Source organism: Gordonia sp. AC31, assembly GCF_031844505.1.
Classification (GTDB): domain Bacteria; phylum Actinomycetota; class Actinomycetes; order Mycobacteriales; family Mycobacteriaceae; genus Gordonia; species Gordonia hongkongensis.
Window position 1 is genome coordinate 115343 of record NZ_JAUZVK010000002.1, and the last position, 57074, is coordinate 172416.

Genomic DNA, 57074 nt, shown 5'->3' on the forward strand with positions numbered 1-57074 from the left:
CGAGTGAGTCAGCTCTCCACCGAGGAGTTGCGCGAGATCTATTTCGTCCGAGGGACTCTGGAGCAGGCCGCGCTCGCCCGGTCGGTCGACCTGATCGACGAGTCCTCGCTGACGACCGCACGAGCGTGCCACGCCGAGCTCCTCGTGGCGGTCGAGTACAACGACGGCAAAGCCTTTCACGACATCTCCCGCGAGTTCCACCGCGCACTCACGGGGCCGTGCGCGATGCCGCGGGTGCTCAACATGTTCGTGTGAGATCCACGTGTAAACCCGATTTGTCCAAGTCTATTTCGACCGATTTCAGATAATCCACGCGTAGATCAGATGTGATGAAAGTTGTCCCTGTGGAGGGCCGAACGGCCAGCGCGGGTGGATGGGTGGCCAACCGGTGCGTCGCGCCGCCAGCTTTGCGCTCAGGGCCAAGTCGGGGCTGCGCGACATACAAACTTGCGGTTCACGCGGGGTGGGTGCCGAGATGGCCTTTCGCTGCTACATCGATTCCGAACTGGGATTGGCCGCGGTCACCGTAGATCTGCGCCTCCCTCAAGCCTTCGACATCCCGCAGCATCCGCCATTGAAGCCGCTCGAAATCCTCCCACAGCAACTCCTCGAGCGGCAGACGGTCGAGCTTGCCCAGCGTGGTTGCCGGCGTCACCTTAGACGGTGAACGTTCCAGGTCGGATGTGGTCCAACGACCGACCACCGGACCTGTTTGGGCACCTAACCGGTTCACAGGGGACGCGCCATCCCCAAGATCTACAACTAGCTCGCAAGTGTCGTCCTGTAGTATCGCAACTCTGTGAAAGTCAGTGTCCCGGGAGGCGCAATGGATCCGTCACAACTCGATGGTGCTTCGTTAATACTCGGCGCGCTCGCTGCCGGCGCAGGTGACGGCTTGAAAATGAAGACGAAGGACGCGGTGACCGCGGCAGTCGACGGCGTCGGACGGGGTGGGCAGGCGCTGTATCACCAACTCGTTCAACTGTTGACACGGCGCGTGGCGTGCAATGAAGATGCCGCCGCCGATCTAAACGTCCATCTTCGTCGTCCAAGCGAGGAAAGCGCGGACGCATTGCAAACCCATTTCGTCGAGTTGGGGCTCGACCAAGACGCCGAACTGCTGGCAATTGCACGAGAGATCGTATCTGGATCACCGACTGCGATTGGCCAGGGCGCGGTCGCGGCAAACACCATCAGGGGTCAAGCGAATGACAACGCGCATTCGCATATTGGTGGCGTTCAGATCTATCAACAAAACGACCCCCACTAGCCGGGACGGTCCCCGCTCGCGCATTCCGTTCCGGCACCCTTGAAAGCGCGCAGGTTCACGCGGTTGGCATCGAGGTCGCGGGTGACCACTCGCAGGTCGGTGGTGCCCGCACCTACAATTACGCCGTCCATGTCTCCGACGCCAGGGCAGGAGCGGCGAAGCGGTCGCGTGAGGCAACAACGCAAGGCCGAAACATTGGTAGGCCGGTTGTGGATTGGGAACCCACAGCTCTCGGCGTGCACTTGTCGATATCGACCGGTATTGGAGAGGCGCTACCACCGTACATCGACCGCCGTCACGACCGAGAAATCCTCGCCCATCTCACGAAGATCCGCGACGAGGAGCGTCCCGGGCTGCTCACGATTGTAGGCACGTCATGCACCGGAAAGTCTCGTGCCGCCTACGAAGGTGTGAAGCGCATTTGTCCCGACTGGCACCTCGTTTTTCCAAGCTCAGGACGCGAACTCGCAGAGATTCTCGAAGGTGGCGTGCCAGCACGAACAGTCGTTTGGCTGGACGAGATGCAAAGGTTCCTGACCCACACCGATTCCGGCATCCGCAGCGCCACTTCGATTCTTGAGATCCTTCTCGCAAGTTCCGGTGGCGCAATCGCCTTCGTAGGAACGCTGTGGCCGAGCTACTACCACGAGATGACGGGTCGACCTGAAGCAGGGCTGGCACGGGAGGGCGCATTCGCCATCCGCGATGTTCTCCTCGCACCGCAGAGTCGGCGAATCACCAACGCTGAAGGGTTCTCCGAACGGCAGTTAGATGCGGCTATTCGCAAACAGAAACGAGAACTGGATGGGGTCGCAGATGCACGCATCCAGCTCGCAATTCGCACGGCGACGAGAACGAGCATCGACGGAGCAATTCAGTACAGCGTCACACAGGTCCTGGCGGGCGGAGCCCAGCTGGTAGCGCGTATGTCAGCCGGAGACGCTCACGCCTTCTCGCCACCGGCGCGAGCGATCGTTCGAGCCGCGTGCGACCTGCGCCAATCAGGATTATTGGGCCCGCTGTCACGCCAGTTGCTCGAACGAGTCAGTGAAGGGTACCTCGACGCGCCTGTACGCAGCCGGGTCGGTGAAGGCTGGTTTCGCGCCGGGTTGACCGAGGCGACTACCGGGTCGGAGGACGACAACCCGTACGCACAGTGGCGAACACACGACGTACATCACTTGGGGATCCCGGCGCTCGCCCAAGAATGGTTGGCTAGCGACGACCGCACCATGACCGAGGCGTATGCGATACATGATTATCTTGTCCAGGACCACATCAGCCGGATGGACTCCTATACACTCTCCCATTGCATGCGTTCCGTATTGACTCAACCGGATTTCCCTTCGCTCGTACGTTCGAGCGACTTGATCGAGGTTGCTCGCCGTCTGTCGATGCTCGGCGAATTCGAGCTTGCGCTCCACCTTGCCAGACAGCATGACGATCCAGCGGCGATGGCAGACGTCATATGCCGGTGCGGGCAGTACGACGAAGCCATCGCCAGACTTCGGACAATCAACGATCCGAGCGTTGCAGCGACGGTTCGACTCGCTCGACTCCTGAATAGCGTCGGCCGCCCAGACGAAGCACTTCAGGCTCTCGAATCCGCACGCGACGACAAGGATGCATGCATTTTTGCGGCTGATCTGCTGGTGGAAGAAGACCGACTCGAAGACGCAATAAACATACTCCAGCCTCACCTCGACAGCGGAATCGACTGCGCAGTCGCCCTCGCCCAAGTACACAAACTTGCTGGAAATAATGAGAAGGCCGCTCGGGCACTCCAACCGTGGATTGGACGTCACCGCGACGCGACCTTAGCCATGCAATCACTTCTGCGCAGAGTTGAACAAGTTGACTTGTCTGTGGAACGTCCCTCGGACGGAACTGCCGCGAACGCGCTCGCGGCTGCAAAGGATTACCTGGAAAACGCCAGTGCCCTCACGGATACCGGACCGCTCATCGCGATCCTGCAACCCCACCTTTTAGTGGTGCAAGAGGCCGCGACTCTGCTCTCGCAGATACATGAGCGCGACGGCGACTACGAACTCGCGGCAGAAATGCTGAAGGAGCCCGCACGAGTCTGGCCGCAGGCAGCTGCACGCCGCGCAAGAATTCTCGGTCGGTTCGGGCGCCATTCGGAGGCAATATCGGATCTAGAATTCCACGCCGCATCCAGCCAGGAAGCAGCGGCGCGCCTTGCGGACCTGCTGGTTAAGGAGGGCAAGCCCGACGAAGCGATCGAGCAATTGAGAGAACCCGCACAGCGGTTCTCTCAGACCGCCACGCGGCGGGCTGGTCTGCTCTTGGCTTCTGGCCGGGAATCGGAGGCGATCCAACAACTTAGCGTCCACGCGCCGATAAGTCAGCACGCGGCCAGTACGCTCGCGCAACTCTTCATAGCTCGCGGAGAGCGGACGCGCGCCATCAAGGTGCTGGAGGCCCCTGCTCAACGTGAATACATCGGTGCTCTCCATCTCGCTAAGGTCCTGGAGGATGACGGGGACTGCGATGGAGCTTGCGCAGTATTGGAAAGGTTCGTCACTAGGCACGTTCAGACAGAAATCGCTTGGGTCCTAATAAAGTTTCGGATGGGGGCACCCGACGAGGCCTTCGCTATGCTTGCGCAAATACGCCCTAAGGGCCGTAAAAATGGACGCACGTTGGCTATCTCTGGGAATCTGCTGCGGATGCTCGGCGCCCTCCGTGAGAGCGATCCGCAGTATTCTCTGGGTGCTCTGGCCTCCCATATCTGGACTGACGATATGCAGCGAAAAGCGAATGCTCAGGTGGAGTGGACAATCTGGAACTGGCTAGACGGCCAGTCGACGCAATATCCGATGGATGCAGGTTTCGTCACGTCGCTTATTGAGATGTTGTCAGTGACAAAACCCGGTTTCGGCATTTCGAGACTGCATTATCTCACGCGTGAACGACTTTGCGATCTAGCGCAGGGACTTTCGGAACAGTACCGCTCGCTGGCGTCGATAACGGAGATCTCTCCGCTTGCATCCGACATCCTGTCAGAGATTCTCGAACCCGCGGACGGTGACGAGTCGGGCAGGTGAACCGCCAACGGCTAAACTCCACGTTATCGCCGTTACGAGCTACCTAAATCAACATCGTGAGGAACAGTGACGGATGGTCTGTTGCTGGAAGATGGTCCGGCATCACCGATCTAGCAGGCGACACCGTAAAACTAGAGTGGATTAGAAGGGCAATTACTTGTAATGACCGACGCTTCTGCTGAGATTTCTAGCATGACGGAGTACCTATGGGCGTGCGATGCGTGCGGGGAAGCCCAGCAGGCAGCGGTATGGCGAGTACTTGACACCTCGCGCCGGCCAGATGTTGCTGTTTCCCGGGCAACAGGATTCACTCATGTCCGTTGCCGCTCATGCGGAAGCAGGGTCGTGCCAACCTCGAGCGAATTACTCCTGCTATCACCAGGTTCCGAGTTGCCTGTTATCCATGTTTTCGACCCGACGCAGTCGCCCGAGACTGGCGTCGATCGGCTAGGTCGGTTAATGCAGGAAGCGTCCATCTCACCATCTCGCCACCTCTTTCCCCCGGCGGTACCCCTGGCTAGGACGGCGCTCGTCCCTGCTCTGGAACGCAGCCTCTCTTCAGATCTGGAGGATATTCGTGCTGCTGCAGAGGAAGTTGCAAACGAGTTTGGATCGGAGGCGGCCAGCAGATATGCGAATTATCTGTCAGTCGTTGCAGAGACCGCCGATGAACGCGCCGCGCGCTACGCGATTGCCAATGTCTTCTACGCCAGTGACGCCGACCGCATCCATGCGGCGGTACTCGGACACCCTGCGATCGGAAGCAGATTCGCCGTGTCTCTACTACGCGAAGAATTGCACAACTGCACTGATGATGCTCAGCAGTCGGCGGTTGTATCGGCGCAACTGCAACTCGCAGAGTCGGTCTCGTCTGGAAAGAATCTCAAGGACGCCGTCGCCGAGTATCTGTCGTTTGCACGTTCCTTCGGGAAAGGTGTTTTGGTTCGCATGGACGATCTCATCGCTGCGGCCCAGGCGTCGGACGCGACTGACGATGACGTTCGCGAAGCGCTTGACTTTGCAGTCCTTCTTGATCACGCGTCTGAAGCGGTGCTCAGCCTGGAACTAGGCCGTAGGCTCGCAGAGAGGCGAAGTCAGGCATCGTTTGAGGAAGCAGAAAAGCTGTTGCTCCGGGCTGTCGAACTCTTGGATGAAGCAGACCCAGACTGGAGTGCCGCAGCAGGCAACTTGGCGATTGTCACCGCCGCGAGCGCGGTCGGGGACCCGGAGGACAACTGGGACCGCGCTCACGATCTCCTCGTTCGTGTTCTCGATAGGACAGATCGTACGATTCGGGGCCGCGAATGGGCACTCAACGCAACAAATCTCAGCCACCTGCTCATGGGACGCCCGTCCGGACGAGTCGACGACGACGATCTCACTCGCGCGATCGAACTCGCCGAAGCAGCGCAAGAGCTACGGTCGCCGGACCTCGACGTCGTCGATTGGGCCTTCTCCTGTGTCAACGTAGGAAGCCTCTATCAACGACGCAGCAATGCAGGAGACCTGCTGCAGGCAGAACACCTCTATCGCGCGGCACTCGGACGCATAGGCCTTGCCGACCACGAGCCGCTATGGTGTCGATTGCGAATGAACCTCGCATCAGTCATCGGAGCCCAGTCGACTGCGAATCTCCCCGACGCAGAGCGTCTCCTCGAAGCCACGTTGGACGAAGCGCTCAATCAGAACGCGGCTCCCGAAACGGTAAGCGAGATCACTCTCCAACTTGCAAGTGTGAAAGATCGCCAGGGCGACAGTACTAGTCGCGCCAGTGATTTGCGCCGAGATGGACTAGCACTGATCGATCCGCTCGCCCGGCCGTTGACGTTTATCGAGGTTGGTCAGCCACTGGCTGAAGCGTATGCACAATCTGGTCAATGGGTCCAAGCCGCAGAGGTGTTCGACTGGGTAATCGCGGCGCACAACCACTGGTACCGCATACATCTCAATCGAAAGACCCAGCGAGAGATAATGTCTGAGTCTCCTACCCTGACGAGATGGGCATCGTATGCCTACGCTCGAGCCGGTCGTGTCTCGGACGCAATCGAAGTCATTGAGGATATGAGGGCCCGTGAACTCAACTTCAACGTCGAGCGCGACATGGTCAACTCGGCACGACTTGCAGAAACCGATCCCCAACTTGCCTCAGAGTACGATTCAGCGCTACGGGAACATAAGGGTGCGATTGCGGCAGATGCCACCACCGGGGCGTATTGGGAGGCTGTTTCAACGGAGTCGGTCCTTCGGAGCCTGCTCATGAAGATTCGATTAGTTCCAGGGTTTGAGAACGTTCACCGACGGCGCACGGTTCGTGACATCGCCGAGAGTATGGCCGGGCGAGCTGTCGCTTATATCGTCAATGCTCCTGCAGGAACGATGGTTCTGTCGCTCAATCGTAAATCCGGGGTGTCTGTCACGCACATTCCTGAGATCACAAGTGCACTTATCATTCGACTTCTGCTGTTTGATCCCGAGAAGGGACTTGCCGGCTTGCTGATGGCCCAACAAGCCACGGAGTCGCAGTTCATGGACGAAGCAATCAGCCGACTCGATCAACTTCGCCCAATGGCACGAGCGCTCGCTGCACTGCTATCAAGCCAAGGCCACGAGCTAGTCGTAGTACCAACAGGATACGTCGGACTCTTGCCCCTCTACGCTCTCAATACCGCCCCTGCCGACAGGCCCCCGCGCCTTCTCGATGAGATGGGTACCCTCTACATCGCCCCATCTGCCCTTGTCATGTCTACGAGCATGGCGAGGGCGCAGCGGAAGGGTGCACCACATCTCGTTGGCGTAGCCAATCCGACAGGTGACCTTCCTGGAGCAGAGGCCGAAGTTGATACCATCACCGCTCAGTTCGTACTAGCGGGCGACAAACCATCCATTGCCTATAATGCTTCTGCAAGTCGGACCTGGTTGCTCGGCAGCGTGGCTGCAGCAACCCATCTCCATCTGGCGTGCCACGGAGGATCTGAAATCGGCGACCCCACGGGGGGATACCTAGTACTGTCTGGCGGGAGCCGTGTGTCTACTGATGATCTTTCTGCTCAAGAACTGCCATTCGGACGACTTGTGGTCGCGAGCGCATGTCAGACCGCTCACTACGGGACACAGGGTAACCCTGACGAAGTCCTGGGGCTCCCAACGGGATTTCTGATCGCAGGAGCCCCATGTGTAGTTGCGAGTTTGTGGCCGGTAGATGACACTGCCACGGCACTCTTGATGACTCGGTTCTACGAGCTGCTCGATCTGACGCAAGACAACGCAGCGCAGGATCCGGTAAACGCCATGCGGGGCGCGCGCAGCTGGCTGCGTCAGCTGACCTCTGAAGACGAAAGGGTATACGTTGGTGCACGCCCATTCCTGAGTGCGGCTCTGCGGAGACTGGCTACCCGAGACGATCGCCAGCGCGCGCCGGATCGCAATTCGCTGAATATGCCAAGCGAGAGCCTGTACGCCAAACCTCGTTATTGGAGCGCTTTCGCGGTTCTTGGCGCATAGCTCGCGTGAAGTTGGAGTTGGGCCGCGGTCCCCAGCACCGTCGATTGGCGAACACCAGGGCGCGGCGGCGTAGTGGGCACGGGAGAAAATCTGATCTACACCTGGATTAATCAACTTCGTTCAGGCCGATCGCAACGCAAAACCGCAGGTTGGCTGGTCGACATTGACTTGGAGATTCTGCCGTTGATCTGAATCTCACAGTTCGAGGCGACCTGGAATCTCACCGAGCCGTTCCAGGTGATGAGATCGGTGACCGCCGAGCCCCAGCAGGCGTTGAACACCGACCACGCCGAACTACTCGCGGCCTTCGACGACCGGGACACCGCGTCGGTTCTCGACGTCGCGCTCCGTCACCACCAGCGCCTCGAGAGCGCCGTCATCGAGACCGCCGCACTCCTCGACGTCCGCCACGACTGAGCCCCGGCGAAATATATCTGCCCGTTCATCGCGGGGTAACAATCCGTTCTTACATTTCTCCCATCAGCGTGCTCCCCGTATGACTTCCGACCCCGGCCGCTGACCAGGACCAGGAGAACGCCAATGTCCACACCACCCTCCGGGACGCCCGGACCGCAGGTACTCGCGGCCACGTCCCACACCGGCGCCGCCGGCGAGAGCGTCATCAAGGCCACGTACGACGACCGCCTCACCAACACCGATCTCGCGCCACTGAAGGAACAGAAGTGGACGTGGTACAACATCTTCGCCTTCTGGATGTCCGACGTGCACAGCGTCGGCGGCTATGTGTTCGCGGGCAGCCTTTTCGCGCTGGGCATCGCGGCCTGGCAGGTGCTGGTGGCGCTCGTGGTGGGCATCGTGGCCGTCAACATCCTGTGCAACCTGGTCGCGAAGCCGTCCCAGATGGCGGGCGTTCCCTACCCGGTGACGACCCGGGTCTCGTTCGGCGTCAAGGGAGCCAACATCCCGGCGATCATCCGCGGCGTGATCGCGGTCGTCTGGTACGGCATCCAGACCTATCTCGCCTCAGTCGCTTTCGGGCTCCTGGCGCTGAAGTTCTGGCCCGGACTCGAACCCTGGGGCGATGTCGAACAGCATGGTTTCCTCGGCTTGTCCGCGCTCGGCTGGGCGGGTTTCATCCTGATGTGGATCCTGCAGGCGTTCGTGTTCTGGAACGGCATGGAGACCATCCGGAAGTTCATCGACTTCTGCGGTCCCGCAGTGTATGTCGTCATGATCGCGCTGGCGGCCTACCTCGTCGTCGAGGCCGGTTGGGACAACGTGAGTCTCGACCTGTCGGTCGGCGACGGACTCTCGGGCTGGTCGTCGTTCACGATGATGATCAGCGCGATCGCACTCGTGATCTCCTATTTCTCCGGTCCGATGCTCAACTTCGGTGACTTCTCGCGGTACGGGCGCACTTTCGGCGAGGTGAAGAAGGGCAACTTCTGGGGCCTGCCGGTCAACTTCCTCTTCTTCTCACTCCTCGTGGTGTGCACGGTCTCGGCGGCGGTCACGGTCATCGGCACCGACGAGGACGGCAACATCATCACCGATCCGGTGCACATCGTCGATCGCATCGACAACACGACCGCCGCGGTGCTGGGCGTGCTCACCTTCGCCATCGCCACGATCGGGATCAACATCGTCGCGAACTTCGTCTCGCCGGCGTTCGACTTCTCGAATGTCGCGCCCACCAAGATCAGCTGGCGAACCGGCGGCATGATCGCGGCGGTCGGCTCGGTGCTCATCACGCCGTGGAACCTCTTCAACAATCCGACCGCGATCCACTACACGATGGACACCCTCGGCGCGGTCATCGGTCCGCTGTTCGGCATCCTGATCGCCGATTTCTACCTCGTCAAGAAGCAGAAGATCGAGGTGGACGAGCTCTTCACCATGAGGCCCGAGGGCGCCTACTGGTACCGCAACGGCTGGAACCCGGTTGCCGTCGGCGCCACCGCCATCGCGTCGATCCTCCCGATCGGTGTCGTCATCTTCGGCACCGTGTATCAGGCCAGCTTCACGTGGTTCATCGGCGCGGGCATGGGCATGCTCCTCTACTGGCTCGGGATGAAGTTCGTGCCGACCCGCCTGATCTACGGACCCGCGGCGCTCGCACGGATGACCGCTGACATCGAAGTGATGTCGGCGGAGCCCGAGACCGCGGGAACGCCGACCACGGCATCCGCGTCCTCCGCGCCCGGGGGCAGCACCCGGAACTGACGGGCGGTGAACCACCGGGCCGCGCGAGCATCTCGCGCGGCCCGGTCTGCGGCGTGCGCGGCTTCCGAACCCACCGCCCACCCCTGACGCATGCATTGTGCCATTGACAAATGGCACGGTTGCTGATGGTGTGAGTTGATGCACACCAGCACGACTCCGACCCCGCTGCCGACCCGCGCGTCGGCACGGGCCACGGTGACCGCCCATGCGACGAGGTGGGGGCTCGGCACGTTCACCGGCGCGATTCCACTGAATCCGCTGGGCATCCGACTCTCGCGCGGTCTCATCGCCGCGATCATGCGCACGCTCGGACGTACGCCATCCGGAACAACCGTGTATCCGGTCCGCGAGAACGGCATTCGCGGCGAGTGGGTTCTCGGACCGGATGTCCGACGGGGGCGCCGCGCGATCTACTACGTCCACGGCAGCGCGTACAGTATCTGCTCGGCTCGCACACATCGGTCGCTGGCCGCGCGGCTCTCTTTCGCGACCGGGATACCGGTGTTCGTCGTCGACTACCGTCTGGCGCCCGAGCACCGATTCCCCACCGCCGCCGAGGACGTCGCCGACGGCTTCGACTGGCTGCTCCGCCAGGGCTTCCTTCCTGCCGACATCGTGGTCGCCGGCGACTCCGCCGGCGGTCATCTGGCCTGCGATCTGACCCTCCGGCGCGCGGACGGCGGCGCCGCCCAACCCGCCGCGGTCGTCCTGTTCTCCCCGCTCATCGACCTCACCTTCGAGCTGGCGCGCACCCAGGAACGCATCCGGCGGGACCCGGCGATCACGGCTGCGGCTGCCGCCCGCCTGGTGGCGCTCTACACCCGCGACGTTGCCGCCGACGACCCGCGTCTCGCGCTGGATTTCGCGGCGGCACGGGATCTTCCACCGTTCCTCATCCAGGCGGGCGGCGCCGAGATGCTCAGCGCCGACGCCCGCCACCTGCACGAGCAACTCAGCGCGCACGGCGGTGACAGCCGGCTGGAGATCTGGCCGGGCCTGATGCACGTCTTCCAGGCCCTCCCCCGGCTCGGCCCAGAAGCCGACGCCGCACTGCGCCGGGTGGCCGAGTTCCTGGGCGACCGGGCGTCGGACCGGCCGTCTCCGGCGACGGTCCCGGCCTCGCCCACCGAGGCGGACGCGTCATGATCACCGCGGTCGACGGAATCCGGCGCCGGTTCCTCCGGAATCCGGTGTCGCAGAACCCTCGCGCGCTCGTCACCGGTGCCGGGAGCGGGATCGGCCGTGCGTTCGCGCTCGAACTCGGCCGGCGCGGAGGCGAGGTGATCTGCGCCGACATCGACGAGACACGCGCCGACGAGACCGCGTCGCTGGTCACCTCCCAGACCGGGCGGGTGGCCCATGCGTTCACCTGCGATGTCGCCGACCGGGCCGCGATGGCCTCGCTCGCGGCGTTCACCCGCGACACCTTCGACGGTCCACCGACCCTCGTCGTCAACAACGCCGGAGTCGGCGTCGGGGGCCGCCCGGTCGGCGACATCGGGTTCGACGACTGGGACTGGACGCTCGGGATCAACCTCTGGGGTGTGGTGCACGGGTGCGAACTCTTCGCACCGATGCTGCGCGAAGCGGGCCGCGGCGGGATCATCAACGTCGCGTCGGCCGCGGGTTTCGCCGCGGCGCCGGTGATGGCGCCCTACAACGTGTCGAAGGCCGGCGTGGTCTCGCTGAGCGAGACACTCGCCGCCGAGCTGGCCTCCGCCGGCGTCGGTGTCACGGTTCTGTGCCCCACGTTCGTCAAGACCAACGTGGCTCGCGACGGTCGGATCACCTCGGACGCACAGGATCTCGCCGGGACGCTGATGCGCTGGACCGGGGTGTCCCCGGCGCGCGTGGCCGCATCGACACTCGACGCCCACGATCTGGGACGTCTCTACGTCCTGCCGCAACTGGACGCGCGCGTGATCTGGCATCTCAAACGACACTTCCCGGCGTCCTACGTCCGCGGACTCGGACTCCTCAACCGCCTCCTGCCGTCGTCCTGACCCGGCGACCTCAGCCCACCGACCACTCGAAAGGACCACTCTCATGGCCATCGACCTCGACAACATGCTGCAGAAGATCAAGGACCGTCAATGGGCCCTGATCGACATCGATTGGGACGCACCGGGCGCCGAGCTCATCGACCCCGACCTCCACGCCAAGCTCAAGCCCTTCATGAGTGACCTGATGTGGATCGAGAACGTGGGCGCACGGGGCTTCGCGGCCATGGCCAAGAAGGCGCCGACCCCGACGCTGAAGAGCATCTACGAACACTTCCACGCCGAGGAACAGAAGCATGCCAATGCCGAACTGGCACTGATGCGCAGGTGGGGCATGCTCGGCGGCGCCGGGAGCGGAGCGAGCGGGCCGAACGCAACAGACGACGAGATCCCGTCACCGAATGTCAACGTGCAGCTGGTGATCAACTGGCTCGACCGACACTCCGACGACATGTCCCTGTCCTTTCTGGGAACTGTGATCCCGATGCTCGAGGTCGCGCTCGACGGCGCGCTGATCAAGTTCATCACCGACGAGGTCAAGGACCCGGTGGCCCAGGAGGTGTTCAGACGGATCAACTCCGATGAATCGCGGCACCTCGCAGTCGACTTCGAGGTGATGGAGATCCTCGGACACGCGGGGTTGCGCAAACGGACGATCGATTTCGTCGGCGGGTGGGTCAAGCCGACCTTCCTGATCGGAGCTCTCAGTTATGTACCGCTCCTGAACAAGATGCGCGACAACATCGTCGCGATGGGGGTCGACGAGGAACGGCTGTACAGCGCGATGAAGCGCTACCGGGCGGTGGGAGATCGAAGTGAGTACGTGCGGCGCCTGCCCATGTTCCAGGTGGTCGCGTACCACGGTGCGGCGGTGATCAATCGAGGCAACGTGCCCTACCACCTGTTCGCCGACTCGTTGGTGAAGCTCACCGATCGCATCCCGTTCGGGCTGGTCCACCGAACACCCACGTGGTCGCAGGAACTCACCTACGAGCCGACGGCCTGAGGCGGCGGTGATGCACACCTCGGTGGCCATCATCGGAGCCGGATTCGCCGGTATCGGCGCGGCGATCCGTCTCCGGGAGCACGGAATCGACGACCTCGCGATCTTCGAACGCGACGACCGGGTCGGCGGCACGTGGCGCGACAACACCTATCCGGGTGCCGCGTGCGACATCCCGTCGCGCCTGTACTCCTACAGCTTCGCGCCCAACCCGGACTGGTCGCACACCTACTCGCGCAGTGCCGAGATCCTCGACTACATCCGGTCGATGGTCGACGACTCCGGGATCGGACCGCACATCCGGTTCGGCCACACGGTGACCGGGATGGAGTACAACGCCGACGACGGTCTGTGGACCATCACCTTCGACGAAGGGCACGAACCGGTACGGGCGCGCGCCGTCGTCCTGGCCTCGGGTCCGCTCGCGAACGCCTCCTTCCCCGACATCCCCGGCATCGAGGACTACGAGGGGCACAAGATCCACAGCGCACGTTGGGATCACGACTACGACTTCACCGGCAAGAAGGTCGCTGTCGTGGGCACCGGGGCGAGCGCGGTCCAGATCGTGCCGGAGCTGGTCGAGACCGCCGCGTCGGTGAAGGTCTTCCAGCGCACGCCCGGCTGGGTCCTGCCCCGCGCGAACGTGCGGACCCGTGCGACGACCAAGCGGCTCTATCGGGCGGTGCCCGGCACCCAGCGACTGGCGCGTTCACTCTGGTTCTGGGGTCACGAGACGGTGGCGCTGGGCGTCGTCTGGAACACTCCCCTGACCCGCGTCGTCGAGGCGGCCAGCAAAATGCACCTGCGGTCGCAGGTCGACGACCCGTGGCTGCGCCGGCAGCTCACCCCCGACTTCGCCGCGGGATGCAAACGACTGCTCATGACCAGTGACTACTACCCCGCGCTCCAGCGACCGAACTGCACACTGGTGACCTGGCCGATCGCCCGCATCGCCGAACGCGGCATCCGCACCGTCGAAGGTGTTGAGCACCAGTTCGATTGCATCGTGTTCGCGACCGGGTTCGACGTGTCCAAGACCGGGACGCCGATCCCGATCACCGGCCTCGACGGCCGCGACCTCGCGTCCGAGTGGGGCCGGGGCGCGTTCGCGTACCGCAGCGTCGCCGTGTCCGGCTATCCCAATCTGTTCTTCACGTTCGGACCCAACTCCGGCCCGGGCCACAGCTCCGCGCTGGTCTACATGGAGGCCCAGATCGACTACATCACCGAAGCGGTCACCCAGCTGCTCGAGAACGACTGGAAGGCTCTCGACGTGCGCGCCGAGGCGCAGGAGCGATACAACCAGGACATCCAGCGTCGACTGACCTCGACCACCTGGAACTCCGGATGCCAGAGCTGGTACCTGACCGACGACGGGTTCAACGCGACGATGTACCCCGGCTTCGCGACCCAGTACGTCAATCAGCTGCGCCGCGTCGAACTGCGCGACTACCGGATCCTCGTTCACCAGGACGCTCGGACTCCGGCCACCGCAGCGTTACAGTGAGGGGATGACCGAGTACCGGATCGACGACCTGGCGCGCGTGTCCGGGACCACGACCCGGAACATCCGCGGCTATCAGGAACGCGGGCTGCTCCCCCAGCCGCTGCGGCGCGGACGCGTCGCGATCTACACCGAGAAGCACCTGCGTAACCTCCGGGCCATCAACAAACTGCTCGGGAGCGGGTTCACCCTCAAGCACATCGCCACCTTCATGACGAACCCCGGCGCCCGCATCGGGGATGCGTTGGAGCTCAACGAGATCCTCGACGAGCACTGGTCGAGCACGTCACGCCCGGAGATCACCCGCGACGAGCTCGACGAGAGATTCGGTCCGCTGGACGATGCCCAGGTCGCGGCTCTCGTGCGAGCCGGTGTGATCTCCGAGACCCCGCGCGATGGGGTGTACGAGGCCATCGACCCGCGCATCATCGGAAACCTGGCGAAACTCGTGCGACGGGGCGTGCAGATCACCGCGCTGGCAGATGTCCACGAACGGTTCACCGCAAAGATCAACGAAGCCGCCGAGATCCTGCTCGCTGCCGCGCATGACGAGGTGGACCGACGCAAGGGCCCGGGCTGGCTGCCGGAGAACGACGACGACGTCGCCTGGGCGGTGAACCTGCTGGGGATGATGCGCCGAGTCGGAACCGAGAACGCCCACGCCGCACTCGACCGCGCCCTCGACACGGCGCTGGACCGGGAACTCTCGGCCCACCAGAGCGCCGTCGACGAGCGCGCGGACGCCGACGCGCCGCAGCCCGGCCGGGAATCCGTCGAGCCCTCAGCCGGACCCGTTGTGCCGCTTCAGCAGAACGACCAATGAGGCGAGGAAGAAGCAGATCGCTCCCACGAACGTACCGACCGTCGCGGCCACCGCGTCGGCGGTGACGCCACCCCTGGTCACGAATGCTCCGACGGCCGACACCCCGAATGCGACACACCCGATCCAGTTGATCAGCACCGACCACCAGTCCCGATCGCGGAGATCCCACCGGCGTCCGGTGGCGCGGGTGTAGCCGGCGAAGGCGACCGCGCCACTGATGAGGAAGGCGATGGACCCGCCCGCGTCCGGGGTCCAGACCAGGTGCCGGTCGCCCCAGATCGTATGCGCGACCAGAGCTCCCGTGGTCGACACGTTGAACAGGATCGTACCCACCGATTGCGTGGCTGCTGTGAGCCATTCGGCACGGATGACCGAACCGGGCGCCGACGACCGCAGTTCGGCCACGGTACCGCTGCGGATCAGCTGGATGAATCCGGCTGCGGTGAAGAACCAGGCGCCGACGAAGTAGCAGCTGTTGGCGAACCCGGCGCCCATCAAGTGGGCCAGCCCGGGGGCCGACCCCAGCGCGAACAGCGCCGACCCGATCATGAACCCCCAGCACTGCTTGGGCAGCGTCGGCGTCAGGAACGCATGTGTGCGGTCATGCAGTGACATCAAGGCTCGCGATGACCTTGCTCGGCTCGATCCAGATCCCCAGCTCGCCGGGGACCCCGTTGCGGGCTCCGAACTCCTCGGCCCGCTCGGCACCCATGTATCGCGCCCCGCACATCGTCGCGATGCGACGCACCTCGTCGAGGGCTTCGGTGACCCGCGCGATGCCTTGCACCTGCACGAACCCGAACGGCGGTTCGGGCAGGTCGACTGCCATCACGACACGTGGATCACGCAACAGCGCACGGCCTTTGGCAGTCGTGGCCCCGGTGTTGAACGCGATCCGGTCGCCGTCGAGGACGAACCACACCGGAACGACGAGCGGTCGACCATCGGCGGCGGTGTATCCGAGGTGCCCGGTCTTCGTGCCGCTGGTGAGGAATTCGCGGACGGCCGGGTCGGACAGCGTGGGCGCAGACATGCCTCTCACCCTAGAGAGACCCGGCCGCAACCGCGAGGTGTTCGGACCCGACCGCCTCACCGTTGCGCGAGGACATCACCGATCCGGCACGCCATCATCATGATCGTCGCGTGTGGGCCACTGCGCCCGCTGGTGGGCAGAATGGACCCGTCGACGATCCGGAGTCCGCGAACCCCGTACACCCCGCCGAGCCAATCGGTCCGGACGCCCATCGGCATCGTCCCCCACGCGTGCTGGGAGAACCCCGCCCGATCGGCGATCCGCACGCTCCCCGGGACGACGACGTCGGCGAACTCGGGCGCCCGCAGCATCTCCACGACTCCCGCGGCCGCCGTCCGCAACGCGATGGCGGTAGCCGGGTCGGGTTCGTCGAACTCCATCCGTACTGCGGCGCCGTCGGCGGCGATCCGTACCGCCGAATGCCTCATCGCGGTCACCTCGACGATTGGACCCCACGCGCGCAGACCACGAATGTACGAGGCGAAATCATCTCGATAACAACGTATTTCGAGACCGCTGTCGGTGTGCACCACGGTCGGCAACACCATGCCCGGCCCCGCCGGTGTCCGCCTGGCGTACGACACCGCCAGGCCTCGATGCTCCCCGGCACCCAGCGAACGGGCACCTGCGCGACCCTCGATGGCAAGTGCGGGCAACTCCGAACGCAACAGGATCCCCGCGGTGCCGAGGGTGCCCGCGGCGAGGATCACCTCGCCCGCGCCGACCGTGAGCGAGCCCGCGTGCACGCCCGTCACCGTCGTACCCCCGGCCGACGCCACACGGTCCACCGTGCAACCGGTCACGACCCGGAGGTTGGGTCGCGACAGCGCCGGGACGAGGTACGCGTCGGCCGCCGAGCGGCGCGCGAGCCCGCTCCGATTGATCGGCACCCGGTTGAGCCCGACCACCGGCCACCGCAGCGCGAGCGGACGGACCGGTGCCCGCGCCGTCCAGTAGCGCTCGAAAGCGGTTCCGGCGTCTCCGAGTTCGTCGTCGGCGACGGGTTCGACACCCATGGTGCCGCCGAGCGCGTCCAGTTCGTCGTACGCATCGGCGATGGCGTCAAGCCCCCACCCGGCCGGCCACGTTCCGAAGTCGTCGCGATGCCACCTGAGGAAGTACCCGCCGTTCACCGCCGACGAACCGCCGAGAGCCGACCCGCGGGCAGCCGACACCCCGAGGTTCGTGTCGTGGCGGACCGCGTGCGGGGCGGCGTCGTCGATCGGTAGCCGAGACAGCTCGAGGTCCGCGGGGGTCGGCAGGCCTCCCGGACCGCGTTCCAGCAGCACGACCGCACGGTCGGGGTTCCGCGAGAGCCGCTCGGCGAGCACGCATCCGGCGCTGCCGGCGCCGACGATGACGACGTCAGCGGTGAGCGACCGGTCGGTCGTCGTCATCGAGAGATGACCGGGCGCAACGCTTCCGGGTCTCGGTGGGTGATGACGCCTTGCCACAGGCCCGCACCGTAGGCCAGGTCGTCGAGCCGGTGCATGAGGATGTAGCGCAGCGGACCGAGCGTGGGCGGACTGGTCGGATCGGCGAGCAGATCCCGGACCCAGGACACCACCCCCTCGACGATCGCCACCTGCACGGCGAGGGTGCGGAAACGCTTCGACACGAGGGCGAGCAACACCGCCACCGGCCAATAGTGACGGCAGATGGCGTCCGCGGCCTGTAGCAGTCCGAACCCGGCCGCTCGTCCGGTCATCTGCGCCGACACCAGCGGGGCCGACGGCAGATCGCCCAGCCGGCGCCGCATCCGAACCGCCAGATGGGTGAGAATGATCATCGCCAGGGCGGCACCGAACCGCGTCCGCGACAGCAACGCGACCACCGCGGCGGCCATCGGAACCGACATCTTCATCGGCGCCGCCCGGTCACCGTGCCGGGAGGCCAGGTGCGCGGCGCCGGTGCCGTAGAAACAGCGACGCGAGAGCACCGAGCGCAGGTCGGCGCGGTGCTCATGGGCCACACGAGCCACCGGGTCGTAACGGATCCGCCACCCCTCCGCGTGCATCCGCCAGCACGCGTCGACGTCCTCGGCCACCCGCAACGACTCGTCGAAACCGCAGAAAGCGCTGCGCCGCACCACCATCGCGGCGCTGGGCACATACGGGGTCCGGGTCGAGGGCGCCACCGCGGACTCCTCGGGTCCCATGTCCAGGGAGGACCACCCGTTCTCGTACCGCTCGGCCAGCGAGGACGCCACCGCCGCGTCGGACTGCAATCCGACGATGCGCGGCGCGACGAGCCCGACCGTGGGGTCGGAGAAGTGCGTCAGCAGGATGGTGAGCCAATCCGGGTCGGGTACGACGTCGGAGTCGAGGAATGCGACGAAGTCGGTCGTCGCGGCCTCCGCCCCCGCGTTGCGCGCCGCGGACGGACCACGGTTGTCGTCGAAGCGCAGGACCCGCGCCGTGGGCCGGTCCGCCACGATCGGGGTCGCGGAGCCGTCGTCCACGACGATGACCGTCAGCCCGTCGAGGGCATCGAGCAGGCGATCGATGCCAACCTGGTTGTCCCGGACCGGGACGACCACGGTCACGTCCTGCGGCTGCGGCCCGAACATGGGCCGGGGATTGGCGATCCCCGCGTCCAGCAGTGCGCGCGCCAGTCGTCGGGTCACGTTGTCGCACACCTCGATCCGACCGTCCTCGGAGGTCATCCCGAGTGCGGTGTCGGACATGCGCAGCAGCCGCGTCGGCGAACCGCCGACCAGATACCGGAAGTCGCCCGCCTTGGCACAGCGCAGGTCGATCTGCACCTGGAAGCCGTCGGGCAGATCGGTGCGCGGCCCCGGAGGCGCGTCGGCGTCCGAGTGCGCTCCGGGTTCGACGGACTCCGAGTCGTCCCGGGCGGAGGCGTCGTCCGCGTCCTGGTTCCCGGCCCAGCGTCGTGGGGCCGAGTCGTCGAGGGCCGTCATCCCAGGCGCCCCAGATCGTCGATCTGCCACGACTCCAGGGCGGCCCACAGGCGGTCGGTCACCCCGTCGACCAGACCCGCCCCCGTCTCGGCGCTCGCGCCCTCCGGGTCGCCGAGGACACCGTTGGGACTCACGGCGGCGACACCGCCCGACCGCATCGCCCCCATCAGCGCCCCCACCGGCTCCCGGTTGCCCGCCACGGCACGGTCGGGATCCACGACGGACGGCGAAACATGCAGCAGCACAGATGTTTCGGTGAATCCCGCGTGGGCGTCGGCGCCTTCGAAAGCGCACGGGAACCAGGCGACGTCCCGGCCCTCGTAGCGGAGTCGGGTCACCGCCTCGATCAGCGTCCGGGTGTTCCCGCCATGTCCGTTGACGAACACCACGCGCGCCGCCCATCGGCACGCACTGCGGCCGTACTCGACGAGGAGGCCGCGCAACGCCTCGTGTCCGATCGAGATGGTCCCGGCGAAGCCCTCGTGTTCGCCGCTGGCGCCGTAGTTCAGATCCGGTGCGCACAGGAGTCCGGAGGCCTTCGATCGCCCGCAGACGCGCTCGGCGATCGCCGACGCGATACGCGTGTCGGTGTCGAGCGGGAGGTGGGGCCCGTGCTGCTCGACCGAACCGAGGGGCACCAGCAGGGTGATCACCTGCCCATCGAGGTCTGGCCAGTTGCACTGCCCCAACGCCGATGGCACCGTCATTCGACCAATGCTAGCGATGGTGCCTGCGAGTGTGTCGGTCTCGCCCGAAAAACGGAGCGAAAAACGCGTCCAGATGTCGCGAACCACCACTCTGACGAGCGTTCGATCGGTTGTGGAATGCTGAGAGCATCCAGTGACACCTGACACAGTGCGCGAACAACGATCGGGAGGACGACACCCATGAGCAGTGCCACACCACACGACAGCGGCAAGCCCGGCCCTCTGAGTTCGATCCGGGTCATCGAGTTCGCCGGTATCGGCCCCGGTCCGCATGCCGCCATGCTGCTGGCCGATCTCGGCGCCGACGTCGTGCGCGTTCAGCGCCCGGGGTCGCTGCCCAAGCCCGGCCGCAATGCCGATGCTCTGCTCCGCGGCCGACGCGTCGTCGAGGCCAACCTCAAGGACGACAACGACCGGGAGACCATTCTCGGCCTCGTCGCCAAGGCCGATGTGATCCTCGAGGGTTTCCGTCCCGGCGTGATGGAACGGCTCGGACTCGGACCCGACGACCTCGAGAAGGTCAATCCCGGCCTCGTCTACGGGCGCATGACCGGCTGGGGACAGGACGGACCCCGTGCCAACCTCGCCGGCCACGACATCAACTACATCTCGCTCACGGGCATGCTGCACGCCATCGGACGCAAGGACGATCGTCCCGTGCCCCCGCTCAACCTGGCCGGTGACTTCGGCGGCGGTTCGATGTTCCTCGTCGTCGGTGTGCTCGCGGCACTGCTCGAGCGCGGGGTGTCCGGCCGGGGGCAGGTCGTCGACGCGGCCATGGTCGACGGCGCTTCCGTTCTCGGACAGATGATGTGGGCGTTCCGCGGCACCGGACTGTGGAGCGACACCCGGGGTGTGAACATGCTCGACACCGGCGCTCCGTACTACGAGGTCTACGAGACCTCGGACGGCAAGTACATGGCGGTCGGCGCGATCGAACCGCAGTTCTACGCCGAGCTGCTCAAGGGCCTCGAACTCACCGACGCCGACCTGCCGGACCAGAACGACATCGCCCAGTGGGGGAAGCTGAAGGAGATCTTCACCGAGACCTTCAAGTCGCGCACCCGCGACGAATGGGCCGCGGTCTTCGAGGGCACGGACGCCTGCACCTCGCCGGTCCTCACCTTCGCCGAGGCACCTGCCGACGCCCACATGGCCGCCCGCGCCAACCTCGTCGACATCGACGGCGTGACCCAGGCCCAGGTGGCACCGCGCTTCTCGCGCACCAAGCCGGAGACCCCCACGGGCCCGACCACCGAGGCGACCGATCCGTCGACGCTCTGGGCCGACTGAGGGTCCCGCCACCGCTTCTCCGTGCGGGAGAAGCGGTGGTGACCCCACCGCTCCCTAATCCGAAAGAACGACCTTCCCCCTGCTCCCTGAGGAGCGCCCGGAGCTTGCGGAGGGCGCGTCACGAAGGGTCTGCCACGCATCTCACCAGGACCCTTCGTGATGCTCGCAAGCTCGCTCCTCAGGGAGCAGAGGGGTTGATCCGCCCATTGCTCCACGAGGTTCCAGGAGCGGTGGTGATCCGCCCATTGCTCCCTGAGGTTCCAGGAGCGGTGGTGATCCGCCCATTGCTCCCTGAGGCCACTCGCCTCGTACGCGGGGGTTCTTCCGCGGCCGGCCAGCGTCAGACCTTCGAATGCCCCATGTCGATCTGGAACTCGGCCGCGGTGATCCCCTTGGCACTGTCGGACGCGAGGTAGAGGACGGCGTCGGAGATCTCGTCGAGCGCGGCGACCGGATGGTAGTCGAGGATCGACGTGAAATGCGGGTTGACCCAGGGGATTCCGAAGATCCGGTGGGCCTCGGTGTCAGCCACACCCATCGGGGTGTCGACCGCGTACGGGTGCACGCTGTTCACCCGGATGCGATGGTGACCGAGCTCTTTCGCGGTCGTCTGGGTCAGTCCGACGAGTCCGTACTTCGACGCCGAGTACGACGCCTGCAGCGGCATCGCCTTCAGCCCCGCGACGGAACTGATGACGGTGATCGAGCCCCCGTTGCCCGCCTCGAGCATCGCCGGAATGGTGGCCTTCAGCGTCTTCCACGCGCCGACGAGGTTGATGTCGACGACGTCGGTGAACTGCTCTTCGCTGAGCTCCCAGACCTTGCCCCAGGTCAGCACCCCGGCGTTGGCGACGACGTGGTCGAGCCGACCGAACTGCTCGACGGCGTCGGCCACGAGCTGCTGCTGGAAAGCAAGATCGCGCGTATCTCCCTGCCGTGCAAGGATCTTGCCGCCGACGCCCTCGACGAGACGAATCGTCTCGGCGAGGTCGTCGGCCGTGGCCGCGGGGTAGGTCGCGTGGTCGATGATCGGACCCGCGATGTCGAGGCCGACGATCGCGGCCCCCTCACGGGCGAACCGGATCGCATGATTGCGACCTTGACCTCGGGCGATGCCGGTGATGTAGACGACCTTGCCGTCGAACTGTCCCATGGCAGAACTGTAACACGTTCTAGTTCTGCTCCCCAGTGTTCGCCGGGGCCCGACGAACGGTTCAGGCGTGCCCGAACGCGCGGGTGAAGCCGTCGGGTACGACGAGGTCGGCGGCCGAGAGCTCGTGCACGCTCTTGTGGCCGAGACCCATCAGCACGCCGTCGAGTCCCATGCGCATGAGGTCCAGCACGTTCTCGACACCGGCCTGGCCGTTGGCGGCTAGACCCCAGAGGTACGCACGGCCGATCATGACCGCGCGGGCACCGAGTGCGAGCGCTTTGGCGACGTCACTGCCGCGACGGATCCCGCCGTCGAGCAGGACCTCGATGTCGTTGCCCACCGCGGCCGCGATGTCGGGAAGGAGGCGGATCGTCGCCGGCGTGCCGTCGAGATTGTTGCCCCCGTGGTTGGACACCGACAGTGCCGTCGCGCCGATGTCCACTGCCCGCTTCGCGTCGTCGAGACGGGTGATGCCCTTGACCATGAAGGGGCCATCCCACTGCTCGCGCAACCACTTCAGGTCCTCCCAGGTGGGCGGCGGCGTGTTCATCCAGGACCCGTAGGCCCCGAAGAACGTCGGCCCGGGCACCCCCTGCGGTGTGAGGTTCGGCGCGGTCAGGTCGGGGATGTTGATCTTCCCGCCCTTGACCCAATCGAGTGCGTACCTCGGCTTGACCGCGATCTCCGGCCCCAGACGGAGAAGCGCCTTGAGGTCGACCTTCTCGGGGATCTCGGGGCTGCCCCAGTCGCGTCCGACGTTGAAGACCCAGTCGGTCGTGACGATCAGCCCCTTCGCGCCGGCCGCCTTCGCGCGCTCGGCTCGCGCGAGGATCTCCTCGCGGCTGCCCAGCCAGTAGATCTGGAAGAACACCTTGTCATTGACCGCGGTGACCTCCTCGACCGCGTGCGAGGCGAAGCTCGACAGCCCCATCGCCGTTCCGCGGGCCGCGGCGGCGCGGGCGACGGCGACTTCACCCTCCGGGTCGACGGCCTGCACGCCGGTCGGCGAGATCATCACCGGGAACGAGATCTCTTGCCCCATCACCGTTGTCGTCATCTCGCGGTCGGACTGCACACCGACGACGTGCGGCGCCCAGCCCAGTTCGGAGAACGCGCGGACGTTGTCGTCGACGGTGACACCGGCCTGCGTACCGGCGACCAGCGACGAGTACACCGATTTGGGCAGCCGCTTCTTGGCCCGGCGCTGCGCCTCGGTGACGGTCTCGAACCAGGGATTTCGGGCCCAGGGGTTGGCAGACATGTTCTTCCTACTCATTGATCCATCCATGGAGACCGGTTGGCTCTCATGGAGACGGGGCGCCGGTTCCGACGACGGCGCGCCCCGTGGTGTACCGCGGGCGATCTACCGCGCGGCGGGGGTGAACCCGGCGAGCGGGTTCTCGTCACAGGACTTGGTGGGACGCGAGGCCACCGGGGTCAGGTCGCCGTCGGGCCGCCGGGTCATCAGGGTCAGCGGCGTGCCGCGTGAATGGTCCTTGTTGGCGGTCGGTTTCGTGCGGTCGCCGGCGAGGAGTTCCTCACCGTAACCCTGCACGCACTCCGGGTCCGGGCCGGCGAGCGGGAGGCCGGTGAAGAACTTCGCGGCCATGCACCCGCCGCGGCAGGCGTCGAAATGCGCACACTTCGTGCAGGCGCCGGCGTTCTGCGGTTCGCGCAATTCGGTGAACAGGTCCGACCGCTGCCAGATCTCCTGGAAACCGCCGTCGGACAGGATGTTCCCGGCGAGGAAGTTCTCGTGGATCGCGAACGGGCACGCGTACACGTCACCGACCGGGTCGATGAGGCAGACCACGCGTCCCGCACCACACAGATTGAGGCCGGGGAGGCCGCCGCCGGAATCGGAACCGAACGCCGACAGATGGAAGAACGAGTCACCCGTCAGCACTCGATCACCGTGTGCGACAAGCCAGTCGTAGAGTTCGCGCTGCTGGTGCGGCAACGGATGCAGGTCATCCCACACGTCGGCGCCCCGGCCGGAGGGACGCAACCGGGTGATGCGCAGCGTGGCGTTGTAGCGGTCGGCGAGCGCCTTGAACTCGTCGAGTTGCGCGACGTTCTGTCGCGTCATGACGACGCTGATCTTGGCGTCGGCGAAACCCGCCTCTGCCAGGTTCTCCAGCGCACGGACGGCCATGTCGAACGAACCCGGACCGCGGACCGCGTCGTTGACCTCCGCGGTCGCCCCGTCCAGCGAGATCTGGACGTCGACATAATCCGACGCCGCGAGTCTCGCGGCCACCTTCTTGTCGATGCGCAGGCCGTTGGTGGAGAACTTCACCCCCACCTGATGGCTGGTGGCGTAGTCGACGAGCTCCCAGAAGTCCGGGCGAACGGTCGGTTCGCCGCCGCCGATGTTGACGTAGAAGACCTGCATCCGCTGCAACTCGTCGATGATCGCCTTGCACTGTTCGGTGGACAGCTCGCGGGGATCGCGTTTGCCCGACGACGACAGGCAGTGCACGCACGCGAGGTTGCACGCATAGGTCAGTTCCCAGGTGAGGCAGATGGGCGCGTCGAGACCCTTCTCGAACTGGTCGACGAGCCGGCCGACCTTCGGCACCTCGCCGGCGGTCGGTGCGGGCGCCCGGAGTGCACTCGCGAATTCGGTTGCTGTGGGCGGCATCTCGATGGTCGTCATCGTTGAGGTCCTTGCATTCGGGGCTGTCGGTTCGGGACTGGGACGTCCGGGCCGGGACGTCGGGCCTGATCGCTCAGGAGCGGGGCACGATCATGCCGCTGTCGGCGAGGGCGGTGAGCGCCTGCAGGTACAGGGGACGTTGGGCGGGCGAGATCCCGGCGGCGAGGAGGGCGGCCTCCGCCGAGTCGTGGTCGGCGAGTGATTGCACGATGCCGACGACGGTGAGGTTCTTGAGGAACGACAGCTTGCGCGTACCGAAGTGGTACAGCAGCGCGCCGAACGGTTCCGGCCGCAGAGCGACCTTCGGATTGAGCCGCCACGGCTCGAGCGTGTCGAAACCGGGCGCCTCGGCTGGGGTGTCGAACCGGACCCCGGCGACCGCGGAACGGTCGCCGGAGATCGGATTCGATGTCGGGGCTGACATCAGTAGACCCCGCACATCCCGTCGATCGAGACCTCTTCGACGAGTGACTCGGCGAGGAGTTCGGTGTCGTTCGAGCTGTGACTGGTCGCAGCGGACTGATCTGCCATGATCCATACCTCCTGGTTGGTGGGTTAGTGATGTGGATCACGACAGACTCTAGTGGCACTCGGTGCAGAAATCCAGCGTTCGCGAGCGAACTGCCCGAATGGCCAGGTGGACGGTTCTGTCGATCCGGACGACACCGGTCCCATAGGCTGAGGTCCCGATGACCACGAAGATGCGCGGTGACGAGCCCGCACGTACCCCGCCGGGCCGGCGCCCCATCACGTCGCGTGCGCAGATCAGCGCACTCGCGATCCGCCTCTTCACCACCCAGGGCTTCGAGGACACCAGCGTCGACGACATCGCCGAGGCGGCCGGGATAGCCCGGCGCACACTGTTCCGGTATTACTCGTCGAAGAACGAGATCCCCTGGGGCGAGTTCGACGACCATCTCCTCGAACTACGCACTCTCCTCGCCGGCATCCCGCCCGAGACGCCGATGGCGCAGGCCCTCGTCGACGCCCTCGTCTCGTTCAACCGGGTGCCCGCCGAGGAACTCGACAACCATCGCCGACGTATGTCCCTCCTCCTCGGGGTGCCTGCGCTGCAGGCACATTCGATGATCGTCTATGCCGACTGGCGTCAGGTCATCGCCGAGTTCTGCGCGACCCGGCTGGGCGTCGATGTCCGCGATCACCTGCCGCAGACCATCGGCTGGCTGTGCCTCGGTGCCGCCCTCGCCGCGTACGAGAAATGGCTCGACGACCCCGATGCCGACCTGGAGACGCTCATCGAGTCCGGCGCGCGCACCGTGGCCGACGGCGTGGCCGCCCTGGCGTGACTACGCTGGCAACGGCCGCAAGTGATCGACCGCAAGCCCCTCGTGGGAACACCGGTCGTTGCGCTAGGCTGAAGTAGAACGTGTTCTAATTTGGGCCGGGGTGCCGGTCCTCGACGGCGGAGACTGCGCACATGTCTGACCTGACCCCTCACGGTTCACGCAGCGTGATCCTCACGGTGTCCGAGGTGATCGACGAGACGGCCGAGGCCAAGTCCATCGCCTTCGAACTACCCGAGGCCTCGCCGAAGCCGTTCACCGATTACAAACCGGGGCAGTTCCTCACGCTACGGATTCCGAGCGAGCAGACTGGTTCGGTCGCGCGCTGCTACTCCCTCGCGTCGTCGCCGTTCACCGACCCGCAGCCCAAGGTGACCGTGAAGCGCACCGCCGACGGCTACGGATCCAACTGGGTGTGCGACAACCTCTCCCCCGGCACCCAGGTCGAGGTGCTGCCGCCATCGGGCGTGTTCACCCCGAAGTCCTATGACACCCCATTGCTGCTCATCGCGGCCGGCAGCGGTGTCACGCCGGTGATGTCGATCCTCAAGGCGGCCCTCGAGAAGGGCGACGCACCGATCGTCTTCTTCTATGCCAACCGGGACGTCGCCGACGTGATCTTCGCCGCCGAACTCCGAGAACTCCTGGCCGCCCACCCAAATCGGCTCACCCTCGTCCACTGGCTCGAATCACTCCAGGGTCTGCCGAGTGCGGCCGCTCTGGCAACGGCTTTCGCGCCCTACGCGACGTCGCACGTCGCCTACATGTGCGGACCGGGCCCGTTCATGGATGCCGTCCACAAGGGTCTGTCGGACGCGAACTTCCCGCACCACAACGTCCACACCGAGGTCTACAACTCGCTGTCCGGCGACCCGTTCGCCGACGTCGAACTCGGCGAGGTGAGTGAGGAGGAGCAGGCGGGTGCCGCCACCGTCGAGGTGGAGCTCGACGGTGAGACCCACACCCTGACCTGGCCTCGCTCACGAACTCTCGTCGACATCATGCTCGCCGCCGGACTCGATGCCCCGTATTCCTGCCAGGAGGGTGAGTGCGGTTCGTGCGCCTGCACTCTCACCGAGGGCAGCGTCGACATGGACAACGCCGGCGCGCTCGACCCCGAGGACATCGAGGACGGGTACATCCTCGGCTGTCAGGCGCATCCGACATCGGACACGCTGAAGGTCGAATTCTGAGAGAGTGGTTCGAGTTCGTGCAGTCACCGGTCCATCGAAGGAGAACGACGACGTGAGCACCATCCGCGGTTCCCGGCTCGACCCCGTCCAGCTCGCCCGTGGCCTCGCCGCGATGCTCATCAGCATCGGAGTGCTCCACTTCGTGGCACCCAAACCGTTCGACGAGATCATCCCGGAGGAGATCCCCGGCGACCCCCGCACGCTGACCTACGCTTCCGGTGTTGCCGAGATCGGTTTGGGCGCGGCACTTCTCGCTCCGAAGACCCGACGCGCCGCCGGCGCGGCGTCGGTGCTGCTGTTCCTCGCCGTCTACCCCGCCAACATCAACATGGTCCGGCTGTGGTGGGACCGGCCGCTGCCCTACAAGATCGTCGCGCTGGCCCGGTTGCCGTTCCAGTTCCCGATGATCTGGGCCGCTGCGAAGGTCGCACGCGAGGGCTGACCCTGTCGTCACAGATCCCGGAGGGCGCGGTAGTGGGCACGCTCCTCCGGGGTCCGGTGTTCGAGCGCGTATGACAGTGCGGTGCGGCCCATCCGGGCAGCGTTGTCGTCCAGGTAGCCGAGCAGGACGCTCTCGTCGACTCGTTTGCCGACCTCCCGCAGCATCCAGCCGAATGCCTTCTGGATGAGACCCCGTCGGTCGTCGCGGACGAGCGGCGCCACCGCGAGCAGTGCCGCCGGGTCGCCGTGCTTGATGAAGGCGAAGGTCGCGATCACCCCCACCCGGCGCCGCCACAGATCGTCGTCCCGCGCGTGTTGCAGGACGAGATCGAGTTCGCCGCTGCGCCAGCAGTATTCGCCGAGGACGGGATCGGCGGACGAGTCGACGAGATCCCAGTTGTTCACCCGGCCGCGGCGCACGGCGTCGAGGTAGAGGTCGACCCAACCCTTGCCGTCGCCGCCGCGGCGTAGCTCGCGTTCGAACTCCTCACGCAGGAGGAACAATGCGATCAGGCGATGCTCGTGGATCGGTGAGTCGAGCAAGTCGACGACCTGATCCGACGCGATGCCGCGGAACCCCTTCGCGAGCTTCCGTTGTACCGGTACACGGATTCCGAGGAATTCGTCACCCTCCCCGTATCCCCCCGGTCGGGCCTGGAAGAACGCAGCCTGGCCGAGCGCGAGCTGCGGGTCGGCCACCTCGGCCGCGGCGTCGCGCACCCGCGTAGCGGTGGGCGTATCCGTCACTGCGTCACTACAGCAGATCCGCCACGGGAGTGGGGGTCTGCAGCTTCGGCCGGGTCTTCATCACGGCACCCACCTTGCCGGCGCCCACCACCCCGGTGAGCACGCCGTCCCGGCTGTAGTAGGCAACGAACTTCTTCCCGTCGTCGTCGACGACGTGGACCTCGTCATCGGCGCGCGGGGAGCCGAGTACCTGGATCTTGACGTCGAACTGGTCGCTCCAGAAATAGGCGACCGACGCGGTGACCGCGTCGCCACCGGTGATCTGGTGCGCGACGACCGAGGCCTGCTCGACCGTGTGGTTCCAGTGCTCGACGCGTTTCGGCCGCCCGTCCTCGTCGAGCCAGTTCGCCACGTCACCGAGGGCGTAGACGCTCTCAGCGCTGGTGTGTCCGGTTGCATCACAGGCGATTCCGCCCCCCACCTCGCGTGCGGCGAACTCGATACCCGACCCGTCCAGGTACCCGGTCACCGGGGTCGAACCGATACCGACGACGACGATGTCGGCGGGCAGGGTGGTGCCGTCGGTGAGTTCGACCGCGCTGACCCGCCCGTCGGACACGTCGATCTTCGCGACCCCGACCCCGGTCCGCAGATCGATGCCGTTGGCCACGTGCAACCGCGACACCAGGGCGCCGATCCGCTCCCCCAGCGCCACGGCGAGCGGCGTCGGAGCCGGTTCGACGAGGCTGACCGCCAGTCCGCGGGCCGCGAGGCCGGCCGCCACCTCGCATCCGATGAAGCCGGCGCCGATGACGACTGCGGTGCTCGCGGAATCGATCTCGCGACGCAGCGCCACCGCGTCGTCGTAGGTGCGGAGCACGTGCGCGCCACGGACGTTCTCTGCGAGACCGGGAAACGGCCGCGGATCGAGCCCGGTCGCCAGTACGAGAGTGTCGTAGGCGACGGTGGCGCCGGAGGCCAGTGTGATCGTCCGGTCCGTCGGTGACACCGCGGTCACCGCTTCACCGAGTCGCAGCGTGATGTCGGAGTCCTCGTAGAACTCCGCGGGTTTGAGATCGACGCGGTCGTCCTTGCCCAGCAGCACCGACTTCGACAGCGGCGGACGGTCGTACGGTGGATGCGCTTCGGCTCCGACGAGGGTGATCGGATCGGTGAAGCCGTTGTTCCGCAGGTTCTCCGCGACCCGGATTCCGCCGAGTCCGGCTCCGACGATCACCACACCCGCGCTCGATGCACTCATCTCTGGTCCCCTTTTCGTCATCCCACCCCGCGAGCACCCGTCTGCGCCGGCGGTCACGCGGACCGCCCGGGGCCGGGCATCTCGTGTCTCAACGGGTCACGTCGCCGACCGGTTGCAGGTCGGACAGCAGCCAATTCCCGTCGACCTTACGCATAAGTGCCCACCGGGCGATAGAGGTCGTCTCGGCCGGTGGACGACTCGCGGCACCCGGTGCCGGTGAACCGGACCCGGCTGTCACCCGCTGGTCGGCGAAGACGAGCACCCGGGCGCGTTCCGAGTCGCCCTCCTGCAGTCCGGCACCGACGACCTCGCCGGTCACCGACAACGCTGATGCACGGACGCCGGGAACCACGACGTCGGTACCGCGGTTCCGGTACTCCAGGCGTAGCGGGTCGGTCAGCAACGCGTCGGTCGCCTGCCGCCGGTCGGCGGGGTCGTCGGGCGAGTAGGTCAGAAGCGCACTCACGGCAGCCGCAGCCGCGCTGAGGATCTCGCTGCGTTGCGCCTCGGTCGGGTCGGGATCGGGGCGCAGGGTCGCGGCGCCCGCGATCGCCGCGACCACCAGGGATACCGCCGATGCGGCGATGAGAAGCCGCATGCGGATGCGTTGGGTTCGGGTCGGCCGTGCCGGTAGCAGGACCCGGTCGTGAGCGGTGGTCATGGACGCCTCGCCTCGGCGATCTTCCAGCCGCCGTCGGTGCGCGTCATGGTGATCAGCGCCGTGATCCGCTCCCCGGTGGTGTCGATCTCCGAACCGTCCCCCGACCCGCCCAGGAGCGCCGGGTTCGTCGCGTCGGCGACGACGAGCACGTCCACGCTTCCACCGATGTCGTCGGACGACGGATCGGTGACGAGCCCGGCCGAGATCACTTGCCCGACACTCGAACCCCGTTTCCCGCCCACCTCTGTCATCAGTGCCTCCCGGGCGGCGTCGATCCGTTTCAGCTGCGGTCCGGTGCTCACCTCCGCCACGCGTGTCACGTAGCCTTCGGGGTCGGCCGGGTCGGCGGTCAGCATGACGGTGACGGCGCCGCGGGCGGATGCGAGCACGTCGTCCTGCAACTCGGTCGCCGCCTGCTGGCCGCGGATCTGCCAGGCAAGAAAGCCGGCGACGCCAACGAGGACGACCACCGCGATCGCTGCTCCGACGAGAGTCCGGCGCACCGTCTGTGTCCGGCGTGCCGCACGCGCCCGGAGCGCCGGCGCGGCGACGATCCGGGCGGTGCGCGCCCGTCGGGTCGCCGCGTCGACCCGGGCGCGGGCGAGTTCGATTCGCGTGGTGATGGTCTCGGTCATCGTCGCACCCGCAGATTCCGATGGACGGTCATCCGATCACATCCGCCGCCGCGAGGAGCCATGTGTCGTCCGACCGCGCGTAGCGGGCCAGGACCGTGCGTTGAACGGTCGTCGCCGGCCCCGCGGCCGGACGTACTGTCACCACGACACGCAGCAGCGCCTCCCCCTCCGCGGCGTCGACCGCGACGATGCTGACGACCTCGGGGCGCCAGGTCACCGACGACGTCCCCTCGGGCGGGGGCCGATCGAGCTGGGCCCCGTAGCTGTCGGTGAACTCGTCGGCGACCCGCTCCCGCGCCCGCGTCCGGTCCTGCTGCCAGCGGTCCGCATCGACCGAGAAGACGTCCGCGACGATCGTTCCCGCCTGTGCTCGCAACTGGTCTCGGCTCTCCGCGACGTCGGAGCCGGTACGGTGCGAGTTCCACAGGGCGAGCACCACGACGAGCGTCGCGACCAGGACAACCGCCGCGATCGCGAGGCGGATGGCGGCACCTCGCACCCCGATGGGCCGGGTCGTTCCGCGTCCCGGGACCGGCTCGACGCCCGGGGTGTGAGTCGGTGGCGTCATGGAAGGTACTGCACCGCACTCAGTTTCAGCGTGTCGTCGGCCGGTGTGATGAGCACCCGCAACCGGAATCTGCGCGCCTGGTCGCCGGTCTCGGCCGGCGCCGCCCCACCGGTGAAGACGACGGTGGCCGCAATGAGGACCGTGGCGGTGTCGCCGGTCCGGACGGAGATCCCCGTGCCGTCGACAGAGGACTGCGCGACGGTGCCGTTGGCCCGGATGAATTCGGTGTAACTGTCGGCGGATTGGGCGAACTCGTCGTAGAAGGCGCCGGTGGCGCCGGCCAGGATGCGCTGGGCGCGCCGATCGTCTCGGCTGTCCGGGGCGATGAGCACCGCAACCCGGTCGGCCGCCGCGGACTGGAGTTCGGCATCGGAGTACCGCTCACGGTCTCGCTGCCACGCGGTCACCGCCACCCCCGCGAGCACGAGCGCGACGACGAGGACCACCACCGCGACGACCCACCGGAGCCGCGACAGGCGCCGACGGAGTCCGGCCTCGACCTCGAGGGCGTGCAGATCGTCCAGTGCCTCGCGCAGCTCGCGCCTCGCCGCCCGGTCGGCGGACACCTCCCGCACCCCCGACCGAGCACCCATGCCGTCCCTCTTCACGACGACAGGGGCGTGCTCTCCTGGGGCTGCGTCAGACTGTCGCCCGGCGCCCGGGTGTCGACCTTCTCACCGCGGATCCGGCTGGAATATGCCGCGCGCGCCTGCTGGTCGGGGCTCAGGAAGATCGAGTCCAGCTTGGTCAACCGGCGCGACCACCGCTTCATCGCCTGCGGGAACAACGCGCCCGACTCCGCCCACCGCATCGACCGGGGCGCGTAGACGCGGACCACCGGCCGCGCGATCGTCTGCACGACGATCGACGCCACCTCGCCGGGCTCGACGGTCTGGATGAACTTGTTGGTCTGCAGGCCGGAGATCAGGGCGGTTCGCGTGAACGTGGGGAGTACCGCGCTGACGGCGACGCCCTTCGGCTCCAGCTCGGCGCCCAGCGCCTCGGAGAACTCGATGACGGCTGCCTTGGCGCCGTTGTAGATGGTGAGGCCGGGGGTCGGTATGCGCCCGGCCGTCGATGCGATGTTCACGATGTGGCCGGTCCTGCGGGGCGCCATCCGGCGGGCCGCCTCCTGGCATCCGATGATCACGCCCAGGACGTCGATCTCGTAGGTCCGGCGGATGATCGTGTCGTCGTAGGAGAGGAACGGTCCGACCGGCATGATCCCGGCGTTGTTCACGAGCACGTCGATCGGTCCGAGCCGGTTTTCGACCTCGGTCAGGAACGCATCGAAGGACTCGCGTTTGGTCACGTCCACCTCGATGCCCTCGCAACCGAGGTCGGCGGCGGCCTTGCCCACCGCCTCGGAATCCACATCACCGATCGCGACCCTGGCCCCCGCCTCGGACAGCTGGGTCGCGGTCTCGAATCCGATGCCACGCGCGCCGCCGGTGATGACCACGACCTTGTCCCGTAGCGCGGCGCGGATCGCGTCGTGGTCGGGTGTGCGGGACAGCTTGTCACGCAGACTCATTGGATCTCCTTCGGTGGATGCGGACTTCAGACGAGAGGAACGGGGCCGGCGTGGCCCGTCATCTCCGGTGGGGTTTCACCAGATCATCGGTGAGAGGAACTTGGCGGCGAAATCCCGAACGCGCTGGGGTTCGTTGCGAGCAGGGTCCGACGGCGGCGTCTCCAGCAGTGAGATCACCAGTCGCACATGGATCTCGACGGCTTCCAGCAGATCCTCGACGGGCATCTGCGCACCCTCGTCGCGGAGTGTGGCCGCGACCCGGTCGGTGACCATGTCGATGAACAACGACGTCATCGTCGCCGTGACGCTCTTGATCTCGGAGTCGGTGAGGACGATCCGGCTCAGCAGCGGATTGGAGTTGACCCACTCGGCGCCGACGGCGAACGCCTCCACCAGCGCGGCCTTGGGTCCGAGCCCCTTCACCGAGGCCTCGAGTTTCTGCATGCCCGTCTCGTAGGCGTCGTTGGCCACCGCGTAGAGCAGCGCATCCTTGTTCGGAAAGCGCCGGTACAAGGTGCTGCGGCTCACTCCAGCCCGCGCGGCGACCTCGTCGATGTTCGCGCGGCGGACACCGACCTCGGCGAACTCCGCCCCGGCAGCCGCGAGGATCGCGGCTTCCTGGTCGGCCGGGCTGGCGGTGTTGCGGACCTTACGCGTCGAGGTCCGATCCCCGCTGTCGGCCTTGGTTCCGGTGCCTGCCACGGTCATCGCCGCCGACGGGTGGCGGGCAGCGAGTCCTCGGGTGCCGACCAGTGGTCTTCGTGCAGCCGGCGATGTCTGATCTCCGTGATCTCCATCTGGTCAAAATACAGCCCGGCGGTCCGGTGTCCGCGGGCACCGCGACCCCGGCCGACGTGCAACGGGGTTCCGTCGCGGTCGGGAGACGGGACGCCGACCGAATCGACTGCTGCCGGCACTGTCGCCAGAACCGAGGCCATGATCGTCTCCCTCCCGCAACGGCCGCCCCGGGTACGGACGGTCGGCATGTGACCCACATCGCATGATAGACCACGTTGAGACAGATCGGAGAATGCGTTCCTATCCTCGCCCGCGACCCGTGGGCGACCCGTCCATCGTCAGCAGGCGGTGACACCGCCGCAGACGCTCGCGCCACCAATGCTGACGCTCTTCTTCGACCGCGAGTCCGCGCACGTCGACCGAGGCGTCGGTGCCGAACCATCGCGTTCCCACCGAGCCGTCGACCATCTGGAAGGACGCGGCGACATCCGCGGCGAGCAACGACCCGGTGCCCAGCCCGCACGCAAGCTCCAGGCGCGGTAGCGCGGCCGCGGCAGCCACGCCGGCGGCCATCCCGATCGCGCTGTCGAGGGCACTCGAGACCACGATGTCGAGTCCCAGGTTCTCAGCGAGCTGGAGGGTTGCGCGCATGCCGCCGAGCGGCGCGACCTTGACCACCGCCACGTCAGCAGCGTCGGCCGCGACGACACGGTAGGGGTCCTCGGCCTTCCTGATGGATTCGTCGGCAGCGATCGGCACCTCGACCGCCCGACGCACGGCCGCCAGTTCTTCGACTGTGCGACAGGGCTGTTCGGCATACTCGACCTCACCGATGGCGCGCAGGGCGGCGATGGCCTCGTCGACGGTCCAGCCGCCGTTCGCATCGATGCGCACCCTGCCGATGAGCTCCCGCGTCGCCGCGACCCGGGCGACGTCGTCGTCGAGGGTCTGCCCCGGTTCGGCGACCTTGACCTTCGCGGTTCCCGCGCCGGGGTATCGCTGCAGCAATGCGTCGACCTCGTCGGCGGGGATGGCGGGCACGGTCGCGTTGACCGGGACGGTGTCGCGGACCGCGGCGGGAGGGCCGACCCAGGCGGCCTCGATGCCGGCCCGCAGCCACGAGGCCGCCTCCGGGTCGTCGTACTCGACGAACGGACCGAACTCCCCCCAACCCGCCGGCCCCGCGAAGACCATCGTCTCGCGCGTGGTCAGGCCGCGGAATCTCGTACGCATCGGCAGGCGCACCGCGACAGCGGAAGCGAGGACCTCCTCGACGTCGGGAAGCGCCCAGTCCGGTTGCCTGCCCCGCATCGTCCGTCCTCCCTCTCCGCATACAGATCACCCCGCGTCGTTGGAACAACCTTCCAAATTTGTTCCAAGTGCGATATTCTCGCCGCCATGTCAGTCAACCAGGGATTCGACGCCGGTATCCGCGAGGCAGAGCCGATGATCGTCGACGACACTCCGGACACCGCGGGCGAGGTCGCCTCGCCACGTCTGGGCGCCGACTCGCTCGTGTGGAAGTTCTACGGCGACAACCGCGGACTGCTGGGCTTCCAGCGTCTGGCCGGCACCGAGAACTGCATCGAACAACTCGGCCAGGCCGTGCTCGACCACTCGGTCATCTTCAGCGACTTCCTCGGCCGGGCCAAGCGGACCGGCCCCCCGGTCATGCGGACCGTGTACAGCACCGAGCCGGAGAAGTGGGGGCGCACGGTGCGCGACTTCCACCGCGACATCAAGGGCACCATCAGCGACGGATCGCGGTACCACGCACTCAATCCGGAGTTGTTCTACTGGGCGCACGCGACGTTCGTCGACCAGGTCCTCTACATCACCGACACCTTCATCCGACGCCTGAGTTACGCCGAGAAGGTCCAGATTTTCGAGGAGAGCAAGGTCTGGTATCAGCTCTACGGGGTGAGCGATCGCGGGCAGCCGCAGACCTACGAGGAGTTCGTCCAGTATTGGGAAGACATGCTCGACCGGTTCGTGCCGCACAAGACGATCGTCTACGCCACCGGTTACATCCGGCAGGGGCTCCCCCGCCCCAAGAAGATCCCCGCGCCCGTGTGGAAGATCCTGTCGCTTCCGTTGAACGCCTTCATCCGCACCGTTGTCGTCGGAACGCTGCCCCAGCAGATGCGTGACGTGTGCGACCTCGAGTGGAACGACAGGCGCGAGAAGAACTTCCAACGGTTCGCCGCCCTCATGCGGGCTGCCAACCCGTTGATCAACCGCCTGCCGCTCAAGTACCTCTACGTCCCCTGGGCCTACGACGCATGGCGCAAGGTCGGGATCGACCCGCGACCGCTGCACAACAAGCCCGCCTGATAGCGCTTCGCTTCCTTAGGAGCGCCCGAAGCTTGCGGAGGGCGGCGGCCGCTTCCGCTCCCTGAGGAGGCCCGGAGCCTGCGGAGGGCCGTCACGAAGGGTCAGTGCCCGAGGAACCCGTCGACGTGGGTGACGAACTCCTCGGCGCGGTCGCGGTGAACGCTGTGCCCCGCCTCGATGGTGACGAACCGCGAGTTCGGCAGGGCGTCGCTGAGGGTCCGCAGGTGGCGCGGCGGCAGGAAGCTCTTCTCGCCACCGGAGATGACCATGGCGGTGGCCTGCACATCCGGCAGCTCCGACCACCAGTGCGGCGCGCAGACGTCGAATTCGGCGACGATCTGGTCGCCCATCCGGCCGTCGTAGCGGATGACCGGAAAGGGGTTGCGCGCGAGCGCGATCAGCCCACGAATCTGCTCGCCCAGGGTGGCGCGCATGGCGATGCCCTCGGACAGATCGGCCTCGTCGCGGGGCATCGGCGGCACCTCTTCGAGCACCAGGCGTCGGATCCTCGTCGGCTCACGCATGGCCAATCGCAGCGCGGTGTGGGCACCGAGCGAATGGCCGACCACGTCGGCGACCGCGATCCCGAGGGTGTCGAGGACATAGGCCAGGTCGTCGCGGAAGTCGTCGAGCCGGTAGACCTCACGGGCCCGGCCGCTCCGCCCGTGTCCACGGAGGTCCACGCTGATCACCGCACGCCCGCGGGCGCGGAGTGCCGTCGCGAGCCGGCGCCAGGTCGAATGGTCCGATGCCATCCCGTGCACGAGGACGACCGGTACGCCCCGGTCGGCCTCCCCCGCGATCCGGACCGCGAGGTCGGGGTCGCCGCTTCGACGCAGAACACGCATGACCGTCAGCTTACGAACGTCGGCCGTGCGGGCGCCGTCACACTCCACCCGGCCGTCCGCGCAGACCGCACCTCACCGGTCGTCGTCACCGGTCGCGGAACCAGCCGCTGTTCTTGGCGCGCCACACCATGTCCTCCCAGTACCCCCAGGCGTGTGTCCCGACGGACGGAAAGTCCGTCGTGACCGGGATGCCCTGCAAAGCGGCCGCGACTTCGAACGACCGGGTCTGCGCGAGCGACACCACCTCCAGCGGTGTGCCCTTGACCGAGGCCACGGCGTCGGCGTTGTGCGGACCCCACGTCGCCGAACCGGACCCGATGCGGATCTTCATCCCCCGCATCCGCGGCAGCTGGACGAGTGCATCGTTGCGCGTCCACCGGTCACTCCAGGGCGGTCCCCACATGGCGTCCGCGCTGAACGGACCGACCCCCGCCCCGACACCGGCGTCGATCAACGCGAGCCGAACAGCCTCTCGCATCGTGGGCGCGGACAGGTTCAGGTAGCCGGACATCGAGAAGACGTGCGAGATGCGCTTGCGGTGGTACGCCCCGTAGACCATCGCAGCGTTACCGCCCATGGAGATGCCCATGATCGCGTATTTGCCCAGCGGGCCGACTGCGAGTCCGCGCGCGTCGAGTTCGCGCACGATGGTGTCGAGTCGGCACGTCCACCGATAGCGGTATCCGACCTTGTTGGCCGGGCTCGCCGCTTCCCAATCGGTGTAGAAGCTCGCGAGACCTCCGACCGGTTGGATCACGTTGACGCCGGAGTCGGCGATGCGGTGGACACGCGTGTCGCGACGCCAGCCACTGATGTCACCGGTCGCGCGAAGACCGTCGAGAGCGATGACGGTTTTGCTGTTGCCCCACCGAGTCCAGGTGTCGACCGGGGTGCTCGGCATGCCGCAGCCGGACACATGGAACCTGCCGAACGCGGCCGACGCGGATGCGTTACCCGACCCGATGGTGACCACGCCGACCACCGCGAGGAGCGCGAGGGCGAACGCGAGGGCTCGACGTCGGCGGGCAAGCCGACGCGGCCGTAGTGAAAGCTGCACCGACGAACTGTAATTCGACGACCATCAGCAATGCCACGGCTGTGACCCTAGGGCATCGACATCGATATCGAGTGGTGACCAGAGTGACTAGAGTGAATCAAGTGGCGTATGTGGCAGAGGATTCATTTTGTTACAGACGATCCACGCAGCGTCAGAGATCGTCGACGATGCGCTGACGCGCCCGCGCGTACTCCTCCTCGGTGACCGCGCCGGTGCGGCGCAGTTCGTCCAGCGACGCGAGCCGTTCGGCCGGCGAACGGCCCGGGTCACCACCCCGGCCCGACCCGCCACCGGCCTTGGTGAACGACGGGGGGTCCATCCGAGACGAGCTCGCCGAATCCGCCCGGACTCCCGCCCAGCCGCGCACGACCTCCATGACCTCCGCTCGGGCCGCGGGATTGGACCGCAGATCGATCACGCCACTGCCCGCCACCCCGTGACGCCCCAGGATCTGCAGGATCTCCCCCAACGGTTCCGCCTGACCGGTGAGATCGTAGGTCCGGCCGTCCTCTTCGGAGGTGAACCTGGCCGGCACCGAACCGGCGAGCAAAGCGGTTGCCTGCCAGTCGATCTCGAAGTCCTGGGACTCGGGATCGACCATCACGGCCAACCGACGGGCGTGAAGCAGCGGCTGCTGGTAATGCGGCACGACCTTCCTCGTCGACACCTCGAACGGAGCGAGTCCCTCGGCGTGGATCCGGAGCCCGAGCTTCATCAGCGGCTGGTCGTTGATCTCGACATTCGTCTGACCGATCGAGGTGATCTCGGCGATGCCGAACACTCCGGCGGCGCGCAGGCGTTCCAGCTTGGCGCCACCCCGATAGTTGAACCACGCGATGGCAACGCCGAGAACGATATCCAGCACGGTGATGCCGATCCCGGTCCACAGCATCCACTCCGTGTCGGGTGCATCGATCACGAAGTAGGCGACGAGGAAGATCGGACCGACGATCCCGCACAGCATGACAAACGCGAAAGTGCCCACGGCACTCCACACATGGGCAGGAACACGTGGCCCGGTCCCCGACTCTCCGAACATGGTCATGCGCGAACTCTATGCGCGGACCTGCGGCGACGGAAGTTCGAAGGCCGAGGCGTCCCACCTTGGAACGACATGGAAGCGCCACCGTTCGCAGTCGGCGCCGGATACGAGTAGTTCGCCGCACTTTCCCGGGTCAAAGTTGCCTGATCTGCGGTTTCGGCACGACCCGGAGAGTCTCGGTGGCACACTCTGCGCTCAGATGAGCACGCCGAGGCTCACCACCGAGAGGTTCCCCATGGACGACACCCGCTCGCATCGGTTCACCCGGCTCCTCTCGACGATGGCCGTCACCGCCGCCATCGTCGCGAGCTCCGCCCTGAGTGGAGGCGGGGTCGCCTCGGCCGCACCACCGACGCCGACCCAAAAACTCTGCGGCCAGAGCACCGACGATCCCGCCACCGATAAGTCCCTGCTTCTCTGGGGAAAGGTGAAGGGCACCAAGCCCGGTCAGATCGGCGACAACATCGACGTCATTCAGCCGGGTCCCCAGTACCAGCCGAACCCGAAGTACGTGAAGTACTAAGCAATCCGTCGAGGTGGTGACCACAAAGGTCACAACGATGACTTCCTGCTCCTACCCACCAACCGGATCAGGGGCATCGAATGCCCCTATCTGTACAACGGTTCCGAGTTGAACCTGTGGAGCGCGGCGTGGCTGCAGGCGGGCAAATTGGTCGCCAAGAATCCCACTCGACCGATTGCGATAGGGGTGAACTCCGCCACGGCGCGCTCGCAAAACCAGCTGCACATTCATCTGGCGCAGGTGAATCCCACCACGCTGGCCGACCTGAGGGCGATCCCCAACCCGGAGACGCATCTGGACAACTGGACGAAGACCGACGTCGTCTTGAGGCTCAACAAGACCAAATCGAAGATCCCCCGGCACTTCCGCGTCGTCAAGTACACCGGCGGTCTGCCCGATCTGTTTCGTGTCCTGAAACGTCAGCTGCCCGCCACCGAGGACATGGCGGACCAATCGATCGGCGTGGTCGATGCCGGCCAGCCCAACACCTACTTCGTCCTCACCAGCAATCCGAAACTGGGTGGTGCCGGGACGGGACTGATGGACATGATCTACGGCTGGGGCGTCTGACCCTCGGCAGGATCAACGACAAAGGCGCCCGGCCACTTTCGTGACCGGGCGCCTTCGACTCAGTGAGTCAGTGAGTCAGTGAGTCAGAACGAGATCACTTGGTGATCTTGGTGACTCGACCCGCACCGACGGTGCGGCCACCCTCGCGGATGGCGAAACGCAGGCCCTCGTCCATGGCGACCGGCTGGATGAGCTTGACGCTCATCTCGGTGTTGTCGCCCGGCATGACCATCTCGGTGCCCTCGGGGAGGGTCACGACGCCGGTCACGTCCGTGGTACGGAAGTAGAACTGCGGACGGTAGTTGTTGAAGAACGGGGTGTGACGGCCGCCCTCGTCCTTGGACAGGATGTACGCCTGGCCCTCGAACTCGGTGTGCGGGGTCGTGGTGCCCGGCTTCACGATGACCTGACCGCGCTCGACGTCCTCACGCTTGAGGCCGCGGAGCAGCAGACCGGCGTTGTCGCCTGCCTGTGCGGAATCGAGGAGCTTGTGGAACATCTCGATACCGGTGACGGTGGTCTTGGTGCTCTTCTCGCGGATGCCGACGATCTCGACTTCCTCGTTCACGTTGACCTCGCCGCGCTCCACACGACCGGTGACCACGGTGCCGCGGCCGGTGATGGTGAAAACGTCCTCGACGGGCATGAGGAACGGCTTCTCGGTCTCGCGGACCGGGTCCGGGATCGACTCGTCGACGGCAGCCATGAGCTCTTCGACCGACTTGGTCCACTCGGGGTCACCCTCGAGGGCCTTGAGCGCCGAGACCTTGACGACCGGGGCTTCCTCGTCGAACTCCTGGGCGGCCAGCAGTTCGCGGACCTCCATCTCGACGAGCTCGATGATCTCGTCGTCGTCGACCATGTCGGCCTTGTTCAGGGCGACCAGGATGTAGGGCACACCGACCTGGCGGGCCAGCAGCACGTGCTCGCGGGTCTGCGGCATCGGGCCGTCGGTGGCGGCGACCACGAGGATCGCGCCGTCCATCTGGGCAGCACCGGTGATCATGTTCTTGATGTAGTCGGCGTGACCGGGGGCGTCGACGTGGGCGTAGTGACGCTTATCGGTCTCGTACTCGACGTGCGAGATGTTGATCGTGATACCGCGAGCTTTTTCCTCGGGAGCCTTGTCGATCTGATCGAACGCGAAGCTCTTGTTGAGTTCCGGGTACTTGTCGTGCAGCACCTTGGTGATGGCCGCGGTCAGCGTGGTCTTGCCGTGGTCGACGTGACCGATGGTGCCGATGTTCACGTGCGGCTTGGTCCGCTCGAACTTCGCCTTCGCCACTTGATTGTCCTCCTGGACTTGTTGCTCTACTGGGCGGATCCCAGCAGGGGTTTTCTTCTTACGTTGGTGCGCAGAACTGGTCGGCGCATGTCGCTAGGACCGGGTTTACTCGCCGGTGGCCTTCGCGATGATTTCCTTCGACACGTTCGCGGGAACCTCCGCGTACGAATCGAACACCATGGAGTAGTTTGCCCGGCCCTGGGTCTTCGACCGGAGGTCTCCGATGTAGCCGAACATCTCCGACAGCGGCACCTGTGCCTTCACGACACGCGCACCACTGCGCTCCTCCATGGCCTGGATCTGGCCACGGCGGGAGTTCAGGTCGCCGATCACGTCACCCATGTAGTCCTCGGGAGTCGTGACCTCGACGGCCATCAGGGGCTCGAGGATGACCGGACCGGCCATCCGCGCAGCTTCCTTCAGGGCCTGCGAGCCGGCGATCTTGAACGCCATCTCCGAGGAGTCGACGTCGTGGTACTGACCGTCGAGCAGGGTGACCTTCAGGTTCACCAGCGGGTATCCGGCGAGGACACCGTACTGCATGGCGTCCTGGGCACCGGCGTCCACCGACGGGATGTACTCGCGCGGGACGCGACCACCGGTGACGGCGTTGGCGAACTCGTAGGTCGCACCGTCCTCGGCGTCCACCAGGGGCTCGAGCTTGATGATGACCTTCGCGAACTGGCCCGATCCACCGGTCTGCTTCTTGTGGGTGAACTCGTGCTTCTCGACCGTCTTGCGGATGGTCTCGCGGTAGGCCACCTGCGGCTTGCCGACGTTGGCCTCGACCTTGAACTCGCGCTTCATGCGGTCGACGAGGATGTCGAGGTGGAGCTCGCCCATACCGCCGATGACGGTCTGGCCGGTCTCCTCGTCGAGCTGGACCGAGAAGGTCGGGTCCTCTTCGGCGAGCTTCTGGATCGCGGTGCCCAGCTTCTCCTGGTCGGACTTGGTCTTCGGCTCGATCGAGACGTTGATGACCGGGTCCGGGAAGCTCATGGACTCGAGCACGATCGGCGACGCCGAATCGCACAGGGTGTCACCGGTGGTGGTGTCCTTGAGACCGATCATCGCGTAGATGTGGCCCGCGGTGGCGTCCTCGACCGGGTTCTCCTTGTTGGCATGCATCTGGAAGAGCTTGCCGACGCGCTCCTTCTTGCCCTTGGTGGCGTTGAGCACCTGGGTTCCGGCGTTGATCTTGCCGGAGTACACGCGCACGAAGGTGAGCTTGCCGAAGAACGGGTGAGCCGCGATCTTGAACGCGAGAGCCGAGAACGGCTCGTCCGCGGACGGCTTGCGCGAGAGGATCTCCTCCTCGTCGCCCACTGCGTGACCCTCGACCGACGGCACGTCCAGCGGGGACGGCAGGTAGTCGATGATCGCGTCGAGCATGGGCTGCACGCCCTTGTTCTTGAACGCCGAGCCACAGATCACCGGGTAGAACTCACGGGCGATCGTGAGCTTGCGGATCGCGCCCTTGATCTCCTCGGTGGTCAGCTCTTCGCCGCCGAAGTACTTCTCGAGCAGTGCCTCGTCAGTCTCGGCGACCGTCTCGAGGAGCTTCTCGCGGTACTCCGCAACCTGGTCGACCAGATCGGCGGGGATCTCCTCGATGGTCGGCGCAGCGCCGATCTCGACGGTTCCGCGCCAGGTGATCGCCTTCTGCTCGATGAGGTCGACGACGCCGTCGAAGTTGTCCTCGGCGCCGATCGGCAGCTGCAGGACCAGCGGCTTGGCGCCGAGGCGCTCCTCGATGGTGCGCACGGTGAAGAAGAAGTCCGCACCGAGCTTGTCCATCTTGTTGACGAAGCAGATACGCGGGACGTCGTACTTCTCCGCCTGACGCCAGACCTGCTCGGACTGCGGCTCGACGCCTTCCTTGCCGTCGAACACGGCGACCGCGCCGTCGAGCACGCGGAGGCTGCGCTCCACCTCGACGGTGAAGTCGACGTGGCCGGGGGTGTCGATGATGTTGATCTGGTTCTTGTTCCAGAAACACGTCACCGCCGCGGAGGTGATGGTGATCCCCCGCTCCTTCTCCTGCTCCATCCAGTCGGTGGTCGAGGCACCGTCGTGGGTTTCACCGATCTTGTAGTTCACACCGGTGTAGAAGAGGATTCGCTCGGTGGCGGTGGTCTTGCCGGCATCGATGTGGGCCATGATGCCGATGTTGCGAACCTTGTTCAGGTCGCTGAGCACTTCCTGTGCCATCAAGTTCCCTTCGGGAAGATTTCGGACTAAAGGCTGTCTTCACTTATCAGCCCCGGGCTCGCTGCGCTCGCCCCCACCCGAACGAGTTCGGGTGGACTGGGCGGTCGTCGCTTCGCGCCGAGCGCCCAGTACCCGGTTTGGGGTCGATTACCAGCGGTAGTGCGCGAACGCCCGGTTGGCCTCGGCCATCTTGTGGGTGTCCTCGCGGCGCTTCACCGAAGCACCGAGACCGTTGGACGCGTCCAGCAACTCGTTGGCGAGACGCTCGACCATGGTCTTCTCACGACGCTGACGGCTGAAGCTGACGAGCCAGCGGAGCGCGAGGGTGTTGGCGCGGTTCGGCTTGACCTCGATCGGCACCTGGTAGGTGGCACCACCGACGCGGCGGCTCTTCACCTCGAGGGTGGGCTTCACGTTGTCGAGAGCGCGCTTGAGGGTGACGACCGGATCGGTGCCGGTCTTGTCGCGAGCCTGCTCGAGGGCGCCGTAGACGATGCGCTCGGCGGTCGACTTCTTGCCGTCCAGCAGGATCTTGTTGACCAGCTGGGTGACCAGCGGCGAACCGTAGACGGGATCGTTGATGAGGGGGCGCTTGGGAGCGGGTCCTTTACGTGGCATGACTTATCAGTTCCCCTTCTTGGCGCCGTAGCGGCTGCGAGCCTGCTTGCGGTCCTTGACACCCTGGGTGTCGAGCGAGCCGCGGATGATCTTGTAGCGCACACCCGGGAGGTCCTTCACACGACCGCCGCGGACGAGCACCATCGAGTGCTCCTGCAGGTTGTGGCCTTCGCCGGGGATGTAGGCGGTGACCTCGACCGAGCTGGTCAGGCGCACACGGGCGACCTTGCGCAGTGCCGAGTTCGGCTTCTTGGGGGTGGTGGTGTAGACGCGGGTGCACACGCCACGACGCTGCGGGCTTCCCTTGAGGGCCGCGGTCTTGGTCTTGGCAGCCTTGTCGTGACGGCCCTTGCGGACCAGCTGATTGATGGTTGGCACTAGGTGTTCGTTCCTCTTTATCATCGGTTGTGGTTGGTGCTCCGGGCAAGCACGAAGTGGCTCGCAGGCCTGTTTTCGCGGCTTCCACAACTCGCCCCACCAGCACGTATGTGCTGGTCAGTACATTTTCGCTACCCCGAGGTCGGGCGTGTCATACACTCGACAGCGGATTCGCCTGTCAGCCCCTCTGCCGGCCGTACCCCGAGATGCTCGGCGGCTCGAGAGCCGTAGGGCAGGCATGCGGACTGGCCCAGCATGGGCCGGGCACCGACGATCCACTCTACCGATCGGGTTTACACAGGTCAAAAAACGGATCCTGCACGCAACCGGCAGGTGAACGGGTCGTGCGCGATCGGCTCCGGGCCACGCTCGTGCTCGGCGTGACCCTCCCACTTCTACACCGTCAAACCGCATGCGTCGAGGGCGCGAGTCGCCGGTGCGACCATTCCGTCATCCGCGCTGCACGGGTCGCCTGAGCTGCTCGATCACGGGTGCGGACGGGCTCTCGGGGTCGCACGGTCGACGCGTCGGCGAGGACTGACCGCCGAACCACCGGTCGACGATCGTCGCCTGCCGTTCCACCTCGCCCCGGCGCGGCATGTGGTGGTTCTCACCGGCATCGCGCACGCCGTACACGTCCTCACCCAGTTCGTACCGGGCCTGGTCGGCCAGCGCATCGGCGAGGAACCCGGCAGGGGAACGGGCAGCGGCGATCTGCCAGGCGTGGACCAGTTCGTGGATGAGCAGCTGACCCGGCACCGGATATGCCCTGCTCCCCGGCCCCAGGGTCGCGTCGAGGTGCGACCCGAGATTGCAGAGGATGCGTCCGTCGACCGCGGGCACCGTGAAGGCGCGCCCGCCCCGACCGGCGAGATCGGTGAGGACGACGTCATCGAGCCACCCCACGTCCCCGAAGACCGCCACGGCCACGCTTCGCTCGGCCGGGGTCAACCCGCGATGACGCACGCGACGGCGGATGACGCTCGACGTGACGAGGCCCGCGCCCAGCACGACGACGAACCCGAGCGGGCCGAGCCAGATCGTCACCGGCACCAGGTGCACCGCAAGGAGCACACCCGCCGTGGCCGCCGGGGCGTCGCCGAGTCGTCCCGCCTCGAGCCGGCGGGCGACGGAGAGCACCGTGCCGAGCAGGCGCCCATAGGCCCGGGCGGCCGCGATGACCGAACGGCGCAGGCGCGTCGCGGACGCCGGGCGGGGCATCATTCCGGCGTCTGCGGCAGTTTCACCTTCGTCGCACCGGGTTTCGCCGGATTCGACGGCGGCGGGACCACCGGTCCGATGTCGCCATCGGGAGCCTCGTCGAGGTCGACGATGACCGGCGCGTGGTCACTCGGCTTGCTGCCCTTGCGTGCTTTCCGGTCGATCCAGGCGGCCGCGACGCGATCGGCAGCGGACGCTCCGGCGAGGATCAGGTCGATGCGCATCCCGAGGTCTTTGTGGAACATGCCGGCGCGGTAGTCCCAGTAGCTGAACACACGCTCGCCCGGCCACCGGTCCCGGACGACGTCGCGCAGGCCCATCGATTCGAAGGTGGCCAGCGCGGCCCGTTCCGCCGGAGTGACGTGGGTGTGTCCCACATACGCGGCGGGGTCGAACAGGTCGGCGTCGGCCGGCGCGATGTTCATGTCGCCGCACAGGAGTGTCGTGGTCGGGTCCTCCACGGCACGGGCCAGCGCCGCGAGCCACTCGAGTTTGTAGGTGTAGTGGTCCGAGTCCGGGGTCCGGCCGTTGGGCACGTACAGCGAGTGGATGCGGAGTCCGCCGCACACCGCCGACACCGCCCGTGCCTCCAGGGTCGACGGGTCGGGGTATCCGGGCATGCCGTCGAACCCGATCCGGACGTCGTCGAGTCCGACCCGCGACAACAGCGCCACCCCGTTCCACTGACCCTGTCCGGCGTGCGCGACCTCGTATCCGCGGTCGGTGAGATCGGTGCCGAGTGACTCGTCGAACGCGGCGTCGGAGAGTTTGGTCTCCTGCAGGCACACCACGTCGGGTCGGCGCTCGTCGAGCCAGGGCAACAGGCGCGGGATGCGCTGCTTCACGGAGTTCACGTTCCAGGTCGCCACGCGCATGCGACCACGGTAGTACCCCGCCATCAGGGCCCGGCCACCGCCGATCACGGACCCGGCCTTTCGTTGCACGGTGACATGTGTCACGTTGGTGGGTATCGACACGTTGCACCGCACCTCCGATTCGTCGCCCCGACGGCCCGTCATCGAGTCGTCGTGGCGTCGTTCGGAGCTGTCCGGGGTCCGCCCCGAGGACCGGACGCCGACGCAGGTCCAGGACATCGCTGCCGCCGACCCGCTGCTCGACGCCGCCCGCCCGGTCCTCGATGACGCCGCCGCCCGACTCGCCGACACCGATGTCTCGCTGCTGCTCGTCGACCACGAGTGCCGGATGGTGACGCGGGTGGCGTTCGGCACGACCGTGGAGCGCCGTCTCGACGCGATCGGCGCCTCGCCGGGCGTGCCGTTCGGCGAGGACGTCGTCGGGACGACGGCCCTCGGTACCCCGGCGGAGACCCGGGGCGGGATCGTCGTGAACAGCTCCGAGCACTACCTGGACCAGTTCAAGTCGATCAGTTGCTTCGGACAGCCGATCATCCATCCCGCGACCCGCAGGCTGGCCGGGATCATCTGCATGTCCGAGATCGCCGATCGCATCAACCCCTTGGCGATCCCGGTCGTCAACGGGATCGTCGCCGACATCGCCGACCGCCTGCTGGACCGGTCGCGAGCGCACCAGCGACGCGTCCTCGACGCGTTCCAGCGCGCCGCACCGCGTCGCGACCTCGCCGTCGCGGCCATCGGCGACGACCTCCAGCTCACGAATGCCCTTGCTGCCGAACTGCTCTCCCCCACCGACATCGGCGCGATGCGGATCGTCGCGACCGATCCCGCACTGCGCGCGACAGTACTGCCGCTGACCCTGGTGTCGGGCGCCGAGGTCGAGGTCGCCGTCGAACCCGTGCCGGGCGCCTGCGGCGCGGCCCTGTTCCGCTTCCGGCCGGTCAGCGAGCCGCCGCCGAGGCGGTCCGCGCCACCGACCGCCCCGTCCCGCACCAGCGTCGCGATCACCGGCGAACCGGGGACCGGACGCAGCACCCACGCCGCTGCGCTCGCCGCCGAGACCGACTCGCCACCGGTGATCGTCGATGTCGCCGACGAGATCATCAGCGGTCGTCGCCCCGACATCCCCGCGTTCGTCGGACGCGCCCGGTCGATGAGCACGACCCTGGTGATCGACGGCGTCGATCTCCTCGACGCGCAGTCGGTCGCCCTACTCGGGCGCGTGGCGGTGTCGAGCTCGCCGGAGTCGCCGCTGATCGTCGTCGGCGGGCCGCGCGACCAGGCGAGTCCGGGAGTCGCCGCACTCCTCGCCCGGTGCGCCACACGGGTCGATCTCGCTCCTCTACGTCATCGGACCTCGGAGCTGGCGTCGATCGCGAGCAGCGCACTGACAGACATCGACCCGGAGCTCACGCTGTCCGGACTGGCGACGGACGCCTTGCTGTGCGACGACTGGCCCGGGAACCTCACCGAGCTCAACTCGGTGCTCCGGCAGGCCGCTCTGACGTGCCGAGCGCGCGCCGCGCGGGTCGTCGAACCCGCCGACCTGCCACCCGCCTATCGGACGACCAGCCGGGCCGCGCACCTGTCCGGCCGGGAACAGGCCGAGCGCACCGCGATCGTCGAGGCGCTGGACCGCGCCCGCGGCAACAAGGTGCATGCCGCAAGGGATCTCGGCATCAGCCGGACGACGCTGTACTCGCGGATGCGCGCACTGGACATCTGAGCGCGCGGCTACTCCGGCACCGCGGTGCGGGGCACCGGGTCCCGCAGCGTCTGCCGTGCGAGCGCCGCGATGAGGTCGGTCCGGGTCACGATGCCGACCAGGGTGTGCCCCTCCAACACCGGGACCGCGTCGCATCCGCTCTCGGCGAGCAGCGGCAAAAGCGCCCCGACCGGCGTGCCCGGGGTCGCGACGGCCGGTTCCGCCGACATCACGTCCGCGGCGCGCAACTCGACGTCGTTCGAGCGCATCAACCGCCGCACGAGATGGATCTGGAACACCACACCGACGAACATGCCGTCGTCCGACGTCACCGGCAGCGAGGTGAAGCCGTACTCGTCGAAGAGGACGGCGACGTCTCGCAGCGGCGTCTCGGGGTTCACGGTCACCAGGTCTCGGGACATCACGTCCGTCGCGGCGAGCGGGCCCGCGCGGTGACCGGCAGCCTGCAGTTCGGCGGCCCCGATCAGTCGCGCGAGGTCGGCGACACCGAGGTTGAGCGACTGCTCGTACCGGTCGAGGATGCCGGTCAGTTCGTCCTCGTCCAGACCGAGCCGCGCAGCGGGCGGGGGCGCCGCGTCGAACCGGCGATACGGATAACGTCGTCCGGTCAACCGGGCGTACCCGGCGGCGAGGACCACCAGCAGGAGCGTGCCCACGAGGACGGGTGCGAGGACGAACCGGAACCCCAGCGACTGGATCGTCTCCGGACTGAGCGCGGCTGTCATCGCCACCGCGCCGGCAGGCGGATGGACCGCGTGGCACCCGATCATCAAGGCCACGGACAGACCGACCGCGAGCGCCGCCCGAAGCGCGGGCTGGCCGATGGTGAGGGTGGTCGCCACCCCCACGACCGCCGACACCGCGTTGCCGACGGTCGCGGGCCACGGCTGCGCCAACGGACTGTTCGGCGCGGCGAAGACGAGCACGGCGGTCGCCCCGAACGGCGCGATCAGGAAGAGTCCGAGCCGCAGGTCGACCCCCGACGCGGCGAGCACCAGACCGACGAGTCCGAGCGCCACCCCGGCCCCTGCTCCCGCCCGGAGGGCCTCACGGATCGAGATACCCCCGGTCACCGGGCCGAGGCCACGCAGGGCGGCGCCGACCCTGCCCGCTGGGCGCACGTTCACTCTGCTCCTCCGAAGGTCCCTGACTTGTCCGGCGTCTCACGGTAGCCACGCGGTGACGGCCGGTCGCCGCGACCCCTGTACAGCCCAGGTGTTCAGTTTCTGGACACGGCGACACGTCGGAACGGTGAGAGAAATAAGTCAGGTCGAATATGACCGAGATCACTCCACCGACCACATCACCGCCGGCACCACGCCGACCAGGAGGCCACATGACCGCCGTCGTTCCCGACACCGCCCTGCATGAGCGCGTTCGCGATTTCATCTCCGCCGACCGTCCGATGCTGATCGGCGGCGAGTGGGTGTGGTCGGCCTCGGGCCGCACCTTCGAGACCATCGATCCCGCGACGGCGCGTCCGCTCACCTCGGTCGCCCACGGCGACGCGGCCGACATCGACCGCGCGGTCCGCGCCGCGCGCCAGGCCTTCGACGACGGCCCGTGGACCCGGATGAAGCCGAATGAACGCGAACGCCTGCTCTGGCGGGTCGGCGACATCCTCACCGAACGCGCCGAGGAGTTCGGCCAGCTGGAGGCGCTCGACAACGGCAAGGCGGCCACCATCGCCACCGCGGTCGACACCAACTGGTCGGCCGACATCTTCCGCTACAACGCGGGCCTCGCCACCAAGATCACCGGGTCGACGGTCGACGTCTCGATGCCGTTCGTGCCCGGCGGCGAGTTCCACGCGTACACCCTGCGCGAGCCGGTCGGAGTCTGCGGCCTGATCGTGCCGTGGAACTTCCCGCTCCTGATGGCCGCGTTCAAGCTGGCCCCCGCATTGGCGGCCGGCAACACCGTCATCCTCAAGCCGGCCGAACAGACCCCGCTGACGGCCCTGCTCCTCGGCGAGGTGTTCCAAGAGGCCGGCTTCCCACCGGGCGTGGTCAACATCGTCACCGGTTACGGCGAGGCCGGCGCGGCGCTCGCCGCGCACGACGACGTCGACAAGATCGCGTTCACCGGCTCGACGGAGGTCGGCAAGAAGATCGTCGACGCCGCGAAGGGCAACCTCAAGAAGGTGTCGCTGGAACTCGGCGGCAAGAGCCCCAACATCGTTTTCGCCGACGCCGACTTCGAGAAGGCGGTCGCCGGGTCGGTCGCGGCCTGGATGTTCAACCACGGACAGTGCTGTGTCGCCGGAACACGTCTCTTCGTCGAGCGGCCGATCTTCGACGACTTCACCGCGGCCGTCGCCGAGGCTGCCTCGCAGGCCAAGATCGGACCCGGCCTCGACCCGTCGACCGAACTCGGACCGCTGGTCAGCCAAGAGCAGTTCGATCGCGTCTCGGGATACCTGGCGGCGGGCCTCGCCGACGGCGCACGGGCGCTGACGGGTGGAAAGCGTTGGGGCGACGAGGGATTCTTCATCGAACCGACCGTCTTCGTCGACGTCGACCCGAGTTTCTCGATCGTGCAGGAGGAGATCTTCGGTCCCGTCGTCGCCGCCATGCCCTTCGATGCCGACACCGGGGTCGCGGCCGCGGCCAACGACTCCATCTACGGTCTCGCAGCAGGCATCTGGACCACGGATCTGTCCAAGGCGCACCGGACAGCTCGACAGATCAAGGCCGGCTCGGTCTGGGTGAACCAGTACAACGGCTTCGACACCGCCATGCCGTTCGGTGGTTACAAGCAGTCGGGATGGGGGCGCGAACTCGGCTCGTCGGCCATCGAGCTCTACACCCAGACCAAGGCCGTCAACATCTCGCTCTGACCCCCATCCGCCCTCGAGTACACCCAAGGAGCACGATTTCATGTCTCTCACCACCAAGGCAGCCGTCCTCACCGGACCCGGAAAGCCGTTCGAGATCGTCGAACTCGACCTCGACGAGCCCCGCGAAGGCGAGGTGCTGATCAAGTACACCGCGGCCGGCCTGTGCCACTCCGACCTTCACCTGACCGACGGCGACCTCCCGCCCCGCTATCCGATCGTGGGCGGCCACGAGGGTTCGGGGATCATCGAGGCGGTCGGCCCGGGCGTCACCAAGGTCAAGCCCGGCGACCACGTGGTCTGCAGCTTCATCCCCAACTGCGGCACCTGCCGCTACTGCTCCACCGGCCGGCAGAACCTCTGCGACATGGGCGCCACCATCCTCGAGGGATCGATGCCCGATGGCACATTCCGATTCCACGGTGGCGGTGACGATTTCGGAGCCATGTGCATGCTCGGCACCTTCGCCGAACGCGCGACGATCTCGCAGCACTCGGTCGTCAAGGTCGACGAGTGGTTGCCGCTCGACAAGGCAGTGCTCGTAGGTTGCGGCGTGCCCTCGGGCTGGGGCACCTCGGTGTACGCGGGCGGCGTGCGTGCCGGCGACACCGTGGTGATCTACGGCATCGGCGGCCTGGGCATCAACGCGGTGCAGGGCGCGGTGTCGGCCGGGGCCAAATACGTCGTGGTCGTCGACCCAGTCGCGCTCAAGCGCGACACGGCGCTCAAATTCGGTGCAACACATGCCTTCGCCGACGCCGCCGAGGCCGCGGAGAAGGTCAACGAACTGACCTGGGGGCAGGGTGCCGACCAGGCCCTCATCCTCGTCGGCACGGTCGACGCGGAGGTCGTGGCCAACGCGACCGCCGTCGTGGGCAAGGGCGGGACGGTCGTCATCACCGGTCTGGCCGATCCGACGAAGCTGACCGTGCAGGTCTCCGGAACCGATCTGACCCTGAACCAGAAAACCATCAAGGGCAGTCTGTTCGGCTCGGCCAATCCGCAGTACGACATCGTCAAACTGCTGCGCCTGTACGACGCGGGGCAGCTCAAGCTCGACGAACTGGTCACGCAGACCTACACCCTCGACCAGGTCAACGAGGGCTACCAGGATCTGCGGGACGGCAAGAACATCCGCGGGGTCATCATCCACGCGGAGTGAATACCCGGCCGGTTCGCCCGAGGTGCCGTCTCCCTCGGGCGAACCGGCCACCCACGTCGCCGGGCGGACTTTCCGGTCCGCGCCCGCACGAGGTGCTTGAATCACACATGTGACCGTGACCTGGTGGATACGTCTGCTCCGCATCGCCTTTGCCGCCCTGGGCGTCACCGCGCTCGTGTATCAGGCGGTGCTGCGCTACGGCGACGCCGGCTTCACGCTCGCGAACTTCTTCAGCTACTTCACGGTGCTGAGCAATATCTTCGCCGCGCTCATCCTGCTCGTCGGCGGACTGCTGGCCCCGGCAAGCCCGGCCTGGGAGTGGTGCCGCGGGGCGGCGACCACCTGCATGGTCATCACCGGGATCGTCTATGCGCTTCTGCTGCAGGGCATCGACGTCGATGTCACCTACGCCTGGGTGAACGACGTGCTGCATCGCGTCATCCCGCTCGTCATGCTCCTGGACTGGATCGTGGTGCGCGCCCGGCGACTACCCGAACGGGCGTGGCTGTCCTGGCTCACGATCCCGCTCGTGTACGGCGTCTACCCGTTGATCCGCGGGCCGATCGCGGACTGGTATCCCTACCCGTTCATCGATCCGCGCGGGCAGGGTTATCTGTCGATGACGATCTCGCTCGTCGTCGTGTTCGTCGGCATGGCCTTCATGTCGTTCGGCGTCTACTGGGTCGGCACCCGCGGTCGGCGACCCGATGCGCCGGAGCCCGGACAGCCCGCCGCCGAACGCGGTTAGTCCGCGCCCGGCCGGTCCGCGGGCGCGCTCCCGAACGCCGCGACGAGCTGCGCCGACCAGGTGTCTACGACCAGCGCACGCCGGGCGGAGTCATCGGACAGCGTGTCCGCCAGGCCGAGTCCGCGCGCCATGTCCAGAGTCGCCTGCACCAGCCGGTAACCGGTCTCGTCGTCCGGGGCCACCCCCATCGCGGCCATCGTCCGCTGATGGGCCGCGCGGGCGAACTTCGCTTCGAGAGGCAGGATGAGCCGCCGCAGCGCCGCATCGGACGCGGCGGCGGCCCAGACCTGGAGTGCTGCCTTGAATTCGGTGCCGGTGTAGACGTCGACGGCCCGCTGGACGGCGCGGATGACCCGGTCCGGGGTCACTTCGTCGGCCGCCTCCGGCGATGCGTGCGGATCCCCGACCGCAGCGCGGGTCATGTCCTCGAAGACCTGCTCGAGTGCCGCGGTGATGAGGGCTTCGCGCGTCGGGAAGTGATGTTGCGCCGCACCGCGGGACACGCCGGCACGTTCGGCGACCGCGGCCACGGTCGCGGCGGCCCAGCCGTCCGCGGCCAGCGCGTCGACCGTGGACCGCAACAGGCGCTCGCGGGTCAACCGCGAGCGTTCCTGTTGCGGCGAGCGGGTGTTCGCCGACGACGTGGTCACCGCGAGCCTCAGTAGGACTTCGGCAGCCCGAGGCTGGTCTGCGCGACGAAGTTGAGGATCATCTCCCGGCTCACCGGGGCGATGCGGGCGATCCGGGCGAGGCTCAGCATCGGCGCCAGTCCGTACTCGGTGGTCAGACCGTTGCCGCCCAGGGAGTGCACGGCCTGGTCCACGACCTTCACACAGGCCTCGGCGGCCGCGTACTTCGCCATGTTGGCCGGCTCGGCGGCGCCCCAGTCGTCGCCGGCGTCGTAGAGGGTCGCGGCCTTCTGCATCATCAGCTTGGCCATCTCGAGCTCGACCTTGCCCTGGGCGAGCGGGTGCGCGATCGCCTGGTGCGCACCGATCGGCGTCTTCCACACCGTGCGCTCCTTCACGTACGACACCGCCTTGTCGAGCGCGAACCGGCCCATCCCGACGGCCGACGCCGCGGCCATGATGCGTTCCGGATTGAGCCCGGCGAACAGTTGACTCAGGGCAGCGTCCTCGGAGCCGACGAGCGCGTCGGCGGGCAATCGCACATCGTCGAGGAAGAGCTGAAACTGCTTCTCTGGGTTCTGCAGTTCCATGTCGATCATCGTGTACGAGAAGTTCTCCGAGTCGGTGGGGACGATGAAGAGCGCGGGCTTGAGGTTGCCGGTCTTCGCGTCTTCGGTGCGGGCGACGATCAACACGGCCCGCGCCTGGTCGACGCCGGAGATGTAGACCTTCTGGCCGGTGAGCAACCAGTCCGAGCCGTCCCGACGGGCCGTGGTGGTGATCTGGTGGGAATTGGAGCCGGCATCGGGTTCGGTGATACCGAACGCCATCGTGATCGACCCGTCGGCGAGACCCGGCAGCCACCGCTGCTTCTGCTCGTCGGTGCCGAAACGGGCGATGACGTTGCCGCAGATGGCCGGTGAGACGACAAGCATCAGCAGTCCGGTGCCCGACGCGGCGATCTCCTCCATCACGATGGCGAGCTCATACATCCCGGCACCGCCGCCGCCGTACTCCTCGGGGAGATTGACCCCGATGAAGCCGAGCTTGCCCGCCTCGGCCCACAACTCGTCGGTCTTGCGGCCGGTGCGCGCGCACTCACGGAAGTACTCCTGTCCGTACTTCGCGGCGAGTCCGGCGACCGCCGCGCGCAGCTCGGCGCGTTCGGTGGTCTCCACGAACGGATTGGTGTCCACGGTCATGTCGATGCTCCCTGTCTCGGTCTTCGATGTGGTTCGGCGGCGGACGATCTCGGCAGCCGGTCAGGCCTGGTAACCGAGCCGTTTGGCGGCCAGTCCGTTGAGGATCTCGGTGGTGCCGCCACCGATCCCGATGATGCGCATGTCGCGGTATTGCCGTTCGACCTCGGTGCCGGTCATGTAACCGAGACCGCCGTGCAGCTGAACGGCTTTGTTGGCCACCCACTCCCCCGCCTCGACCGCGGTGTTCTTGGCGAAGCACACCTCGGCGATGAGGTCGTCGGTGGAGCTGACCTTCCGTTCGACGAGGGCCCGCGTGTAGGTGCGGGCGATGTCGATGCGGCGTGCCATCTCGATCAGGGTGTCCTGCACCGACTGCCGGGCGATGATCGGTTTGCCGAAGGTCTCACGGTCGCGCGCCCACCGCAGGGTGAGGTCGAGGCAGCGTTGCGCACTGGCGTACGCCTGCACCGCCAGACCGGACCGTTCGGTGACGAAAGCGGTTGCTATCTGCGAGAATCCGGAGTTCTCCGGTCCGACCAGGTTGGTGACCGGCACCCGCGCATCGACGAAGGACAGTTCCGCGGTGTCGGAACTGCGCCACCCCATCTTGTCCAGCTTCCGCGTGACCTCGAAACCGGGTGTGCCCTTTTCAACGACGAGCAGTGAGACGCCCGCGGCTCCCGGCCCTCCGGTGCGGACGGCGACGACGACGAAGTCGGCGCGGACCGCGGAGGTGATGTAGGTCTTGGAACCGTTGACGACGTAGTGATCCCCGTCGCGCTCCGCTTTGGTCGTCAGGTGGCCGACGTCGCTGCCCCCGCCCGGCTCGGTGATCGCGAGACTCCCGATCTTCTCGCCCGCGAGCGTGGGCCGCACCCACCGGTCGATCTGGTCGTGGTCGCCGGCCGCGATCAGGTGCGGCAGGGCGATGCCATGGGTGAACAGCGACGCGAAGACGCCACCGGCCGCGCCGGCGTAGTGGAGTTCCTCGCCGAGGATCGTGCTGTCGATCAGATCACCGCCGGAACCACCCACCTCCTCGGGGACCCCGAGCCCGAACAGACCCAGTTTGGCCGCCTCGATGTGCAGTTCACGGGGGATGGCACCCTCGCGCTCCCAGTCGTCCTGGAACGGGAGGATGTGTTTGTCGACGAATCGGCGCACGGTGGAACGCAATTCGAGGCGTTCGGGCGTCTCCCAGATCGGACTGGCGATGGGCATCGTGTTCTCCTGTCGGACTGCGTGCGACTGCGTGCTGCTGCGATCGGACGATTCGGCGGCGTAAGGGGGCGGTGGACCTCAGCGGCGGACGGCGACGACGACGGGCGTCTCAGCTCGCCCGCGGTTCGCGACCCGGCCCGGGCGGACCTGCGAAACACTGTGCGATACCCGACCATTCGACCGCGTCGGGTCCGGTGAGCTCGAGTGCGAGGTCGGCGAGTGCGCGTCGCTGGGTCACCAGGAAGCAGAAGTCGAGTGCTGGCCCGCGCACGCTGTTCGACGCGTCGTCCGGGCCCCAGGTCCAGATCTCGCCCGACGGCGCGGTGAGCGCGTAGTGGAACGGCTCGGCCGGGGGCGTGCGGCCGTTGACGATGTAGGCGAAGTCGCGTGTGCGGACGCCGATGTGGGCGACGCTGCGGATCCGATCGGTCGGCACGACGGGAAC

At 66.7% G+C, this 57074-nt stretch carries 55 protein-coding genes and 2 pseudogenes (2 of these 57 running past the window's edge); 22 read left to right on the forward strand and 35 right to left on the reverse strand.

The annotated features are described in order from the left end of the window. Positions 1-249 (forward strand): annotated as a pseudogene (locus Q9R39_RS03185) (GntR family transcriptional regulator) (its annotated part extends 243 nt beyond the left edge of the window); the annotation flags it as partial. A gap of 205 nt (positions 250-454) precedes the next feature. Here the strand turns inward: Q9R39_RS03185 and Q9R39_RS03190 are convergent. Beyond that, entirely contained in the window at positions 455-655 is a 201-nt protein-coding gene (locus Q9R39_RS03190; RefSeq protein ID WP_311277092.1) for a hypothetical protein, read from the reverse strand. Positions 656-826: 171 nt separating this feature from the next. Between Q9R39_RS03190 and Q9R39_RS03195 the strand changes: the two genes are divergently transcribed. From Q9R39_RS03195 to Q9R39_RS03240, 10 genes and pseudogenes are all read left to right on the forward strand, one after another. Then, positions 827-1270, forward strand: coding sequence for a hypothetical protein (locus tag Q9R39_RS03195; protein ID WP_311277093.1), 444 nt, complete (start codon positions 827-829; stop codon positions 1268-1270). Positions 1271-1479: 209 nt separating this feature from the next. Then, complete coding sequence (locus tag Q9R39_RS03200; protein ID WP_311277094.1) at positions 1480-4338, forward strand: hypothetical protein; 2859 nt, start codon at positions 1480-1482, stop codon at positions 4336-4338. 345 nt (positions 4339-4683) lie between these two features. Further along, complete coding sequence (locus tag Q9R39_RS03205; RefSeq protein WP_311277095.1) at positions 4684-7839, forward strand: CHAT domain-containing protein; 3156 nt, start codon at positions 4684-4686, stop codon at positions 7837-7839. Between the two features lie 192 nt (positions 7840-8031). Beyond that, positions 8032-8256: pseudogene (locus Q9R39_RS03210) on the forward strand (GntR family transcriptional regulator); the annotation flags it as partial. Positions 8257-8379: 123 nt separating this feature from the next. Then, entirely contained in the window at positions 8380-10023 is a 1644-nt protein-coding gene (locus tag Q9R39_RS03215) for an NCS1 family nucleobase:cation symporter-1 (RefSeq protein ID WP_311277096.1), read from the forward strand. A 138-nt stretch (positions 10024-10161) separates the two neighbouring features. After that, on the forward strand, positions 10162-11169 hold the full coding sequence (locus Q9R39_RS03220; RefSeq protein ID WP_311277097.1) for an alpha/beta hydrolase: 1008 nt from the start codon (positions 10162-10164) through the stop codon (positions 11167-11169). Next, entirely contained in the window at positions 11166-12026 is an 861-nt protein-coding gene (locus Q9R39_RS03225) for an SDR family NAD(P)-dependent oxidoreductase (RefSeq protein ID WP_311277098.1), read from the forward strand. The genes Q9R39_RS03220 and Q9R39_RS03225 overlap by 4 nt, the downstream gene beginning before the upstream one ends. A gap of 43 nt (positions 12027-12069) precedes the next feature. Further along, the gene (locus Q9R39_RS03230; RefSeq protein ID WP_311277099.1) at positions 12070-13029 is read left to right on the forward strand and encodes a ferritin-like domain-containing protein; all 960 of its coding nucleotides are present in this window, start codon (positions 12070-12072) and stop codon (positions 13027-13029) included. Between the two features lie 10 nt (positions 13030-13039). Then, the gene (locus tag Q9R39_RS03235; RefSeq protein WP_078113114.1) at positions 13040-14533 is read left to right on the forward strand and encodes an NAD(P)/FAD-dependent oxidoreductase; all 1494 of its coding nucleotides are present in this window, start codon (positions 13040-13042) and stop codon (positions 14531-14533) included. A 4-nt stretch (positions 14534-14537) separates the two neighbouring features. Continuing rightward, entirely contained in the window at positions 14538-15353 is an 816-nt protein-coding gene (locus Q9R39_RS03240) for a MerR family transcriptional regulator (RefSeq protein ID WP_242697054.1), read from the forward strand. On the opposite strand, the gene Q9R39_RS03245 is transcribed toward Q9R39_RS03240, so the two are convergent. From Q9R39_RS03245 to mftE, 5 genes are read right to left on the reverse strand one after another with little or no spacing between them, the layout of a single operon-like run. Further along, on the reverse strand, positions 15312-15968 hold the full coding sequence (locus Q9R39_RS03245) for a hypothetical protein (RefSeq protein ID WP_176455926.1): 657 nt from the start codon (positions 15966-15968) through the stop codon (positions 15312-15314). The genes Q9R39_RS03240 and Q9R39_RS03245 overlap by 42 nt on opposite strands. Next, a complete protein-coding gene (locus Q9R39_RS03250; RefSeq protein WP_078113115.1) occupies positions 15955-16386 on the reverse strand; it encodes a PPOX class F420-dependent oxidoreductase in 432 nt (143 codons plus the stop codon). Before Q9R39_RS03250 ends, Q9R39_RS03245 begins: the two co-directional genes overlap by 14 nt. 56 nt (positions 16387-16442) lie before the next feature. Continuing rightward, positions 16443-17783, reverse strand: coding sequence for a mycofactocin system GMC family oxidoreductase MftG (gene mftG / locus Q9R39_RS03255; RefSeq protein WP_311277100.1), 1341 nt, complete (start codon positions 17781-17783; stop codon positions 16443-16445). Beyond that, positions 17780-19309, reverse strand: a complete 1530-nt coding sequence (gene mftF, locus Q9R39_RS03260) for a mycofactocin biosynthesis glycosyltransferase MftF (protein ID WP_078113117.1) — start codon at positions 19307-19309, stop codon at positions 17780-17782. The genes mftG and mftF overlap by 4 nt, the downstream gene beginning before the upstream one ends. After that, on the reverse strand, positions 19306-20016 hold the full coding sequence (mftE, locus tag Q9R39_RS03265; RefSeq protein WP_058252356.1) for a mycofactocin biosynthesis peptidyl-dipeptidase MftE: 711 nt from the start codon (positions 20014-20016) through the stop codon (positions 19306-19308). Before mftE ends, mftF begins: the two co-directional genes overlap by 4 nt. Before the next feature lie 180 nt (positions 20017-20196). Between mftE and Q9R39_RS03270 the strand changes: the two genes are divergently transcribed. Beyond that, on the forward strand, positions 20197-21309 hold the full coding sequence (locus tag Q9R39_RS03270) for a CaiB/BaiF CoA-transferase family protein (RefSeq protein ID WP_058252357.1): 1113 nt from the start codon (positions 20197-20199) through the stop codon (positions 21307-21309). 340 nt (positions 21310-21649) lie between these two features. Here Q9R39_RS03270 and Q9R39_RS03275 read toward each other — a convergent pair whose 3' ends face one another. From Q9R39_RS03275 to mftA, 5 genes are all read right to left on the reverse strand, one after another. Further along, positions 21650-22462 carry a mycofactocin-coupled SDR family oxidoreductase gene (locus tag Q9R39_RS03275; protein WP_058252358.1) on the reverse strand — a complete coding sequence of 271 codons (813 nt, stop codon included), beginning with the start codon at positions 22460-22462 and terminating at the stop codon, positions 21650-21652. Positions 22463-22523: 61 nt separating this feature from the next. Continuing rightward, on the reverse strand, positions 22524-23723 hold the full coding sequence (mftD, locus tag Q9R39_RS03280) for a pre-mycofactocin synthase MftD (RefSeq protein WP_058252359.1): 1200 nt from the start codon (positions 23721-23723) through the stop codon (positions 22524-22526). A gap of 102 nt (positions 23724-23825) precedes the next feature. After that, positions 23826-25121: a mycofactocin radical SAM maturase gene (mftC, locus tag Q9R39_RS03285; RefSeq protein WP_058252360.1), complete on the reverse strand. Its 1296-nt coding sequence runs from the start codon at positions 25119-25121 to the stop codon at positions 23826-23828. Positions 25122-25194: 73 nt separating this feature from the next. After that, a complete protein-coding gene (gene mftB / locus Q9R39_RS03290; protein WP_058252361.1) occupies positions 25195-25545 on the reverse strand; it encodes a mycofactocin biosynthesis chaperone MftB in 351 nt (116 codons plus the stop codon). Further along, positions 25545-25652: a mycofactocin precursor MftA gene (gene mftA, locus Q9R39_RS03295; protein WP_058252362.1), complete on the reverse strand. Its 108-nt coding sequence runs from the start codon at positions 25650-25652 to the stop codon at positions 25545-25547. Before mftA ends, mftB begins: the two co-directional genes overlap by 1 nt. 158 nt (positions 25653-25810) lie before the next feature. Here mftA and mftR point away from each other — a divergent pair, with 158 nt between their 5' ends. The 3 genes from mftR to Q9R39_RS03310 all read left to right on the forward strand — a co-directional run bounded on the left by mftR (position 25811) and on the right by Q9R39_RS03310 (position 28060). After that, positions 25811-26428, forward strand: a complete 618-nt coding sequence (mftR, locus tag Q9R39_RS03300; protein WP_058252363.1) for a mycofactocin system transcriptional regulator — start codon at positions 25811-25813, stop codon at positions 26426-26428. A 131-nt stretch (positions 26429-26559) separates the two neighbouring features. Beyond that, complete coding sequence (locus Q9R39_RS03305) at positions 26560-27618, forward strand: ferredoxin--NADP reductase (RefSeq protein ID WP_058252364.1); 1059 nt, start codon at positions 26560-26562, stop codon at positions 27616-27618. A gap of 52 nt (positions 27619-27670) precedes the next feature. Beyond that, positions 27671-28060 carry a hypothetical protein gene (locus tag Q9R39_RS03310; protein ID WP_058252436.1) on the forward strand — a complete coding sequence of 130 codons (390 nt, stop codon included), beginning with the start codon at positions 27671-27673 and terminating at the stop codon, positions 28058-28060. An 8-nt stretch (positions 28061-28068) separates the two neighbouring features. Here Q9R39_RS03310 and Q9R39_RS03315 read toward each other — a convergent pair whose 3' ends face one another. The 10 genes from Q9R39_RS03315 to Q9R39_RS03360 form a co-directional block, all read right to left on the reverse strand. Then, positions 28069-28806: a DNA alkylation repair protein gene (locus tag Q9R39_RS03315; protein ID WP_058252365.1), complete on the reverse strand. Its 738-nt coding sequence runs from the start codon at positions 28804-28806 to the stop codon at positions 28069-28071. A 7-nt stretch (positions 28807-28813) separates the two neighbouring features. Further along, positions 28814-30007 (reverse strand): NAD(P)/FAD-dependent oxidoreductase, encoded by a 1194-nt coding sequence (locus Q9R39_RS03320; protein ID WP_058252366.1) that lies wholly within the window; start codon positions 30005-30007, stop codon positions 28814-28816. Positions 30008-30095: 88 nt separating this feature from the next. Next, positions 30096-30668, reverse strand: coding sequence for a hypothetical protein (locus Q9R39_RS03325; protein WP_058252367.1), 573 nt, complete (start codon positions 30666-30668; stop codon positions 30096-30098). After that, entirely contained in the window at positions 30665-31303 is a 639-nt protein-coding gene (locus tag Q9R39_RS03330; protein ID WP_058252368.1) for a hypothetical protein, read from the reverse strand. The genes Q9R39_RS03325 and Q9R39_RS03330 overlap by 4 nt, the downstream gene beginning before the upstream one ends. 28 nt (positions 31304-31331) lie before the next feature. Continuing rightward, complete coding sequence (locus Q9R39_RS03335) at positions 31332-31871, reverse strand: hypothetical protein (RefSeq protein ID WP_078113120.1); 540 nt, start codon at positions 31869-31871, stop codon at positions 31332-31334. Continuing rightward, positions 31868-32464 carry a hypothetical protein gene (locus Q9R39_RS03340; protein WP_078113121.1) on the reverse strand — a complete coding sequence of 199 codons (597 nt, stop codon included), beginning with the start codon at positions 32462-32464 and terminating at the stop codon, positions 31868-31870. Before Q9R39_RS03340 ends, Q9R39_RS03335 begins: the two co-directional genes overlap by 4 nt. An 11-nt stretch (positions 32465-32475) precedes the next feature. Beyond that, complete coding sequence (locus tag Q9R39_RS03345) at positions 32476-33405, reverse strand: SDR family oxidoreductase (RefSeq protein ID WP_078113122.1); 930 nt, start codon at positions 33403-33405, stop codon at positions 32476-32478. A gap of 75 nt (positions 33406-33480) precedes the next feature. Then, on the reverse strand, positions 33481-34113 hold the full coding sequence (locus Q9R39_RS03350) for a TetR/AcrR family transcriptional regulator (RefSeq protein WP_311277101.1): 633 nt from the start codon (positions 34111-34113) through the stop codon (positions 33481-33483). After that, entirely contained in the window at positions 34110-34343 is a 234-nt protein-coding gene (locus Q9R39_RS03355) for a hypothetical protein (protein WP_078113124.1), read from the reverse strand. The genes Q9R39_RS03350 and Q9R39_RS03355 overlap by 4 nt, the downstream gene beginning before the upstream one ends. A gap of 100 nt (positions 34344-34443) precedes the next feature. After that, positions 34444-35454 carry an o-succinylbenzoate synthase gene (locus Q9R39_RS03360; RefSeq protein ID WP_078113125.1) on the reverse strand — a complete coding sequence of 337 codons (1011 nt, stop codon included), beginning with the start codon at positions 35452-35454 and terminating at the stop codon, positions 34444-34446. An 87-nt stretch (positions 35455-35541) separates the two neighbouring features. Here Q9R39_RS03360 and Q9R39_RS03365 point away from each other — a divergent pair, with 87 nt between their 5' ends. After that, the gene (locus Q9R39_RS03365) at positions 35542-36477 is read left to right on the forward strand and encodes an oxygenase MpaB family protein (RefSeq protein WP_078113126.1); all 936 of its coding nucleotides are present in this window, start codon (positions 35542-35544) and stop codon (positions 36475-36477) included. A 101-nt stretch (positions 36478-36578) separates the two neighbouring features. On the opposite strand, the gene Q9R39_RS03370 is transcribed toward Q9R39_RS03365, so the two are convergent. The 3 genes from Q9R39_RS03370 to Q9R39_RS03380 form a co-directional block, all read right to left on the reverse strand. Then, on the reverse strand, positions 36579-37325 hold the full coding sequence (locus Q9R39_RS03370; RefSeq protein WP_068970114.1) for an alpha/beta fold hydrolase: 747 nt from the start codon (positions 37323-37325) through the stop codon (positions 36579-36581). Positions 37326-37410: 85 nt separating this feature from the next. Next, complete coding sequence (locus Q9R39_RS03375) at positions 37411-38307, reverse strand: alpha/beta hydrolase (protein WP_374100833.1); 897 nt, start codon at positions 38305-38307, stop codon at positions 37411-37413. Between the two features lie 226 nt (positions 38308-38533). Continuing rightward, complete coding sequence (locus tag Q9R39_RS03380) at positions 38534-39427, reverse strand: SHOCT domain-containing protein (RefSeq protein ID WP_231742459.1); 894 nt, start codon at positions 39425-39427, stop codon at positions 38534-38536. A gap of 196 nt (positions 39428-39623) precedes the next feature. On the opposite strand from Q9R39_RS03380, the gene Q9R39_RS03385 reads away from it, so the two are divergent. Both Q9R39_RS03385 and Q9R39_RS03390 read left to right on the forward strand, forming a co-directional pair. Then, complete coding sequence (locus Q9R39_RS03385) at positions 39624-39947, forward strand: hypothetical protein (RefSeq protein ID WP_231742461.1); 324 nt, start codon at positions 39624-39626, stop codon at positions 39945-39947. 45 nt (positions 39948-39992) lie between these two features. Next, the gene (locus Q9R39_RS03390) at positions 39993-40517 is read left to right on the forward strand and encodes a CDP-diacylglycerol diphosphatase (protein WP_323055852.1); all 525 of its coding nucleotides are present in this window, start codon (positions 39993-39995) and stop codon (positions 40515-40517) included. Between the two features lie 94 nt (positions 40518-40611). On the opposite strand, the gene tuf is transcribed toward Q9R39_RS03390, so the two are convergent. From tuf to Q9R39_RS03420, 6 genes are all read right to left on the reverse strand, one after another. After that, positions 40612-41802, reverse strand: a complete 1191-nt coding sequence (gene tuf, locus Q9R39_RS03395; protein ID WP_058252377.1) for an elongation factor Tu — start codon at positions 41800-41802, stop codon at positions 40612-40614. 105 nt (positions 41803-41907) lie between these two features. Then, positions 41908-44013, reverse strand: coding sequence for an elongation factor G (gene fusA, locus Q9R39_RS03400; RefSeq protein WP_058252378.1), 2106 nt, complete (start codon positions 44011-44013; stop codon positions 41908-41910). Positions 44014-44160: 147 nt separating this feature from the next. After that, positions 44161-44631: a 30S ribosomal protein S7 gene (rpsG, locus tag Q9R39_RS03405; RefSeq protein WP_004020595.1), complete on the reverse strand. Its 471-nt coding sequence runs from the start codon at positions 44629-44631 to the stop codon at positions 44161-44163. A gap of 6 nt (positions 44632-44637) precedes the next feature. Next, entirely contained in the window at positions 44638-45009 is a 372-nt protein-coding gene (rpsL, locus tag Q9R39_RS03410; RefSeq protein WP_004020596.1) for a 30S ribosomal protein S12, read from the reverse strand. 450 nt (positions 45010-45459) lie between these two features. Then, a complete protein-coding gene (locus Q9R39_RS03415) occupies positions 45460-46233 on the reverse strand; it encodes a hypothetical protein (protein WP_231742464.1) in 774 nt (257 codons plus the stop codon). Next, a complete protein-coding gene (locus Q9R39_RS03420; protein WP_058252440.1) occupies positions 46230-47105 on the reverse strand; it encodes an exodeoxyribonuclease III in 876 nt (291 codons plus the stop codon). Before Q9R39_RS03420 ends, Q9R39_RS03415 begins: the two co-directional genes overlap by 4 nt. 88 nt (positions 47106-47193) lie before the next feature. Between Q9R39_RS03420 and Q9R39_RS03425 the strand changes: the two genes are divergently transcribed. Then, on the forward strand, positions 47194-48831 hold the full coding sequence (locus Q9R39_RS03425; RefSeq protein WP_139114214.1) for a sigma-54-dependent Fis family transcriptional regulator: 1638 nt from the start codon (positions 47194-47196) through the stop codon (positions 48829-48831). Positions 48832-48839: 8 nt separating this feature from the next. Here Q9R39_RS03425 and Q9R39_RS03430 read toward each other — a convergent pair whose 3' ends face one another. Next, positions 48840-49958, reverse strand: coding sequence for an HPP family protein (locus Q9R39_RS03430; RefSeq protein ID WP_311277102.1), 1119 nt, complete (start codon positions 49956-49958; stop codon positions 48840-48842). Positions 49959-50167: 209 nt separating this feature from the next. Here Q9R39_RS03430 and Q9R39_RS03435 point away from each other — a divergent pair, with 209 nt between their 5' ends. From Q9R39_RS03435 to Q9R39_RS03445, 3 genes are all read left to right on the forward strand, one after another. Then, positions 50168-51670 carry an aldehyde dehydrogenase family protein gene (locus Q9R39_RS03435; RefSeq protein WP_311277103.1) on the forward strand — a complete coding sequence of 501 codons (1503 nt, stop codon included), beginning with the start codon at positions 50168-50170 and terminating at the stop codon, positions 51668-51670. 40 nt (positions 51671-51710) lie between these two features. Beyond that, positions 51711-52829 (forward strand): NDMA-dependent alcohol dehydrogenase, encoded by a 1119-nt coding sequence (locus tag Q9R39_RS03440; RefSeq protein ID WP_058252381.1) that lies wholly within the window; start codon positions 51711-51713, stop codon positions 52827-52829. A 109-nt stretch (positions 52830-52938) separates the two neighbouring features. Then, positions 52939-53577 carry a Pr6Pr family membrane protein gene (locus Q9R39_RS03445; protein WP_311277104.1) on the forward strand — a complete coding sequence of 213 codons (639 nt, stop codon included), beginning with the start codon at positions 52939-52941 and terminating at the stop codon, positions 53575-53577. On the opposite strand, the gene Q9R39_RS03450 is transcribed toward Q9R39_RS03445, so the two are convergent. From Q9R39_RS03450 to Q9R39_RS03465, 4 genes are all read right to left on the reverse strand, one after another. After that, the gene (locus tag Q9R39_RS03450; protein WP_311277105.1) at positions 53574-54227 is read right to left on the reverse strand and encodes a TetR/AcrR family transcriptional regulator; all 654 of its coding nucleotides are present in this window, start codon (positions 54225-54227) and stop codon (positions 53574-53576) included. The two genes, Q9R39_RS03445 and Q9R39_RS03450, sit on opposite strands and share 4 nt — an antisense overlap. 8 nt (positions 54228-54235) lie before the next feature. Then, positions 54236-55408, reverse strand: a complete 1173-nt coding sequence (locus Q9R39_RS03455; RefSeq protein WP_311277106.1) for an acyl-CoA dehydrogenase family protein — start codon at positions 55406-55408, stop codon at positions 54236-54238. 60 nt (positions 55409-55468) lie between these two features. After that, positions 55469-56629, reverse strand: coding sequence for an acyl-CoA dehydrogenase family protein (locus Q9R39_RS03460; protein WP_311277107.1), 1161 nt, complete (start codon positions 56627-56629; stop codon positions 55469-55471). A 109-nt stretch (positions 56630-56738) separates the two neighbouring features. Continuing rightward, positions 56739-57074 carry the final stretch of a TIGR03084 family metal-binding protein gene (locus tag Q9R39_RS03465; RefSeq protein WP_078113130.1) on the reverse strand. 465 nt of this gene lie beyond the right edge of the window, so 336 of the gene's 801 nt are visible here — the last part of the coding sequence; the start codon falls outside the window, past its right edge; it ends in the stop codon at positions 56739-56741.

Coding starts and splice junctions, on each gene's coding strand:
- Q9R39_RS03195 (WP_311277093.1), top strand. CDS start 827: ATGGATCCGTCACAACTCGATGGTGCTTCGTTAATACTCGGCGCGCTC.
- Q9R39_RS03215 (WP_311277096.1), top strand. CDS start 8,380: ATGTCCACACCACCCTCCGGGACGCCCGGACCGCAGGTACTCGCGGCC.
- Q9R39_RS03220 (WP_311277097.1), top strand. CDS start 10,162: ATGCACACCAGCACGACTCCGACCCCGCTGCCGACCCGCGCGTCGGCA.
- Q9R39_RS03225 (WP_311277098.1), top strand. CDS start 11,166: ATGATCACCGCGGTCGACGGAATCCGGCGCCGGTTCCTCCGGAATCCG.
- Q9R39_RS03230 (WP_311277099.1), top strand. CDS start 12,070: ATGGCCATCGACCTCGACAACATGCTGCAGAAGATCAAGGACCGTCAA.
- Q9R39_RS03235 (WP_078113114.1), top strand. CDS start 13,040: ATGCACACCTCGGTGGCCATCATCGGAGCCGGATTCGCCGGTATCGGC.
- Q9R39_RS03240 (WP_242697054.1), top strand. CDS start 14,538: ATGACCGAGTACCGGATCGACGACCTGGCGCGCGTGTCCGGGACCACG.
- Q9R39_RS03245 (WP_176455926.1), bottom strand. CDS start 15,968: ATGTCACTGCATGACCGCACACATGCGTTCCTGACGCCGACGCTGCCC.
- Q9R39_RS03250 (WP_078113115.1), bottom strand. CDS start 16,386: ATGTCTGCGCCCACGCTGTCCGACCCGGCCGTCCGCGAATTCCTCACC.
- mftG (WP_311277100.1), bottom strand. CDS start 17,783: ATGACGACGACCGACCGGTCGCTCACCGCTGACGTCGTCATCGTCGGC.
- mftF (WP_078113117.1), bottom strand. CDS start 19,309: ATGACGGCCCTCGACGACTCGGCCCCACGACGCTGGGCCGGGAACCAG.
- mftE (WP_058252356.1), bottom strand. CDS start 20,016: ATGACGGTGCCATCGGCGTTGGGGCAGTGCAACTGGCCAGACCTCGAT.
- Q9R39_RS03270 (WP_058252357.1), top strand. CDS start 20,197: ATGAGCAGTGCCACACCACACGACAGCGGCAAGCCCGGCCCTCTGAGT.
- Q9R39_RS03275 (WP_058252358.1), bottom strand. CDS start 22,462: ATGGGACAGTTCGACGGCAAGGTCGTCTACATCACCGGCATCGCCCGA.
- mftD (WP_058252359.1), bottom strand. CDS start 23,723: ATGTCTGCCAACCCCTGGGCCCGAAATCCCTGGTTCGAGACCGTCACC.
- mftC (WP_058252360.1), bottom strand. CDS start 25,121: ATGACGACCATCGAGATGCCGCCCACAGCAACCGAATTCGCGAGTGCA.
- mftB (WP_058252361.1), bottom strand. CDS start 25,545: ATGTCAGCCCCGACATCGAATCCGATCTCCGGCGACCGTTCCGCGGTC.
- mftA (WP_058252362.1), bottom strand. CDS start 25,652: ATGGCAGATCAGTCCGCTGCGACCAGTCACAGCTCGAACGACACCGAA.
- mftR (WP_058252363.1), top strand. CDS start 25,811: ATGACCACGAAGATGCGCGGTGACGAGCCCGCACGTACCCCGCCGGGC.
- Q9R39_RS03305 (WP_058252364.1), top strand. CDS start 26,560: ATGTCTGACCTGACCCCTCACGGTTCACGCAGCGTGATCCTCACGGTG.
- Q9R39_RS03320 (WP_058252366.1), bottom strand. CDS start 30,007: ATGAGTGCATCGAGCGCGGGTGTGGTGATCGTCGGAGCCGGACTCGGC.
- Q9R39_RS03325 (WP_058252367.1), bottom strand. CDS start 30,668: ATGACCACCGCTCACGACCGGGTCCTGCTACCGGCACGGCCGACCCGA.
- Q9R39_RS03330 (WP_058252368.1), bottom strand. CDS start 31,303: ATGACCGAGACCATCACCACGCGAATCGAACTCGCCCGCGCCCGGGTC.
- Q9R39_RS03335 (WP_078113120.1), bottom strand. CDS start 31,871: ATGACGCCACCGACTCACACCCCGGGCGTCGAGCCGGTCCCGGGACGC.
- Q9R39_RS03340 (WP_078113121.1), bottom strand. CDS start 32,464: ATGGGTGCTCGGTCGGGGGTGCGGGAGGTGTCCGCCGACCGGGCGGCG.
- Q9R39_RS03345 (WP_078113122.1), bottom strand. CDS start 33,405: ATGAGTCTGCGTGACAAGCTGTCCCGCACACCCGACCACGACGCGATC.
- Q9R39_RS03350 (WP_311277101.1), bottom strand. CDS start 34,113: ATGACCGTGGCAGGCACCGGAACCAAGGCCGACAGCGGGGATCGGACC.
- Q9R39_RS03355 (WP_078113124.1), bottom strand. CDS start 34,343: ATGGCCTCGGTTCTGGCGACAGTGCCGGCAGCAGTCGATTCGGTCGGC.
- Q9R39_RS03360 (WP_078113125.1), bottom strand. CDS start 35,454: ATGCGGGGCAGGCAACCGGACTGGGCGCTTCCCGACGTCGAGGAGGTC.
- Q9R39_RS03365 (WP_078113126.1), top strand. CDS start 35,542: ATGTCAGTCAACCAGGGATTCGACGCCGGTATCCGCGAGGCAGAGCCG.
- Q9R39_RS03370 (WP_068970114.1), bottom strand. CDS start 37,325: ATGCGTGTTCTGCGTCGAAGCGGCGACCCCGACCTCGCGGTCCGGATC.
- Q9R39_RS03380 (WP_231742459.1), bottom strand. CDS start 39,427: ATGACCATGTTCGGAGAGTCGGGGACCGGGCCACGTGTTCCTGCCCAT.
- Q9R39_RS03385 (WP_231742461.1), top strand. CDS start 39,624: ATGAGCACGCCGAGGCTCACCACCGAGAGGTTCCCCATGGACGACACC.
- fusA (WP_058252378.1), bottom strand. CDS start 44,013: ATGGCACAGGAAGTGCTCAGCGACCTGAACAAGGTTCGCAACATCGGC.
- rpsG (WP_004020595.1), bottom strand. CDS start 44,631: ATGCCACGTAAAGGACCCGCTCCCAAGCGCCCCCTCATCAACGATCCC.
- Q9R39_RS03415 (WP_231742464.1), bottom strand. CDS start 46,233: ATGATGCCCCGCCCGGCGTCCGCGACGCGCCTGCGCCGTTCGGTCATC.
- Q9R39_RS03420 (WP_058252440.1), bottom strand. CDS start 47,105: ATGCGCGTGGCGACCTGGAACGTGAACTCCGTGAAGCAGCGCATCCCG.
- Q9R39_RS03435 (WP_311277103.1), top strand. CDS start 50,168: ATGACCGCCGTCGTTCCCGACACCGCCCTGCATGAGCGCGTTCGCGAT.
- Q9R39_RS03440 (WP_058252381.1), top strand. CDS start 51,711: ATGTCTCTCACCACCAAGGCAGCCGTCCTCACCGGACCCGGAAAGCCG.
- Q9R39_RS03455 (WP_311277106.1), bottom strand. CDS start 55,408: ATGACCGTGGACACCAATCCGTTCGTGGAGACCACCGAACGCGCCGAG.
- Q9R39_RS03460 (WP_311277107.1), bottom strand. CDS start 56,629: ATGCCCATCGCCAGTCCGATCTGGGAGACGCCCGAACGCCTCGAATTG.